The sequence below is a fragment of the Brachybacterium sp. AOP24-D1-21 genome (assembly GCF_052378665.1).
GTDB lineage: Bacteria > Actinomycetota > Actinomycetes > Actinomycetales > Dermabacteraceae > Brachybacterium.
This window is the reverse complement of record NZ_JBQSXX010000001.1, coordinates 1243847-1298885: the sequence shown is the minus strand read 5'-3', so window position 1 is coordinate 1298885 and position 55039 is coordinate 1243847. Positions and strand designations below refer to the sequence as shown.

Sequence of the window (55039 nt, the reverse complement as noted above, 5' to 3'; positions counted from 1 at the left end):
GTGACGATCTATGACGTCGCAAAGACCGCAGGTGTCGCCCCGTCCACGGTCTCCCGGGCCTTCTCGAGGCCCGGCAGGGTCAGCGCCGCCACCCACGCCACTGTGATGGCCGCCGCCAAGGAGCTCGGCTACCGCACCAGCGCCCCCGCCGCCCAGGAGCGGGGCCATCGCCACCACCGCCTCGGCATCGAGGTCCCCGACCTCACCAACCCCTACTTCGCCGAGCTCGTCTCCGGCATGCAGGAGGCCGCGCATGAGCAGGAGTTCCTGCTGCTCCTGCTCGACACCGTGGAGGATGAGGCGCGCGAACGCACGAGCCTCGAGAGCGCCGTCAACGTGGTCGACGGCATCGTGCTCGCCGGCACCCGCCTCTCCGACGCCACCCTCAACCACCTCACCAAGCGCATCCCCGTGGTGGTGCTGAACCGCCGCGTCGCCGGCCTGGATTCGGTCACCCCGGACTATGAGCACGGGATGGGCCAGGCCATGGCGCACCTCGCCGAGAACGGGTCCCGCACCGTCACCTACGTGGCCGGTCCGGTGAACTCCTGGTCCGACGGGGAGCGCTGGCGGGCCGCCCGCGTCGCCGCCCGCCAGCACGGGCTGCAGGTGCAGCGCCATGGTCCCTTCGCGCCGACCACGACTGGCGGGGAGCAGGCCTTCGAGGAGCTGCGCGACTCCCTTCCCCACGCGGTGATCTGCTACAACGACCTGGTCGCCTTCGGATTCCTGGTCTCCGCGCTGCGCGCCGGGATCCGGGTGCCCGGGCAGCTGTCGGTGATGGGACATGACGACATCCAGCTCTCGCGACTGGTGGGCGGTGGTCTCACCACCGTGGTCAGCCCCAAGCGGGCGCAGGGTCGGGCCGCGGTGGAGCGCCTGGTGCGTCGGATCGAGAACCCGTCGGCGCATCGCGCCCCGGTCGAGGGCTCCCTGCCGGTGCGGCTGGTGCCGCGGGGCACCACCGGGCCTCGCGAAGCAGGTGCCTGAGCTCCACGGAGCAGGTGCTGGAGCCCTGTCGCGCCTGGCGATTGTGCACTGCGGGGTCGGCAACCGGTGACAACCCTCGGCACTCTTGGCCCACCCTTGCCAAGATGGCGGCATGAGCAACGACGCCTTCGTGCCGCACCCTGACAGACTCTTCCCCGCTGACCCCGCTGTGCGCGAGATCGCTCGGGGGCTCTACGAGCTCGAGAAGGACCAGCCGATCGTCTCGCCCCACGGGCACGTCGACCCCCGGCTGCTCCTCGACAACGAGCCGTGGCGCGACCCCACCGCGCTGTTCATCACCCCGGATCACTACGTCAACCGCCTGATGCACGCCCGTGGCGTGGACCTCGCGGACCTCGGCGTGGGCCAGGGCCCGCTGGACGAGAAGGCCTCCCGCAAGGCCTGGCGCCTGCTGGCAGAGCACTGGCACGCCTACGCCGGCACCCCCTCGCGCTACTGGATGGAGCACGTCTTCTACGAGGTGTTCGGCCTCGAGACGGTGCTGAACCCGCGCACCGCCGACGCGATGTATGACGCGATCGCCGAGAAGCTCACCCGCCCGGAGTTCCGTCCCCGCGCCCTGTTCGAGCAGTTCGGGATCACCGTCCTGGCGACCACCGACGACCCCGTCGATGACCTCGCACCGCATGCCGCGCTCGCCGCCGACGAGTCCTTCGCCGGCCGGGTCATCCCCACCTTCCGGCCGGACAAGTACCTCGAGGCCGGCCGTCCCGACTTCCTCGCTCTCACCGATGCCCTCGGCGAAGCTGCTGGTGTCGACGTCAGCACCTACGACGGCTACCACGAGGCGATGCGCGCCCGCCGCCTCTACTTCCGCGACCACGGCGCGGTCTCCTCCGACCACGCCCACATCGATCCGGGCACCGCCCGGCTCAGCGATGAGGACGCTCGCCGCCTCTACACCGCCGCCCGCGCCGGTGAGATCAGCGCCGACGACGCCGTGGCCCTGCGCCGCCACATGCTGGGAGACCAGGCGCGCCTGGCCTCCGAGGACGGTCTGGTGATGACCATCCACCCGGCCGTGCTGCGCAACCACAGCGATGAGATGTTCGAGAAGTTCGGCGCGGACGTCGGCTTCGACATCCCCGTCGCCGTGGACTACGTCCATCACGTCCGCCCGATGCTCAACGACGTGGGCCACCACCCGAACTTCCGCACCGTGCTGTTCACGATCGACGAGACGGTGCTCTCCCGCGAGATCGCCCCGCTGGCCGGCGTGTACCCCTCCGTGTTCGCGGGCGCGCCGTGGTGGTTCATCGACTCGCCCGACGCGATCCTCCGCTACCGCCGCTCCGTCTCGGAGACCCTCGGCTACTCGCGGACCAGCGGCTTCATCGACGACACCCGCGCGTTCTGCTCGATCCCGGCACGGCATGACATGTCCCGCCGCCTCGACGCAACGCACCTCGCAGGGCTGGTCGCCGAGCACCGGATGCGTCTCGAGGACGCTCAGGAGCTCGTGGCCACCCTGCCCGATCAGCAGCCGCGCGAGGTCTTCCGCCTCGGCACTGCAGGAGAGAAGAACTGATGAGCACTCCCAGCCCCTCGGACGTGGGCCGTCTGGTCCACCTCGGCATCGGCAACTTCGCCCGTTCCCACACCCTGCTCAGCACCGACGTCGCCGGAGGCTGGTCCGTGGTGGCCTTCACCGGTCGCTCGGCCGCGATGGCTGATGCGCTGAACGCCCAGGGCGGCAGGTACGGCCTGATCGTGCGCGGCCCGGAGCAGGACGAGGTCAGCATCGTCGACGTCATCGACGAGGTGTACCCCGCCTCCGACGTCGATGCCCTGGTGCGCCTGCTCGCCGATCCCTTCACCGCGGTGGTCACCTTGACCATCACCGAGAAGGGCTACGCGGCCGGCAGCGACCCCGCCACCTCCGCCCCCGCCCGCATCGCACTCGGCCTGAAGGCCCGCCGCGAGGCCGGCGTCACCGAGCCGATCGCACTGGTCTCCTGCGACAACCTCACCGGCAACGGCGAGGTGCTCGGCCAGGCGGTCCTCGCCGAGCTCGACGAGGATACCCGGGCCTGGTTCCCGGACCATGTCGACGTCATCTCCTCGATGGTCGACCGGATCACCCCCTCCGCCGATGACGGAGCCTCGGAGACCGTGCGCGCCCAGACCGGTCTCGCCGACAGCGTCCCCGTGGTCACCGAGCCCTTCTCCGAATGGGTCATCGAGGACCGCTTCCGCGGCCGCCGCCCCGAGTGGGAGAAGGCCGGTGTGCAGTTCACCGACGACATCGAGGTGCACGAGCTGCGCAAGCTGCGCCTGCTCAACGGTGCCCACACCCTGATGGCCTACGCCGGCCAGGTCGCGGGCGTTGCGCGCGTGGACGAGGCGATCGCGCACCGTGAGGTGCGGGCGCTGGTCGAGCAGCTGTGGGCCGAGGCCCGCTCGACGCTGCCGCTGCCCGCGCACGAGCTCGACGCCTACACCTCTGCCCTCGAAGTGCGGTTCCGCAACCCGCGCCTGGCGGACAACCTGATTCGTATCGCCGCAGACGGCTCCGTGAAGCTGCCCGTGCGCGCCCTGCCCGTGATCGCCGAGCGCGGCGGTCCGGACCAGGCTCCTGGCGAGGTCGCTGCCGTGGCCGCCTGGACCGCTTGGGTCACCGACCGCGTGCGCGGCGGCCATGAGGTCCAGGACCCGAAGGCGGCCGAGATCGCGACCGCTACGGCGATCGAGGACGCGACCGAGCGGGTCACCGCCCTGCTCGCGCTGATCGACGTGCCCGCCGGCGACCCCCTGATCGCCGCGGTGGCCGCCGAGGAGAAGCGCCTGCCGCGTCCCTGACGGCGCCTGGCGTGTCCCTCAGGGTCGTTGCTGCCCAGTGATGAGCGCGCGAGAACCATCCGTGGTTCTCGCGCGCTCATCATTCGTGGGCCCCCCTGCGCGTCAGGGGAATCAAGGAGTTCATCACTCCCCAGCAGCCTCGCGCGGGTGGGTGTGGTCAGCGAGCTGCCGTGCGGGGTGATCGCGGGCCTGCCCCCGACGGTCCGAGGGCGACGAAGGTCGCTCCGATGGCGAGGAACACGGCACCGGCGCCCACGTTCCCGGCGAGCATGAGGAGGCCGGCGACGATCATGAAGACGATCGCGTTGGCCGTGCGGAGGACGGACTGGGTGGCGGGGTCGGTGAGGGTGAGATGTCGCGAGGTGCTCATGCCGTCAGCCTGCCTCCGCTCGGCGAGGGGGCCATCAGTCCGGCGTAGGGTCCGGCCTCGACCATGGTGGGGGATGTCGGCCGCCCTGCGGCCTACCGCAGCCGCGGCACCCAGCAGCGCACGCGCGCGCTGTACCGCGCATACTCCTCGCCGAAGCGGCCGGCGAGATCACGCTCTTCCTCGGGTCGCACCAGCAGATGCCACAGCACCCCGCCGGCCAGCGAGTAGAGGATCACCAGCCACGAGGCCCCGAGCAGACCCACGGCCACGCCCTGCGCGATCCCAGCAACCGCCATCGGGTTGCGCACCCATTGGTACGGGCCCGCGACTACCAGCTCGTTCGCCATCGCACCGGGCAGCGGCGTGCCCCGGCCCCGCCGGGCCATGGTCACCGCCGAGGCGACACCGAGCAGGCTCGCGGCGAGCAGCAGAGCCACTCCGGCGAGCACCGTGACCAGGCGGGCGGCCTCCGGGAGCACGGCGGCCACCTGCCAGCGCCGCTCCAGCCAGATCATCGGCAGCGGCAGCACCACCAGGAACAGCGTCCAGAACGCCATCATCTGGAGCAGGGTCGCCACCAGAGGGGCGTTCCCCTCGACCCGGCGGGCGGGCCGGAAGGCGAACGGGCCCACGAGGAATGTCGTCATCGGGATCCGGTCCCAGAGCACCAGCATCCCCGCGAGAACCGAGCCGGCCGAGGCGGCGATCATCGCCACCGCACCGCACCGCACCGCACCGCACCGCACCGCACCGCACCCCACCCGGCCCGCCCGGTCAGCGTCGCATAGAGCACAATCCCAGCCGTGACCAGCAGGGTCCAGGGAGCCGCGACCCAGGTCGCCCAGCGGATCCCGAGCGCCACAAGCGCGGAGGCCACCACGAACAGGGGGATGTCGAGCGCCCCCACCAGCAGCGGGTCCAGGCGTCCCAGGGTCGCCGTGGCCACGGCGGGGACCGTCGGCACGAGCACCCACCACAGGGCCCCCGCGATGGCCTGGACGGCGAAGTAGGCGCGGCCGGTGGCGCGGGTCAGCAGGGGCATGATCCGGTCAGGATGTCCGTCCCGTCCGCTCAGCTGACGAGCCCAGCCGACCGGCCGAGATGACCTGCCCAGCGGCCCGCGCCTGCGGCTCGACCCAGGCCGGGTCGGGCCGGGTCGGTCCGGGTCAGGCCAGGTCGGCGAGCTTCTCGAAGCGTTCGAGACGCTCGCGGTAGTAGTCCTGGTGGGCGGCGACGGGCTCGACATGCGTGAGCACCGGCGCTTCGGCGACGGGAACGCCGGGAGCCGCCTGCTCGAGCGCCATCACGGCGGCGCCGCGCATGGTCGAGCGGGACACGGCGACGTGGTCGATCGGGGCGCCGAGGGCGTCCGAGAGCAGGTGCAGCCAGCCGGGGATCGCCCCGGTCATGCCGCCGGAGAGCACGATCTTCTCGGGCTCGCCACCGGCCTCGCGCATCTGATCGGCGATCCGCAGGAACGACAGGGCCACGCCCTCCATCGCACCGCGCAGCATGTCCTGCCAGGTGGTGGAGGCGCCGACGTTCGCGAACATCGCTCGCGAGCTGCCGCGCCACTTGGTGCCGCGCTCCCCGGAGAAGAAGGGGATGACCAGCGGGGTGCCGGCGGAGACCGGGGCGGAGAAGAGTGACGTGGTGTCCGTCTGGGACACCTCGAAGGGCATCGCCAGCTCGTTGCGGCACCAGTCCAACACCCGCCCGCAGTCGCTCATCGCGGAGCCGACAAGGCTGCGCTGCTGGTCCACGCGGTAGGCCCACAGCCCTCTGGGAAGGGTGGGGATCTGGGTGGAGAGCAGCTGGCGGATCGCGCCCGAGGTCGCGGTCGAGATGCCCCAGGTGCCCTCGCCGAGCGCACCGATGCCGAGGTTCGCGGCCAGGCCATCACCGATCACCGGCAGCCACACCGCGTTCTTCAGCTGCGGGAACTCGGCCGCCAACGGGGTGCCGGCGACGGGGATCGCATCCGAGGGATCCAGGGCCGCGCCCATCGCGGAGGCGTCAACGCCCACGGCCTCGAGCAGCTCGGGCACGTACTGGCCGGTGCGGCGGTCGATCATGCCGGACCAGGCCGCCGAGGCGGTGCCGAGCGCCGGGGTGCCCAGCAGCTTGAACGCCGCATATTCGCCCAGCGCCATGAAGCGGGTGGTGCGTGCGAAGACGTCCGGCTGCGTCTCGCGCAGCCAGGCCAGCCGCGGTGCGGTGTACGAGGAGTGCAGGCGTGCGCCGGTGCGCTCGTGCACGCCCTCCACGTCAAGGGTCTTGGCGAGCGCGTCGACCTGGGTGTGGCAGCGGGTGTCCGCATAGGTGATGCAGGGGGTCAGCGCATTGCCGGCGGCGTCGACCGCGACCAGCGAGGACGCGAAGGTGTCGAAGCCGATCGCTGTCACCTCGCCGGGCAGCGGGGAGCTGGTGAGGACGGCGGCGAGGGAGGCGCGGATCTCCTCGACGATCTGATCCGCGTCGATCGTGCTGGTGCCGTCGTCCGCGACGGTGAACTCGTGAGATTCCTTGTGGTTCAGCCGTCCGAGCTCGCGGCCGGAGACGTCGTAGACCGCGGCGCGGGTGCCGCCGGAGCCGATGTCGATCCCGACGACGAGCGGTCCCTGGGCCTCTTCGACCGGGATGTTGAAACGGGGCATGGGGATCTCCTGCGCTCGTCGGGGCCACCTCCGCACGCTCGGCATCGATGCGGCGCCGCGGAGTCGTCCGGTCAGCATACGAGGGGACCCGCAGGAGACGGCCGGTTCGCCATGGGTTGCCACGGGGCGGCAATGACGCCTCGCATCGGTGCCGCTCGGGCGCCGGGACGGTGTTGCCTCGTCCCGACGCCCGACGCCCGACGCCCGACGCCCGACGCCCGACGCCCGACGCCCGACAGTGCTCAGCTGAGCACAGACTCCCCGAGGTACTCACCCTCGGTGCAGCCGGGCGGGATCGCGAACACTGCCGAGCCGATCGGGGTGGTCCACTGGTTCAGCAGATCCAGGGTGTCCAGCCGTTGCTGGATCGGCAGGAACTGGCCGAGCAGATCGGCCTGGAAGGACACGAAGATCTGCCCGGCCTCCGAGATCGCCTCGGAGTCCGGCGGCGGCGCGATGTCGTAGTTGTATGGCCGTCGGAAGATCTCCTGATGTTCACCCTCGTCGATGCCGTGCGCGCGGCGCATATGGGAGAACTCCCCGATCACGGGGAACCCGTTCGCGGAGACCTTCTCGAAGTCCGCGCGGGAGGTCTCCGTGCCGCCGGTGAGCGGTGCGCCGCTGTCCAGGCGGGTTCCGGTGGCCTGTTCACGAGCGGTGCGGTCGGCCTCGTCCCAGCCGTCCAGATCCATCCGGATCCGACGGATCACCATCGAGGTGCCGCCCGCGAACGGGCCCTCCTCGATCCACACCACCTTCGAGAAGTGCTCAGAGCCGGGGGCGGCGTTCGCGCTGCCGTCCAGCTGGCCGAAGAGGTTCCTCATCGTGGCGCCGGGGGCCTGCGTCCCCGGGGAGCGCCGGAAACCGGGCTGCACCCAGCGCACCCGGGTGAAGGCTCGGGAGTCCTTGAGCAGCATCCGCACCGCGTGGGAGACCGTGAGCGGGTCCTCCGCCGCGATCATCAGCAGCAGGTCCCCGCCGGTGAAGCGGTCCTCGAGCTGATCGATCCCGAAGGCAGGCAGCGGGGCCAGCCAATCCGGGACGGGCCGTTCGGCCCGCGCCATCAGGCCCGCCCCGAACCCGACCGTGACGGTGAGCGCGGCCGGCTCCGCCGCCATCTCCGGCTCCGTGTCCGCGAGCGCCGGCACGCCCTGGGTGAGACGGGCGGCATCATCGGTGAGCAGCCGCAGCAGGCGCAGCACTCCCTCACGGGCCACGTCCTCTCGCAGATCCAAGCCGACGAAGGTCGCGGCTGCGGGAGCGGGTGTCTCCACCCCCGCCTGGTGCTCGCCATGGAAGGGAACGGTCACCCCGCCGTGAAGGGAAGGCTCGGCGGCGGCCGACAGGGACGCCTCATTCCCAGCGCCGTCCCGCAGTGCCCGGTCCAGGCCGACGGAGGCGGCGCCCACGCCGAGCGCTCCCACACCGAGCGATCCGGCCCGCAGCAGGTGGCGACGTCCGGGCCTAGGCGCGGAGGTGTCCTGCGGGGTCACTGGTCCTCCTCGTGCTCGTACTTCTCCTGGGCGCCTGCGAAGTCCTTCACGGTGGCGGTGAACGGCTGCTCGGTGCCGTCCTCGAACTCCAGGATCAGCTCCACCTCGTCCCCCGGGAGCAGAGCAGCGGTGAGATCCATCAGCATGAGGTGGTTCCCGCCGGGCTCGAGGACCAGCTCACCTCCGGCAGGCAGGGGGAACCCGCCTTCCTTCTCCTGCATGCTCATACCGCCCGAGCCGTCGGCGGTGGTCTCGTGGAGCTCCACACGGGAGCTGGCCGCAGTCCGCGCCCCGCTCAGGACGAGATCCTGCTCGGTGCCGTTGATGAGCGTGCCGAAGCAGGCGCTCATGCCCTCCTCGGCGGCCTTGACCCAGGGGTCGGCGACGGTCAGCGAGTCGGCGGAGCCGGTGCTGTCGGAGGGGAACCCTTCAACAGCCCCATCCCCGGCCCCGCCTCCATCGCTGCGGGGGTCACCGGCGGCACCGGGATCACCGGTGCCCTCGGAGTCACCGGCGCACGCGGCCAGCGGCAGGAGCAGCGCGGCGAAGGCCGCGCGACGGGGCAGGCGGGCGGAGATCAGGGACGGGGTGGGCGGAGACGCTGCGGTCACGGAGACGGTGGGCTGCGGAGCGGTGTGCGATGACGTGCTGCGGGACATGCGAGGTCCTTTCGGAGACGCCTCGTCGGCCGATGGCGGGTGCGCGATCGGCAGCGGGCGTGAGGGAGCATCAGCACGGCGGAGCCGTGCCGGGATCATCCGAAGGGCTGCCTGAGCAGGCAGGGAGACTGCACCGACGACGCTGGGCGTCGGCGGCGCTCAGGCGGCCAGGACCAGGGGCGGGCCGCGTCGTTGCTGAGGGGAGAGCACCGCCCGGCGGACGTGCCGCAGCGGGGCACCCTCCGGCACCGGTCGGGACGGACCGGGCAGCACCAGGTGGGGGAGGGCCACTGCCTGTGGTGGCCTGCCCAGCACGTTCAGGACGGAGATGATCAGCCCGGTGCAGCGCAGCAGGAAGTTCTCCCCGCGCTGCAGCAGCAGCGTCGTCACGAGCGCGGCGGCGAGGTGCCACAGCAGCATCTGCAGGTCGGCGTGGGTCCCGTGCAGTGAGTGCTCGGCAGCCGCTGCGACCCCGTCGGCCCCGTGCCCTGAGTGCAGTGAGGAGCCCGGGGACGTTCCCTCCCCGAGGAGGCTGTGGGCGCCGTGGCCCAGATGGGAGCCCGGCGGGGCGACCAGCGTGATGCTCGGATCTCCCGGGGTGCCCGCGGTGAACAGCCCATGGAACAGGGCCTGGCTGATGAGCACGGCCGCCCCCATCCGAGGGAGCGAGAACCGGGAACCGGCAAGCACCGTGCATGCCGTCACGGCGAGCCACCACGGGACGGCCACTCCGAGCCAGGAGGGCATCGCGCCGCCGCCCACCAGGTGCCCGCCGAGGGCGACCAGGGTCGCGATCGAGGCGGCCATCCCCCCGCGCAGCAGGCGCAGGGGGGAGCGGCTCGAGGTCATGGACCCCATTCTGCCTCGCTCAGCGAGCAGGGGTGGAGCCTGTCCCCGCAGTGTCCGCCGAAGCGTCCTATGCCGTGGGCGGCACCACCATCACCGGTCCCTCCGCCTTCGCCAGGACAGTTCGCGAGACCGAGCCGAGCAGAGTGGAGACCACGCGGCCATGCCCCCGCGTGCCGAGCACGGTGAGCTGGGCCGTCCCGGTGGCGTCCAGCAGAGAGGGTGCAGGATCGGCCACCATCGCCGTACCGCTGATCGTCAGGTCCGGGTAGGCCTCGCGCAGCGACTCGATGACGACCTCGAGCTCCTTCGCGAGCTCCTGCTGATGCTTCTCCAGGATGTTCGCATCGGGGAGCCAGGCCATGTACGCCGTGCCCCAGGCGTCGGGGCGCGGCATCACCGCGAGCAGCTGCAGCGGAGCCTTGAGCCGTCGTGCCTCCTGCGCCGCCTGTTCCATCGCGGGCCGATTGAGTTGGTACAGGTCCACCCCCGCCACGACGGGGGTATCCAGCTGCTGCGGGGTGAAGCGCTCGGCGCCCTCACCGGGGTCGATCTCGTACTGCTCCGGCACCACCACGGTGGGGCAGTGGGCGTGGGCAGGCAGGGCGGAGGACACCGAGCCCAGCAGACGCCCGAGGAATCCGCCCAGGCCACGAGCGCCGACGACCGCAAGCTGCGCCTTCGTGGACAGGCCCACCAGCACTCCGGCCGCGTCGCCGAATTCGGTGCGCAGATCGACCTCGCCGGGATAGTCGCGCAGATGCTCTCGCGCCATGTCCAGCAGCTCCTCGGCGGCGGCGAGACGGGCGACGTCCGCGGGCACACTGGGTATCAGCGTGGCGTCCGCGTAGGACATGGTGGGCACCGTGTACGCGGTGACCACCGTGAGCGGGCTGCCCAGGCGCTGCGCGGCGCGCGCCGCGTAATAGAGCGCTCGCACCGAGTGGTCCGAGGCGTCGAAGCCGACGAGCACTCCGAGGGGACGAGAACCGGGATCAGTGGGGAGCGGGGACTGCGAGGTGACGCCGTCGTCATGCATCTGGACCTCCTGGGCCGGGGGCTTCAGCGGCCGACGACGGTGCCCCCGTCGATGAGTCCGTCACCGGTGATCTCATCGTAGGGCCGCCCCGAGGGCGCAGGACGGGCCGAAGGTCCGGATCCGCAGAGGGTCTGCGCTCTGGGCGCGGACCTCTCCTTCACCGCGACGACCGCGGAATGCACCGCGACGACCGCGGAATGGCGCGGACCGGCGCTCTGAAGGGACGGGCGGGGCCCGAGCTGTGACGGGCGTCGAGCGGGGCCCGGCCCGACGTGCTCACACCTCGGGCTGATCAGGCAGCCCGAGCTCCTGCGCGTAGCGGTCCCGCAGCTGCTCCCAGCCGTGGTCGAGGGCGTCACGTCCCACGATCCGTTCCTGGTCCAGGCCCTCCAGGCGGGCGTCGAGCACGGCGAGGCACACCTGCCAGCCGGCCAGGTAGGTCGGGGCCAGCTGCGGGTCGGCGAGCTTCATCAGCAGCGTCAGCCGGGCCTCGTCGATCAGCCATTCCAGGACGTCATCGCCCCAGCGGTGGCTCAGCGCATGATCGCCCGCGGTGGCCAGCACATCGACGGCGACCGGATCAGCCTCGGGGGTCTCTCGCGAGAGCACCGGACCGACCTGGTTCAGCGGCCGCTCGGGCACAATCGGCGACCAGGTCGCCAGCAGCTCAGGATCGGTGAGGTGAGCCCAGATCTGCTCACCGGTGCCGGCGAGGTCCACCTCGAGGATCACGGCGTCCTCGGTGAGGTCCACGGCGACAGGGAGTGCGGCGATGCGCTGGTCGATGTCGGATGCGTTCACAGGAGTGCTACTTCCGGGCGCCGGGGCAGGTGCGGCGGCGCAGACGACGTCCCGCCATTGTCCACCCGAGCCTTCCGGGCGGCGAGGACCTCGGTCTCGGTGCTGATGAGGCGCGGCGTGATGAGGCGGGACTGGGCGTGGCGCTGCCGGGGAGTGGTCGGGTGAGTCCGCGGTCGGTGCACTGCGGTTCGGTCAGAGCGCGGTGACGCCCGGGATCCGCGCTGCCGTCTCCACGGTGATGGACCGGATGCGCGCCATGAGGAAGCGGGCGGCGGGATTGTCCTCGACCGCGCGACGCACCCGCATCTGCACCCGTCGCGTCGGGCCGGGGGAACGCAGGGGGATCGCCACGATGTCGGAGCGCACCTCCGCGGCGATCAGAGACGGCTGCACGCTCACGTACTCGCCAGTGGCGACGAAGCCGGTGACCGCGGGGAAGTCCGAGGGGTTGACCTCCACCGGCGGGGTGAATCCTGCGACGCGGCAGGCGGCGGCGATCCGGTCGAACCACAAGGAGTCCAGCGGGTCGTCGGTGACCCAGGGGAGGCTCGAGAGCTCGGCGAGAGCGACCTCGTCGCGATCCGCGAGCGGATGCGAGGCGGCGACCAGCACCGAATAGATCTCCTCGAGCAGATCGATCTCGCGCCAGTCCGCGCCGAAGGAGGGTGTGGCGTCGTCGGTCAGCACGATGTCCGCGCGGCTGCCGGTCTCCTGGACCGAGCAGTCCCGGTACAGCAGGTCCAGTGACAGGTCGGGGAACGCCGCCCGCACGTCCCGCGCGAGGACCGGCACCCAGGTGGCGGCGACCGAGGTCATGTATCCGAAGGTCAGGGAACCGGTGCGGCCGCTGGCGAGCTCGCGCGCGAGCCGCTCGACGGCGGCGAGGGCGTCGAGGGCCGCGCCCGCCTCGTGCGCGATCAGGCGGGCTCCGGGGGTGACGGAGATGCCGCGACCCGTGCGCTCCAGGAGCGTGAGGCCTGTTTCCCGGCCCAGGGTGGAGAGGTGCTGGCTGACTGCCGAGGGGGTGTATCCGAGCGCCTCGGCACTGGCGCGGATGCTCTCCGTCTCGACGACGGAGCGCAGGACGCGGAGCTTCACGGGATCGAGCATGGAGCGACCCTACCTCCGTTCAGCTCCGCTGAACAGAACGGCGGGAATCATCGCTTGTCCTGACGGGTCATGGGACGCAGGATCGAGCCATGACCTCCGCACTGATCGGCCTCGCACTCATCCTCCTCATCGCCCTCGTCGCCGTCGGGCTCGGGACGCTCACCCGCCTGCTCGCCAGCCGGATCATCGCCCCACGCTCACTCGAGAGCACCCCGCTGACCCCGCTGGAGCGCATCGCGCTCGGCAACGAGGCGATCGCGAGGGATCTGCAACCCGACTCGACGCACCCCGTGGCCCGGACCGCCGCCCGGGACGCCGGGACGCGCGTCGGCGACCGCCCGGCACAGGAGCACGAGCTCGCCGAGCGGTACTTCTTCGCGGCCACACACGGGCTGCGGTGACTCACGGGCGCGGCGCGTAGACCGCGCGTCGACCCCCGGGCGGCCCGCTGATGGGCCCGCCACGCTGCTGAGCCCGGCCTCCGGTCCTGGACGCCGGCCGGGGCTGGGCCGGGGCTGGGCCGGGGCTGGGCCGGGCATGCGCCGGTGGCTGGGGCCGGAGACCGGGTGCCGGGGCCGTCCGTGCGCCGGGGCTGGGCGTGCGCCGGGGCCGGGGCCCGCAGCTGGCCGGGTCAGCCCTCCCGGCGGCTGAAGCGCGGCGCGGGCAGCGGGGGTGCGACTGCGGCGGGCTTCTGCGCGAGCAGCGCGAGCGCCTCGGTGATCCCGCGTTCGAGCTGCGGGTCCTCGCCACCGACCCAGGCGTTCGGCGGCAGCGGCACCTCGATGTCGGGCTCCACGCCGTAGTTCTCGATCGCCCAGTCCTCGCCCTCGAACCAGCTCGCGTACTTCGGCTGGGTGACGCCGGTGCCGTCGACCAGGTCGAAGCGGCCGTCGATGCCGATCACCCCGCCCCAGGTGCGGGTGCCGATGATCGGGCCGATCTCCAGGGCGCGCGAGACGGCGTTCACGATGTCGCCGTCGGATCCGGCCTCCTGGTTGGTCACCAGCACCACCGCACCGCGCGGTGCGAACGCCGGATAGGTGCCGGGCCGCTGGTGGCGCGGATAGCCCCAGGACAGCACCCGGCGGGCGATCCGGTCGGTGACCAGCTGCGAGGTGTGGCCGCCGCTGTTGTAGCGCACGTCTACCACGAGGCCCTCCTTGGTGGATGCCTCGCGCAGGTCACGGTGCATCTGCGCCCAGCCGGAGGAGACCATGTCGGGGATGTGCAGGTAGCCGAGCCGACCGCCCGAGAGCTCCTCCACCAGTGACCGCCGGGCCGCGACCCAGGCCTGGTAGCGCAGCGCGGAATCGTCGGCCAGCGGCGTGACCGCCACCCGATGCTCGGCGCCGTCACGCAGCAGCACCAGCTCGGTGGGCTTGTGCGCCGCACCGACCAGCGCTGCCTCGACGCCCTCGGAGTACACCGGGCGGCCGTCGACGCGGAGCACCGCATCGCCCACCTCGGCGCCCACCCCGGGGGCCAGCAGCGGAGAGCGGGCATCCGGATCGGAGGAATCGCCCGGCAGGATCCGGGTGATCACCCAGCGCCCGTCCCGGAGCGCGAAGTCAGCTCCCAGGTAGGCGGGGAGCATCGGCGGATCGGCCTGGTAGACCCCGCCCTGCACATAGGCGTGCGAGGTGCCCAGTTCGCCCTGGACCTCCCACATCATGTCCTGGAAGTCGTCCTCGGTGACCAGGCGCTCGATCACCGGGTCGTACCAGGAGGTCATCGCGTGCCAGTCCATGCCGTCCATGTCCGCACGCCAGTACTGCTGGGCCATGATCCGGTAGTTGTCCCAGAGCATGCCGCGACGCTCCTTGACCGGATCCACGTTCAGGCGCATCCGGCCGGTGTCGATGACCACCCGGGCGGGGTCCTCGTCCTCGGCCTTGCGGGTGGCGGGGATCTGCACCCAGCTCTCACCCTGCTTGACGACCAGGGTCTCCCCGTCGCCTGAGGCGGAGAGGTCGGTGACGCCGTCGGCGAGCACGGTGAGCTTGCGGTCGGTGAGGCTCCAGCGCTCGAGCGTCGGCGTCGGCGCATCGCCCTCGACTCCGGCCCGGGTGCTGCCGAGCACCCCCTGCTGGGGATGGCGCAGCCAGACGAAGCCGTCGCTGACCGCGGTCAGGTGCGAGTAGTAACCGGAGACCACCGGGAACGGGACCAGGCGGGACTCGATGTCGTCGAGCTCGATGCGGGTGCTGGGTGGCCGGTCGACCGCCTCGGCACCGGCGGCGCTGTGGGAGGTGGCCGGCTGGGTGGAGGCGGCGACTGCAGCCTTCTGGTGGGAGGCCTCGCTGCCGGCGGCCTCGCTCCCGACGCCGTCGGTTCCGGCGCCGTCGGCGCTCGCGGCATCCTTCCCGCCGGGACCGCCGGGGCCGTCCTTGGGGTCCTTGTCGGAACCGGCCGGGCCCCAGCCGTCGGGGTGCGGGCCGAAGGGGTCGGGGGTGGTCCGCTCCAGGGGCAGCAGGAACGGCCGCTCGGCGTTGACGAAGCCGAGGTCGAAGACCATGTCGTCGTACACCGTCTCGAAGGTGCGCAGGCTCAGCAGCGCGAGGTGCTTCCCATCCCGGCTGAAGGCGGGGGAGCCATCCTGGTACTTGCCGGAGGTCAGCGCCCGGCCCGTCGGCTCCTGCTCCTCGGTGTCCGAGAGCATCAGCCGGCTGAGCTCCCAGGAGTTCGGCTCGGCCCATACGAGCCAGCGACCATCCGGTGACCAGGCCAGGTCCTTCACCTCGCCGCCGCCGGATCGGCCGACCTCGCGCACGTGGTCCAGTCGCGGGGTCTCCACCGCCGTCTCGGCGTCCTGCTCCCAGGCGGAGGCCGACGGGTCCTTCGCAGCCTGCGAAGAGGCCTTCGCCGGGTCCTCGATCCCGCGCAGCGTCACCAGGCGCACCACATTGTCGTGGGAGGAGATCGCGACCTTCGAGCCGTCCGGGGAGGGGATCGCGTGCAGGATGCGGCCCACCTCGCCGAGGTCGAGCCGGATCTCCTCGCCGCCGCCGTCCAGCCGCGCGAGAGCCAGCACGTCGGAGCCGACGCCGCCCTCCTCCCGATCTGAGAGCGCCTCCGCATCGGAGACGAACAGGGCGAAGGGGGAGCGGCCCAGCGGGCGGACCTCGCGCAGCCGCAGGCCGCAGGTCCCGGCCAGCAGGCGGGAGGGCCCGCCGCGGTGGGTGAGCGCATGGGCGCTGCCCCGCCACTCGACGACGCTCGCACGCGCATCGTGCAGAGGCCTCATGGCCAGGAGGTTCTCTGTCGCGGAGGCGGGCCGCGGCAGCCGGGAGGCGCCGACGCCGGAGGCCAGGATCTCGATCTCGCGCGGCTCGGCGTCCAGAGACTCCATCGCGAAGAGCCGGCCGCGGGAGCTGAACACGATGGTGGAGCCATCGGTCGCCGGCTCGCGCAGGTAGCCGTCGGCGGAGCTCAGCGAGGTGTGGGCGCGGAGGTCGGAGCCGTCCAGTGCGACCGACCAGAGGTTCGCGGCGGCGCGGTCGGTCAGGGCCGCGCCGGGGCCGGGGGTATCGGAGGCGAACAGCAGCCGGTCGCCGTACCAGGCGATCCGCAGCTTCGAGGCGAGGATCTCGTCCAGCAGCGGCTCCCAGGAGCGACCTGCGTGGGCCTCGGCCGGGGCATCCAGGGGGACGTCCTCGCGGGAGGTCCAGAGCTTCACCGCGGTGCCGCCCTGGTAGTGCTTCCAGGAGGCCTGGTCGCGGCGCCACGGGGTGGCGACCACGGTGGTGCCGGAGGGGTGGATCGCGACCTCGCCGCTGCGTCCCAGGGGAAGCAGCTCGGTCCCGCCCTCGAGATCGATCGCCCACAGCTGCGCGTCGCGCGCGATCGGGGCGCCATAGCTGGTGGTGGCGACGATCCGGCCGTCGGGAAGCCAGCCGACGACCTTGGTGCTGGGCCGTCCCCAATAGGTCAGCCGACGCGGGGCGGTGTCGCCCTCGACGCCGATCACCCACACCTCGGGACCGCCCGAGGTGCGGGAGGTGTACGCGATGTGCTCGCCGCTGGGCGAGAAGCGGGGGTAGCCGACGGGTGCACCCTCGTCGGTCAGCCGCCAGGCGCGACCGCCGGCCAGCGGTGCCAACCACACATCGTTCGCGGCGGTGAAGGTGACGATGTCGCCTCGGACATCGGGGTGGCGGAGATATGCGGCATGGGCAGGCGTCGTCGACATGGGTCAACCCTATGTCCGGTCTCGGACACCGCGCACAGGATTTCGAAGCCGAAGCCGGAGCCGGAGCTGGCCGGGGGCGGAGCCGGAGCCGGTCGGGGGCGTTCAGCCCAGGGCGCTCGCGATGACGGAGTCCGCCCGATGCAGGGAGACGGCGAGCTCCGCCCGGGTCACGCCTTCTTCGCCGGCCCAGTCATGGGCCGCGAGGGGGTCCGGAGCCATCCCGGCCGCGGCGAGCCAGGCCACGTCCGTCGGCGCCGAGCTGGGATCCTCCGGCAGCGGCAGCGAGACCTCCGTCGAGGCGTCCCAGGTGACCCCCATCCCGGCCAGCGCCGGGCGCATCAGCGCGGCGAGCATCATCGCCGCGCAGTCCCGGGTGGCGGGCGCGTCGGGATGGACCCGCAGCTGCACATCGCCCCACAGCGCGCCCCGGCCGTGGAGCCACAGCACTGCGGAGACTCGCGCGGGATCCTCTCCCAGGTCCGTGAAGACGGTGGGGACGGTCCCGAGATCCACTGCGGGAGAGCCGGCGAGGCGATGCAGGGCGACGGCGATGTCTCCGCGCGTGACCTGGGCATCGGGGGCGTATTCGGTCGGGGACAGGCCCGGCTGCACCCCGGTCATGTGCGCCCAGCGGATCGCCTCGGCGCCAGGGGTGCCGGCGGCGACATCCTCGAACAGAGGCCCCTCCTGGACCCCGGCGCCGGGGCCGCTCCGTGCGGCGCCAGCCGACAGCGCCTCCGAGTCCTCACGGCGCAACAGCGTCCCCGCAGTCACCGGCACCACGACAGCCGCCGCCGCGCCGGCCAGCAGCACGGTGCGGCGCCCGGCCCGGCGTCCGGCACGACGGATCGGGCGCGGATCCCCCGCCTCCGGGACGACGGGGAGCGTGGCCGGCGGGGTCTGTGCCGTCGGCGCCGAGACGGGCTGCGTCGGCATCGGCGGCGTGGGTGCCAGCGGCGCCAGCTGCGGCTGCGCCGGCTCGGGCGCGGCTCCCGGACGCCCGGCCTGCAGGCGCGGCGGGGACGGTCGTCTTACAGCCATCTCAGCTCCCGCATCCGCTGGATGATCGCCCAGCTGACAGCGAGGTTCCCCCAGCCGTTGAGATGGAACCCGTCCGGTGCGCACAGGTGCTCGGTCACGATCCGCTGCTCGAGCGCCCCCTGGGTGGAGGCCTGTTCGAGCAGGCGCAGCGGCGCCAGCGGAGGGCAGCTGAGGCCCTCCTCGGAGGTGAGCAGGCGGCCGAGGTCCAGGAAGTGTGCGCCGTAGCGGCGCTGCTGCTCCTCGTTGACCTGGATCACCGCGTCCGCCGTCGCGGAGCCGACCGGGTCGAAGGAGGTCGGCCACTGCCCGAGCACCAGCGTGTCCTGCTCAGGAGTCGCAGCGGCGTCCCACATCCGCTGGGTGTCCTCGAGCACGCCCGCCACGTCGAGGATGTTGTTCTTGCCCATCCACAGCACCTGCCGGGAACCCTCCGCGACCGTCGCGAGCGCGGAGCGGAAGACGCCGCTGCCGCTCGTGCCGGGCTGATCGGGCAGGAATTCCCAGCTGCCGCCGGTGCCGTCGAGTACCCCAGGGGCCCCGTCCACATCACCGGGGATCGTGAGCGGTCCGGCCGGGGTCAGTCCGGAGTCGAGCGCGACGGCGACGGCGCCGGTGCCCGCGGCCGGCTCACCGAGCGGGCGCAGCTGGGGAGTGTCCAGGCCGCGCATCAGCAGGGTGTGGGCGGAACGCGTGGCGCCCACCCCGTAGGCGTGCACCACTGCAGGGGCTGCCGCGAGGGCGAGGTGCTCATGGATGCGCACCGCCAGCGGAGTATCTGCGCTGCCGCCCTCCGAGCTCATGGAGGAGGAGCCCCACAGGGTCAGCGGCCGGGCGTCCAGCTCGGGAGCGAGCAGACGGCGTGAGGCCTCCGTGCCGGTGACGGCCGGGGTGGCTTCGGCGGGGACGGGTGCGGCAGGTGCGGCCAGGGCGGCGGCGAACTGCGGCGGGGGCATCGTGGTCCTTCACGGTGGTGCTGAACGAGCGCACCGTCCGGCGCCCACGGCTCCCTACCCTACGGGAACCGGGGCCCGCCGACCAGGGGAATGGGAGGTGATCTGCAGTGATCTGCAGGGTGGTCCCGGATCCCGCCGACGAGGGGGCGACGGGATCCGGCGGCGCGGCTGCTGAAGGGCAGCCGTGCTGGTCAGCGCAGTGGAGCGGGCTCAGGCCTCGTGCAGGCCGGGCTCGCCGGCGGGCACCACGTAGGTGCGATCCACGGACGCCGCGGCATCCGGGGTGCTGACCGCGGAGACGGTCTTGAAGTCGACCCGCAGCTCCTCGGTCGTGTACTCCGAGAGCACATAGCCGCGGCGGCCGCGGATGTACTTGATGTGCGGGTTCTCCGCGAGGACTTCCTCCTCGCCGTTCACCACGTCGCTGCCGTCCCCGCCCGAGGTGATCGAGGTGGACACCAGCTCCACCCCGACGGTCGCAGAGTCCGGCTCCCAGAAGTCCGCCTTGAGCTCATTGGCGAAATGCACGTGGACATCGCCGGTGAGCACCACGGGGTTCGCGATCCCGCGCTCGCTCCAGGCGCCGACCAGGGTGTCGCGGTCCGCCCGGTAGCCGTCCCAGCCGTCCGAGCCGAGCGTGGTGGTGGGCCCTGCGGCGTTGTCGCGCTTGGCGAAGAAGACGCTCTGCGCGAGCAGCTGCCAGGTGGCGGGCGACTCGGTCATCCCCTCGAGCAGCCACTGCTCCTGTTCGTCGCCCAGCAGTGTGCGCGAGGGATCGGCCTGCTCCTCGCAGTCGGTGAACCACCAGGTCTTCCCACCGTCGTGGCAGGCGTGCAGGTCACGATACTGGCGGGTGTCGAGCACATGGAAGCTCGCGAGATCCCCCCAGTGCAGGCGTCGGAACAGCTGCATGGAGGTGCCGGCGGGGGCGCTGGACCGGCGCAGCGGCATGTTCTCGTAGTACGCCTGCTGGGCCGCGATCTTCCGGGCCACCCAGGCATCAGTGGGCACCCCGTTCTTGGGGTAGGCGCCCGCCCAGTTGTCCTGGATCTCGTGATCGTCCCAGGTGACGATCCACGGCGCGGTGGCATGCAGCAGCTGCAGGTCCGGATCGGTCTTGTAGGTCGCATACCGCAGCCGGTAGTCCTCGAGCGTGGTGCACAGCTTGTGCGGATGGGTGCGCAGCTTCCCGGTCCCGGGCCCGCCCTCGTAGATGTAGTCACCGAGCCCGAACACCAGGTCGGGACGATCTTCGGCCGCCCGCCGGTAGGCCGTGAACCAGCCGCCCTCCCAGTGCGAGCAGGACAGGTGCACCATGCGCAGCGCGCGGGTGTCACCGCTCGCGGGAGTGGTCAGGGTGCGGCCGACGGGGGAGACGTAGCGCCCGGTGCGGAAGCGGTAGAAGAACTCGGTGCCGGCAGGGAGGTCCTCCAGCTCGACGTGGAGGCTGTGCGCCTCCTCGGGGCGGGCGGTCTCGGTGCCGCGGCGCACGATCGAGCGGAAGCGCTCATCGGTCGCGAGCTCCCAGCGCACCGGGACCGGGATGCTCGGCATCCCGCCACGGCCGTCCAGCACGTGGGGGTCGATCGCGAGCCGCGTCCACAGCACCACGGAGCTGCTGGTCGGGTCGCCCGAGGCGATGCCGAGGGTGAAGGGGTCCTTGCGGCGCCAGCTGCTGTCGGCGATCGCCGGAGCGGTGCCCAGCACGCCCGCGGAGGCGAGTGTGGTGAGGGTGGCGCCGGTGAAGATGCGCCGGCTCATGCGGCGCTGCCGGGCGAGGTTCGCGCGGCGGTCCGGGGCGATGAAGCGGGTGGGCTCAGGGGCTCCGTGGCGGAGGAGTCCGCCGGAGAGCCGATCCGGCTCAGTGGTTCGGCAGCGCCCGTCCGGGGAGGGTTCGGCAGCGCCCGCTCGGAGCGGCCCGACCCCGGGCGGGGGACGCCGCGGTCACGGCCAGTCGTAGTCGACGACCACCGGGGAGTGGTCCGAGAGCCGGGTGCCGTGGTGGTCCCGGTCGACCTCGGCGCGGACGGCGCTGCGGGCGAGACGCGGTGTGGCCAGGTGGTAGTCAAGCCGCCACCCTGCGTCGTTGGCGAACGACTGGCCAAGCCATGACCACCAGGAGTAGGGGCCGTCCTCGCCCGGATGCAGGTTCCGCACCACGTCGATGAGCGTGCGCGGGGAGAGCTGCTGCCCGAACCACTCCCGCTCCTCCGGGAGGAAGCCGTCGTTCTGCTGGTTCCTCCGCCACGCGGCGAGGTCCTGCCGGGTGTGTGCGATGTTCAGGTCGCCCATCAGCAGGTACTCGCGGCCGGCCGCCGTGGCCGCGCGTCGGGTGCGCACCAGATAGCGCGAGAACGCGGCCATGAACCCCATCTTCCGGACGTAGCGGGCACCGCCATCGGGAGCCTCGCGCATCCGCTCGGGCCGCTGCAGATGGGCGGGCAGGCCGCCCTTAGGCAGATAGAGACAGGCGATCGTGAGCGGTGCGTCCGCGAGGTCCACCTCGAGGTAGCGGCCCTCGGCGGCGAAGCGCGACAGGCCGCGAGCCAGGGGGACATGGTCGGGAGCGGGGACGGGGTTGAGGGCGGCGGTGGGCCCTCCCACCAGGGCCGCTCCGCTCCAGGTTCGGATCGCCGCCGGCGGCCGACGGGTCAGCACCGCGACCCCGTTGCGACCCGGCAGCGTGCCCGTGTCGAGAGCGACGTGGAAGTCACCGAAGGCACCCGCAGGGATCTTGTCGGCCTGTGCCCGGACCTCCTGCAGCGCGACCGCATCGCACCCCCGCCCGGCGAGCCAGTCATCGAAGCCCCGTCGCTGCGCGGCACGGATCCCGTTGATGTTGGCGGTGGCGATGCGGAGCATGCGGACGAGACTACGTGCTGGTCAGCCCGGCTCTGCGCCCTGGACCCGGCAGGCTTCCCTGTGGCGGGCGGAGTTCTGAGGCTTCTCACTACAGTGAGCCTCATGCACCAAAGCCTTCGCTCTGTCGTCCTGATCGCCGTGCTCGCGACAGGGCTGTTCTCCTGCGCATCGACAGCAGAGACCGACTGGCAGAGCATGCAGGACGACGCGGACGGGTTCGTCAACGCGGCGACAGCGGAGGACGGCTCGCTCGGCGCGGCAACGCAGCGTCTGACAGCGCAGGACCCGCCGCCGGCGGATGACGGCGGGATCACCCTGAACTTTCCGTCCGAGGTGAGCATCGACGGCGCCGTGGCCACCTGCTTCGGCGACGGCACGGCTCAGCTCGAATACAGCGTCACCTCGGAGGAGGGATCGGTTGTCAGCGGGTCCGTCGACATCCTCTGCGACGGAGGCGAGACGGAGATTCCGTTGGCCGAGCGCGGTGACGCGGTCCGTTTCAGTGCCGTGCTCGTGAGCGGTACGGGGGCCGTCGTCGCGGCGGCTGTCTCCGGCGGCGCCGAGTAGAAGCAGGGTCCCGGAACCGGGATCGCGGAGACGCCTTACACCGCGTCGCCGACGACGGGTCCCTCCGTGTTGGACTTCCAGCCGAGAGCCGGAGCGACATGCGTCGCGAAGCTCTCGAGGATGTGGAGGTTCAGCTCGACCCCGGCCTGCGAGGGGATGGTGAGCAGGAGGGTGTCCGCGGACTGCACCGCCGCGTCCGCCTTCAGCTGCTCGATGAGCTGATCCGGCTCGCCGGTGTAGGAGCGCCCGAAAGTCGAGCGGGTGCCGTCGATGATGCCGATCTGGTCGGAGTTCTCGCCCGGCCGCATGCCGAACAGCTGCCGATCCTGCTCGGTGACGATCGGGAAGACGCTGCGGGAGACGGACACTCGCGGGGTGTGCGCATGCCCGGCCTCCTTGAAAGCCTCCCGGTAGACGTCGATCTGCTCGGCCTGGAGATCGCCGAAGGAGGCGCCCGTGGCCTCGGTGAGGAGGGTCGAGCTCATGAGGTTCAGGCCCTGGGTGCCGGTGCGCTCGGCGGTGCCACGGGATCCCGCACCCCACCAGATGTGCTGGAAGAGGTCCGGGGACTGCGGCTCGATGCGCAACGGGGCATGCGGTGCGGCGTCCGACATATACGGCTGCGCGGCCGCCCGGGTCATCGGATGCCCCTGGATGGCCTGCAGGAAGACGTCGAACTTCGACATCGCGATATCGGCTCCGCGCGGGTCGGTGGAGCCGGTGTAGCCGAAGGACTCCCAGCCGCGGTCCGCCGCCTCGGGGGCGCCGCGGGAGATGCCGAGCGCCACCCGGCCGTCGGCGATCAGATCGAGGGCAGCGGCCTCTTCGGCGAGGTAGAGCGGGTTCTCGTAGCGCATGTCGATCACGCCGGTGCCCACCTCGATCCGCTGGGTCCGCGCGGCGACCGCCGCGAGCAGCGGCATCGGCGCAGCGGACTGCTTGGCGTAATGGTGGACGCGGAAATACGCGCCGTTCACGCCCAGCTCGTCCGCGCCGACGGAGATGTCGATCGCGTCGTGGAGCATCTGACGGGCGGTGAGGCCGCCCTGGGCGGGGCTGCCGCCGTAGTGGCCGAAGCTGAGGAATCCGAAGGCACGCATGGCCCCACCGTACTAGATGGTTGAACGTTTGACTAGCGCGAAAGGCTGGAGTGCGGACGCCATGCCAGGGGTACCGGGCGGCCCTGCGCGAGGTGCCTCGGGAGGGCGAAGCGGGGCCCGGATGCACGCCGCGTACGAGATCTGCGCCCCACCTCTCGCCCTCACCGAGGAGTTCGGCGCCCTGGGCGCGTACCGTGAACCGCTCTGCGCGCACGGGTCTCGCACCCTGCCGTCCCCGTTCTCTGCGCCTGCCGGCCCGGGGACAAGGCCATGCCGGCCGTACGCACCTCCGTGGCTCACGCCGCCCCTTCCTCCTCGACGAACGGACCGCGCCATGCCGCTGGACCCCTCTCCCGACCCGCGCCCTCCTCGCGCCTCCGCCCCGTCCGCAGCCCGCCGCGCGCGCCGTGAGCTGGAACGCTTCGACGCCGGGCCGCACCTGCCGGGTCGCCGACTGAACAGCGTCTTCTGGGTGTCGGTGACGCTGATCGTCGTACTCCTCGCGGCGGCCTCCCTCTTTCCTGCGCAGATGAATGCCGCCGCGGGCTCGGCGATGCGCTGGGTGACCGCCACCAGCGGATGGTCCCTGCTGGTGATCCCGCTGGGTCTCATCGGCCTGCTGCTCGTGATCGCCCTGTCCCGCTTCGGGCGCATCCGCCTGGGGCCCGACGACTCCCGGCCCGAATACCCGACCGTGGCCTGGATCGCGATGCTGCTGGGCGCCGTGATGGGGATCGGGATGATCACCTACGGCGTCGCCGAGCCCGTCTCCCACCTGGTCCAGCCTCCGCACGGCCTCGCCGAGCCCGGTAGCCGGGAGGCGGTCGTGGACGCCATGCGCTTCACCTTCCTGGACTGGGGACTGCAGGCCTGGGCCGTCTTCGCGATCTTCGGACTCGCCATCGGATACTCCACCCACCGGCTCGGCAACAAGGGGATGGTCTCGCCCATCCTGCGCCCGCTGATCGGTCGCCATGCCGACGGAGCGATCGGCAAGGCCGTCGACGTGCTGGTGGTCCTGTCCACGCTGTTCGGCACCACCACCTCCCTCGGCCTCGGTGCGGCGCAGATCAGCCAGGGGCTGAGCCACATCACCGGGGTGGACCTCACCTCCACCGGAGTGCAGATCATCGTGATCGCACTGGTCACCGTGCTGTTCACCGCCTCAGCCATGAGCGGCATCGGTCGCGGGATCCGCTACCTGAGCCAGGCCACGATGGTGATCGCTGCGGCCCTGCTGCTCTTCGTGCTGGTCACCGGCCCCACGAGCTGGCTGATCTCGCTGTTCCTGCGCTCCGCCGGCGGATACGTCGGCGACTTCGTCGAGATCAGCCTGCTACTGCCCCTGGATGGCGCGGACCTCGAGTGGATGCAGGGGTGGACCTTCTTCATGATGGCCTGGTGGATCTCCTGGGGCGCCTTCGTCGGCGTCTTCCTGGCGCGCATCTCCCGGGGCCGCACGATCCGGCAGTTCGTGCTGGTCGTCCTCGGCGTGCCGAGCCTGGTGTTCTCCGTCTGGTTCACGGTGTTCGGCGGCTCGGCGATGTTCATGGACCTCGAGCGCGGCACCGGCATCGGTGCGGCCGCCGCGGAGAACGTCAACACCGCCTTCTTCGGTCTGCTCGAAGAGCTGCCGCTGACCGGGATCACCTCCGTGATCGCCGTGATCCTGGTGGTGCTCTACTTCATCACCGGCGCGGACTCGAACACCTACGTGCTCGGGGTCATCTCCTCGGACGGTCGCATGGATCCGGGCCGCCCCGTGATGCTCATGTGGGGCCTGCTGACCGGCGCGACCGCTGCCGTGCTGCTCTACGCCGGGGGCCTGCAGGCGCTGCAGACCGCCGTGATGCTCTCGGCCGCCCCGTTCATCATCGTCATCCTCGCGCTCGCCGTCTCCCTGGTGATGATGCTGCGGCGCGACCCGCTGCTCACGACAGGAGTGCCCTGAGCAGATCTGCTCAGGGCGCCCCGGGGAGCTCAGGTGCCTGCGCTCAGGCGTCCGTGCTCAGCCGGCGTCGGCCTCGGTGGTCTCCGTGGGGCGGGCGCCCAGCTCGGAATCCAGGCGCAGCAGGCCGGAGCCGTCGTCGCCGATCAGCTTCAGGCGGCCGATGATCTCGGAGACCGTCGCCTCCTCCTCGATCTGCTCATCCACGAACCAGTTCAGCAGCGGGCGGGAGTCGTAGTCGCCCTCCTTGTCCGCGCTGCGGTACAGCTCGCGGATCGACTCGGAGACCTTCTGCTCGTGGGCGAGCGCGGCCCCGAAGATCTCGAGCACGGAGAGGCCGGGCTTCACGCCGGGGGCTTCGATGGTGCCGATCGCAGCGTGGTTGTCGCGGTCCGAGACGTGCTGGATGAACTTGTTCGCATGGACGATCTCCTCGTCCGCCTGGTGGCGCAGCCAGGCGGCGATGCCGGGGAGGTCCTGCTCATCCGCCTCGATGGCGAGCTGGCGGTAGGTGATCGATGCCGCGAACTCGAGGGTGATCTGGTCCTGGAACTTCTTCTCAAGGTCATTGCTCATCTTCATGACACCGACAGTAGTCCTCTCGGACCCTCTTGTCACGCATGGAAAGGCTAGCCTGACTTGCACAGATGAAGTGTGGTGAGAGGTCTGGACGGCGGAGAGGGGCCATGGCGGCGTGATCGTGCAGGGCGCCGAGCCGCTCGGCGACGGTCAGCCGCGCAGGTGCCCGGGAGCCGCCGACAGGGTGCGCCCGGGAACGAAACTCCCGGCCACGACGGCGTGCCGGGGTGAGTGCCGTGTGAGGAGCAGCTGCTCGCCATCGCCCTCGCCGGCCGCGTCGCGATCACCCGCCCCATGGGGAGCGGGCGGCGGACCCTCCGCATCGTCCTGTGCCCGCACCAGCAGCTCCTCCATCAGAGCGACGGCCTGCCGAGCGAGCTCCTCCACCGGCAGACGCACGGTGGCCAGCCCGAGCAGGTCGAGCCCGTCCCCGAGCCCATCGAACCCCACGGTGCTGATCTCCTCGGGGATCCGCACCCCCCGCGCCGCAGCGGCGCGCAGCAGCTCCAGGGCGACGTAGTCCACGGGGCAGACGATGCAGCTCAGCGCTTCCTCCCGGGCCGCGTCCAGGGCGCGGCCCACTCCCTGCTCCACCGGCAGCAGCTCCACGGGGACGCTGATGATGCCCAGCTCCTCGCAGCGCTGGACCAGGCTGCGCATGCGCAGGTCGAACACCCTCGAATAGAGGAGCGGCGCAGTGAGCACGGCGATCCGGCGATGACCCTGAGCGGCGATCTGCTCCGCCATCAGCCGGCCATGCGCCTCCTCGTCGTAGCTGACCGAGTTGATCTGCGGATGGGTGTTGGGGCGGCCGAGGATCATCATCGGCGTCGCGGTGACGGTCTCGACGAGATCCTCCGCAGCGGTCACGCCAGTGCCGACGAAGACCCCGGCTACGCGCTGACCGATCAGCCGGTTCAGGCCCTCGACCTCCGCCGTGCCGTAGTCGTGCCGGAACGCCGTCACCGAGATCAGGGTGCGGCCGATGGCTTCGACAGCGCGATTCATCTCCGCATGGAGGTGGCCGTAGGCAGGGTTGGTGGCGTCGCGGATGAGCAGCCCGAGCTGCCTGCCGTGACGCATCGCCAGTCCGCTGGCCACCAGATTGTGCACATAGCCCAGCCGTCGGGCTGCCTCGTGCACCTGGATCATCGCATCGGGGGAGACCCGCTCCCCGCCATTCTGGAACACACGAGAGACCGTGGAGCGGGAGACCCCGGCAGTGCGCGCGACGTCCTCCATCGTGGGTGGTCGAGGCATCTGCGGTGCTCCCTTCCTTGCAGGCTTCTGGTGGCTGGTGGCTGGTGGCTGGTGGCTGGTGGCTGGTGGCTGACGGCCGGGCGTGCGGGCACCGCGAGCCGGGTCGGCCGGACGATCCCACCGCGCAATCCGGAGGGGCGGCCTGGGCGCACGATAGTCCAGTGGGTGACGCCCGCCAGGTCGCATGGGTGACGGCCGAGTGAAGTCCGAGTTCGCGGGCACCTGGCGAGAACCGGCCGCTGAGGAACACTCGACGACGCCGAGATGAACAGTGGATGGACCCCGCATCACGAATCGCGCCAAGGGGGTCCGGAGGGTGCTCCGAGAGGGGAGTGGGAGCGCTCCCACCTGCGGTGACAGTTTCTGTTCATGCGCGATTCACCTGCACTGATGCCTTCTGGCGGGATCCGTGGAGGGTCCCTACGGTGAGGGCTGTCGATGGCGCCGGAGCGGCAGCCAGCCGCCCGTCCCGTCTCGACCTGCCGTCCTTGTTCCCCTTGCGGAGGGCAGCCCGGACCACTCGGTCCGACCGTCGGACGCGCCGCTCTGCGGAGCACCGCCGAGACTGCCACCCGCATTGCATCGGCCCCCGGGCCGCCCTTCGATCAGGAAGTTGGGAGCGCTCCCATGACAACCATCGTCCGTTCACCTCGCCCGGGCCAGCAAGCCCCGGCCGGGGCTGACAAGAAGGGAGCGCCCGTGGACCCCTCCTCGCCGGCCGGCCACGCCCCGCTGACGCGCAGCGAGGAGCGCCGGCGTTCACCCCAGCGTCGACGCCGGGTGCGCCGGGACGCCCTCCTCTTCAGCGCCCTGATCGCCCCGAACCTCATCGCGATCATCGTCTTCTCCTACTACCCGGCGCTCTACAACATCGGGCTGAGCTTCTTCGAGTGGGACTTCGTGGCCCCGACCCCCGAGTGGGTGGGGGTGGAGAACTACACCAACCTGTTCACCGACCCGAGCTTCGGGCAGATCATGAAGAACACGGCGATCTTCACCGGCGTGAGCGTGATCGGCTCGCTCGTGCTGGGCCTGCTGCTGGGCAGCCTGCTGGCCACGAAGCTGCCGCTGACCGGGTTCGCGCAGACCATGGCCTTCGCCCCGCACATGCTGCCCGGCGCGGCGGTGGGCATCCTGTGGCTGTTCATGTTCGATCCGAACTACGGCCTCTCCCGCTGGGCGTTCTCCCTGTTCGGCGCCGACTCCCCGGCCTGGACCACCACCTCGGACTGGTCGCTGTGGGCGATCACGATCGCCTACACCTGGCAGCGGCTCGGCTTCGTCACCGTCATCTGCTACACCGCGATCCTCGACCTGCCCAAGGACCTCTACGAGGCCGCAGCACTCGACGGGGCGCACGGCTGGAAGCTGTTCCGTCACCTCACGCTGCCGCTGCTGAGCCCGATCACGTTCTTCCTCTCGATCACCGGCATCATCTCCGCCGCCCAGGCCTTCGACATCATCTCGATCATGACCAGCGGCGGCCCGGGAACCTCCTCCAGCACCCTGAGCTGGATGGTCTACGAGGAAGCCTTCCAGAAGTTCGACATCGGCAACGCCTCGGCCGCAGCCACCGTGCTGCTGGTGCTGCTGCTGATCATCACGTACGTGCAGGTCCGCTACGGCGACAAGAAGGTGAACTACGACTCATGAGCACTCTGACCGTCGACAAGAACCAGATCGCCGATGCTGCCGGCCCCGCCCCCCGCAACAAGGGGCGGGACCGCGGACCCCGCCGTCCGGCATGGAAGACCGGCCTGCTGTTCGCCGGCGTCCTCGCCACCATCGCCGTCTTCTTCGTCCCGTTGTACTGGCTGTTCTCCTCCGCGATGAAGCCGCACCAGGACATCTACACCTGGCCGCTGACCTGGATCCCGCGTGAGCTGACCTTCTCGAACTTCGCCGAGGCCTGGAACAGCGCCCCCTTCGACCGCTTCTTCCTCAACTCGATCATCACCACCGGGGTGGGCACCTTCCTGGAGATCACGCTTGCGATCCTGTGCGCCTATGCCTTCGTGTTCGTCGACTTCAAGTTCAAGAAGATCGCGTTCGTGCTGATCATCGGCTCGCTGATGCTGCCGGGTCACGTCACCCTGATCGTCAACTACATCACCGTGGCGAACCTGGGCTGGCTGAACACCTACGCCGGCCTGATCCTGCCGGGCATCGCCAGCGCCTTCGCGATGTTCCTGCTGTTCCAGTACATGCGCACCATCGACAAGGACATCCTGCAGGCCGCGGAGATCGACGGCGCGGGGCACCTCCGCCGGATGCTCACGATCGTGGTGCCGCTGTCCACGCCGATGATCCTCACCGCCACGCTGATCGTGATGGTCGGCAAGTGGAACGAGTACGTCTGGCCGCTGATCGTCACCTCCACCGCGGACATGCGCACCCTGCCCATCGGCCTGCTCTTCCTGCGCAGCCAGGAGGGCTACAGCAACTGGGGCGTGATCATGGCCGGCGCCGTGTTCGTCTCCCTCCCGATGCTGATCCTCTTCTTCCTCGCCCAGAAGCGCATCATCGGCGGCCTCGCCGCCGGCGCCATGAAGTGAGTCCGACGGCGCGGGGCAGCCATCACGCAGCCTCGCGCCACCCCCGGCCCGCCCATGCCCCATGGGTCGGACCCCACCAGCTCCGGGCCCCGGCCCGGGCGGGCGCCGGCGTGCGCACTCCGCACGCGGCCCGCACCTCGTCCCGCGGGACGAGCCCCCGCCAGACCCCCTCGCCAGACCCGCCTGACTGACAGACCCACTGACTGTCTCCACCCGGTGACCCCACCGCACCACTCCCAAGGAGCGACTCCCATGTCTCGCAGCCCCTTCAACCTCTCTCGTCGCGGTCTTCTGACTGCCATGGGCCTCGGTGCCGGCGCGGCCGGCCTCGCCGCCTGCGGCGCCCCCTCCGGCGGCGGCGACAGCGCGGAGAGCAACATCCGCGACGGCTTCACCCAGGCGGACCTCACCGTCCCCGACGAGTACAAGGACCGCACCCCGATCCTGTTCTGGGCGCCCTTCACCGGCAACAACTACGAGGTGCTCTCGGCGCAGTTCACCGCGTTCAACGAGTCCCAGGACGAGATCGTCGCGATCGCCGAGTCCGTCGGCTCCTACGCCGATCTGACCCAGAAGTTCACCGCTTCCCTCCAGGCCCGCACCGTGCCGGACATCGTGTGCTTCCCCGAGATGCAGTGGCTGCAGTTCTACCAGTCCGATGCCCTGGCACCGCTGGACGGCTACTTCGACGACGAGTGGAACCTGGACGTCTACGTCCAGAACTACGTCGCCGAGGGCAAGGCCGCCGGGGAGACCTTCACGGTGCCCTTCGCCCGCTCGACCCCGCTGTTCTACTACAACAAGACCCGCTACATCGAGGCCGGCCTGCCCGAGGAGGGCCCCGAGACCTGGGAGGACCTCGCGGCGTTCGCCCCCGAGCTCGCCAAGATCGAGGTCGAGGGCCGCCCGCTGTCCGCGATCGCCTTCGGCCCCGACGCCTGGCACGGCCAGGCCGACATCTGGGGCTTCGGCGGTGCGAACTCCACCGAGGACTTCCAGGTCACCATCAATGACGAGAAGGGCGTGGAGTGGCTCGAGTGGATGCGCAAGTTCATCCACGAGGACAAGTTCGGCTACCTCGCCCAGGCCTCCGGCACCGACTTCGCCTCCGGTCTCGCCGCCGGCTGGCGCGGCTCCACCGCCTCGCTGACCGGCCAGACCAAGGCCACCGAGGGTCTCTTCGAGATCGGCACGGCCTACATGCTGTCCAAGGAGGGCGAGCAGAAGCAGGTCCCCACCGGTGGCTCCGGGCTGCAGATGGTGCGCACCGAGTCGCAGGAGCGTCAGGACGCCTGCGCCGAGCTGTTCCGCTTCCTCGCCCAGCCGGAGAAGTCCGCCGAGTGGCACATCGGCACTGGCTATGTGCCGATCGTCCAGGCCGCGCAGGAGACCCAGGGCGTCAAGGACCTGGTCGCCGAGAACCCGAACTACGCCGTTGCGCTGAACCAGCTCGAGAACGCGCGCACCGCCGACTACCCCAACTGGAACGCCGGCGCGGTCACCGAGATCAGCGCCGCCATGGGCCAGGTGTTCGGTGACAACGCGGAGGCGAAGACGGTGCTCGACGCCCTCGCCCCGACGCTCCAGGAGGTCCTGGACGACAACCGCGAGGACTACGAGGCAGTGCAGTTCGAGGGCTGGAACTGATCCTGCCCGCAGTCACCGCGAGCGCTGCAGTCTTTCCAAGCACTGCAGTTCCCGCATGACTCCGCGGCCCCGGGTGCACGCCACCCGGGGCCGCGGCCAGCGGCCCCCGGGCCATGAATGACCAGGGCCGTGAGCCCGTACCGAGGAGAACCAGACCATGACCACCCAGCAGCCCGAGATCGTCGGCCACCGCGGCGCCGCCGCCGTGGAACCCGAGAACACGATCCTGTCCTTCCGGCGCGGAGTCACCGAGGGCTCCCAGTGGCTCGAGTGCGATGTGCACCTCAGCGCCGACGGGCAGGACGTGATCATCCACGACGCGACCCTGGACCGCACCGCGCAGCCGGACTCCCCGCTACGCACCGGCGCGGTCGCCGACCTCACCCGCGCCCAGCTGGACCGGGTGCTCGTGGGCAAGGACGAGCACATCCCCCGCCTCTCCCAGGTGCTCGATGCGGCGGTGCGCGAGGACGGCACGCGGGTGCCGCTGCTGGTGGAGATCAAGGCCCCCGCCGCCGCGGACCTCGTGGTGCAGATCCTGCTGCAGCACTTCGACGCGGCCGCCTGGCAGGACCCAGCCGGCGCCCCCGCCTACGTGCTGTCCTTCCATGAGGAGCCGCTGCGCCGCACCGCCGAGCTCGCCCCGCAGATCCCGCTGATGCGCACCACCACGGCCACCTCCGCCGAGTGGTGGGAATCCTGCCGCGACCTGCAGGTCGCGCATGTGGGAGTGCGGATCGCCGACGCCCGTCAGGCCGACGTCGAGCGGGCCGCCGAGCTGGGCGCCAAGCTGAACCTGTGGACCGCGCGTGCCGAAGAGGAGCTCGAGCGCGCCCTCGAGCTCGGCTGCGACACGATCACCGTGGACGACCCCGCCTGGGCGTTCGCGCTGATGGCGCAGCGCGTCCCGGCCTGACCTCGGCCGGCCCGGGTGCTGCTGCGGCAGACCCGGGCCCCGTTCAGCCGCCTCACCAGCCGCCTCGCCAGTCGCCTCACTCGTCGTCCCACCCTGAGGAGCACTCCGTGCCCACCACGCCTCTGATCGTCGGCCACCGGGGGGCGGCTGATCTCGCCCCCGAGAACACCCTGCAGGCTTTCCGCCGCGGGTTGGCGAAGGGCGCGGACATGCTTGAGTGCGATGTGCACCTCAGCGCCGACGGGCAGGATGTGATCATCCACGACGCGACCCTGGACCGCACCGCGCAGCCGGATTCCCCGTTGCGCACCGGCGCGGTCGCCGACCTCACCCGCGCCCAGCTCGACGAGGTGCTGGTGGGCGAAGGTGAGCACATCCCGACTCTCGCCCAGGTTCTCGACGTGGCCGCCGCTCTGCCCCACGACCCCTCACGCCACGCCCCGGTGCTGGTGGAGATCAAGGCGGTGGAGGCCGCCGCCCGGGTGGCCGAGATCCTGCGGGAGCGCTATGAGGAGTCGGACTGGGGAGGGCTCGACTCCCCGGCCCGGGTCATCTCCTTCCGGATCGATGCGCTGCGCACCCTGCATCGCCTGGCGCCGGAGGTGCCCCGCGGCTACCTCTGCCGGGGGCTCACCCCCGAAGCGCTCGCCGACGCGGCCGAGGTCGAGGCGGAGACCCTCGCCATCCGCGCCTCCGAGCTGCGCGAGGGCGATCTGGAGAAGATCCGCGATGCCGGGATCACCCCGCTGCTCTGGGCAATGCGCGAGGAGCGGCACATCCGTCTGGCCGTGGATCTGCAGATGCTGTGGATCGGGGCCGACGATCCCGCCCGCACCCGCCGCATCGTCGAGCACCAGCAGAGCCTCTGAGCGGTGCCGACGACGTGGTGGACGGCTCGATCCGGTGCTGGTGTCACCCACGGCGGTGCACGGCGGCAGGGATCAGCTCGCGTTCTCGACCTCGATCTCCAGTCCGGCATCGGCGGGGCCGACGGTGACCAGCCAGCGGTGCTCGACGCCCTCATCGGCGTAGGCGATGCATTCGGCGTCGTAATCGGCGGCCCCGGTGTCCACGCCGTCACCGCACTGGACGTCGAGGCTCATCTCCTCCGGCCCGCGGGCCTCGGCCTCCTCCTCGAGCAGGGCGGCGAGCTCCTCGGCGCTGAGCACCTTGGTGTCATGTCCGAAGCCCCAGGTCCCCTCGAAGAGGTTCTCGCCCATCGCCTCGTCGTTGTCCTGGCCGCCCTCGTCAGGGTCATCGCTGGCCTCGCCGCCTCCGTCGCTCGGGGCCTGTCCGGGATCCGACTTCTGCTCGGAGGTCGGAGCGGCCTCGGTCGTCCCTGCGCCGGGGTCCCCGGCCGGCTCCTCGGTGCCGGCGCCTCCGCACCCGGTGATGAGGGCCGCCGCGGCGGCGATTCCCGCGAGTGGTGCCAGGAGCGGTCGGCCCCCTCGCCCTCGCACTGTGCGGGATGCACGCGATCGACCCCCTGGGCCGGTGCGCGCTGCGGTGCGTGTGCTCTCGTATCCGTTACTGGTCATCGGGATCCCCTTCCCGGGTGCTGGACCCGGTTGGCGCCCGCCCGGTCCGACGGGCATCGCACCCCGTGTCGGAGTGCAGGGGAACAGTGTGGCGCAGGTCATCCTGGGGGTCCAGGGTTCAGCCCGCATGCGCTCTCGACGACGCTGCGGCGCCGCCGGCTCTTGCCTGTCCGCGTTCTTCACGTTCGTTCCCGCTTCCGTCCCGTTTGTTCCCGTCCCGTTGGTTCTGTTCGTCTCGGTCGTTCAGTCCGCTTCCGTAACGTGCAGCTCCATCCCGTTCCGTCCCGTTCCATACTGCTCGCCCCGCTCGTCGATTCCCATCTCCCAGGAGTGTCATGACCCCGCAGTCCGTCCCCTCTCTGCCGCAGCGTCCCGCGATCGTGGGCCACCGCGGCGCCTCCGCCCATGCCCCTGAGAACACCCTGCTCGCCTTCCGGAGGGCGATCGAGGATGGCGCCGAGCTGCTCGAGTGCGATGTGCACCTGAGCGCCGACGGCCAGGTGGTGGTGATGCACGACGAGACCATCGACCGCACCGCCGCCGAGGACTCGCCGCTGCGCACCGGTGCGATCGGCGAGCTCACCCGTGCGGAGCTGGACACCGTGCTGCTGGGGGAGGGGGAGCGTGTGCCCTCCCTCGCGGAGCTGCTGGAGATGACCACGGTCCCCGTCTTCATCGAGGTCAAGGTCGCCGCGGCGGCGGCGGCGGTCGCCGAGCTGCTGTGCGCGCTGCCTGCCGGGTCCCCGGCTGCCGCCTCCACCGTGATCTCGTTCCACGCCGATGCGCTCGCGGAGATCCGCCGCGGCGCGGACGTCGCCGTCTCCTATCTGGTCGGCCAGATCGACGAGCAGGCGATCACCACCGCGCGCGAGCTCGGCGCGGCGGGCATCGGGCCTGGCATCGCTGGGCTCAGCCTTCGCGCCGCCGAGGTCGTGCACGAGGCAGGGCTGGCCCTGAACCCCTGGACGGTCAACACCGCCGTGCAGCTCGACGTCGCTCTGGCGTGCGGCGTGGACACGATCACCACGGACGACCCGGCCTGGGCGCAGCGGGAGCTCGACGTCCGCCTGGGGTGAGTGACCGCGGGAGTTCGCGGCAACACCCAGGTCGGAGGGCCCCGCATGGTGCGTCAATGGTGCTTGACCTGTTAAGTCAAGAAGCTTTGACATTTTTAGTCAAGGTAGCTTGACTTGCATGTCAAGGCCCCCTTACATTTGGGGCATGAACACCACGACCCGCACCCCCGCCGCCCCCGCCCGTGCCCGCGCCAACCGCGCCTTCGCCGTCCGCTTCACCGCGGGCATGGTCCTTTTCCTCGCCGGCCTCTTCCTCTCCTTTCTCGTCCAGGACACAGGCTTCCCCGCCTGGATCCCCGCGCTCCTGGTGCTGCCCGCCATCGCCCTCATGGCGTGGGCGAACGTCGAGATGTACCGGAGCGGTGACGAGTTCGAGCGTCGCAAGATCGCCGAGGCCGTGATGCTCGCGTTCGTGATCTCCACCGGCCTGATCCTCGCCGTCGGCTTCCTGCAGTACTTCCTGCTGCCCTCGGTGAACTGGATCTTCGCCTTCGCGATCCTGATGTTCTCGTGGCTCGTGGGCACCTTCGTCTCCTCCGTCCGCTACCGCTGAGAGGGGGCAGTGATGCGCAACGATCTCAAAGCCCGCCGCGCTGAGCGACGCTGGTCCCAGGCCGAGCTCGGCAAGGCCCTCGGCGTCTCCCGGCAGACGGTGATCGCCATCGAGAACGACAAGTACGACCCGTCCCTTCCGCTCGCGTTCAAGCTCGCCGCCCTCTTCGAGTCCCCGATCGAGGAGATCTTCACGCCCGACGAAGCTGAGCCCTCCTGACCGGTTCGTTCCGAACGGGCCGCAGCACACAGATCACCCCGGCCGTGCCTGCCACGGTCGGGGTGATCTGTGCGCGCGATGCCTCGCTCCGTCAGGAGTCGGTGGACTCCTCGTCGGATCCCGATCCGGCGGGCAGCAGCGACTCGATGATCTGCTCCAGAGCGGAGGCGGAGACATCGCTGATCGCGAGCAGATCGCCCGGCTGTGTGCCGGCAGGGTCCTCGGTGCCGTTGTCGACCACGCGCACGCGGTCGGCGAGCGTGAAGACGGTCGCGCGACGTGCTCCCTGATCATTCACCGAGGTGAGCGTGGACAGGGCACGGGTGTCTTCGAGGCCCTCCAGCGACGTCACTGCAGCGACGGTCATCTCCTGAACATCTCCGTCGTCACCGGCGCTGCCGTGCGGGTCCACGAACGCTGCCAGTCGGGAGGGCAGCGAGGCGAGGGTGGGAACGCAGAAATGGTGGAAGCCGTCGGCCGCGACGAACTCCTCGAGCACCCCTCCCGGGAAGAAGTGCAGGCCAAGGGTGGTGCGTACCTGGGAAGCGACGCGCTCGATCGTCAGCAGCGCCTCCGGGGTGCGCCGCAGGGTGAGGATTCCGGCGAGACCGAGCTCAAGCTGGATCAGCCGATCACTCGGTTCACCCTCGCCGATCAGAAGATCCCCTTCCTCCTCGCGGGCCTGGTCGGTCGGGTTCACCAGGCGCCGTGCGATGAGCCCGCGCATCGCTGTGGCGCCCGCGGTCTCACGGTGCACCTGCTCCTGGTCGAGATAGGGGCTGCCGAGGATGCGCAGCGAGGCCTCCCCGTCCAGGGCGAGGAGCTCCTCGTCGGAGAGCACCATCAGGATGTCCGGGTCCTGATCGGCGCGCTCGAGGATCGCCAGTGCTCCCGCCAGGTCTCGCTCAGTGACGACGAGCGGCGAGCTGGGGAGTGCATCGGTGGTGGGGGTGGTCATCGCGGGCTCCTGCCGAGAGGGGTGGTCACCAGGTGAAGGCGTTCTTCAGGCCGTCGGCGACATCGCCGACCTTGTCGGAGACGGTGTCTGCGACGTCGGAGACGGCATCCTTGGCGGCATCCACTCCATCGTTCCACGTGTCGCTGATGACCTCAGACGTGTTGTTCCACAGGTCCTTCGCCCCGTCGACGACATCGCCACCGAAGTCCTTGACCTGATCCCAGTTGTCGACCACCCACTTGATGCCGTCCGCCGCCATCGCGCCGCCCACCAGTACGCCGCCGATCACCTGGAGCGGAACGCCGACCACGGCGCCCACGCCGGTCATATCGCAGATCGTCCCGGCGGTGATGAGGATGCCGCCGACGGCGGTGATTCCGCCGGTGATGGCATGGAAGGTGTCGCCCTTCTTGATCGAATCGATCATCTGCCAGCCACCGGCGAGGATATCCAGGCCGGGCAGGAACTTGCCGGCGACCTTGCCGAACTTCGTGAGCCAGGGGGCCTTCTTCATGAGCCCGTCGAACATCCCGAGCTTCTTGAGGAACGCATCGTATGCCTTGCCCTTCAGCCCGCGAAGCTTCTCGAGAACCTTCTCCGGGTTCTTCTTCATGTTCGACAGGACGTCCCAGATCTTCTTCCCACCCAGGACGATGTTCTTGGCTGCGTCGATGACGCCTTTCCCGACCCCGAACAGCGTGTCCTTGAGCAGATCGAGGATGCTGTGGTCGGTCGCCTCGGAGGCCTCGTCCTGCTCCTCAGCGTGGGTGTCGAGGTCTCTGCTGTGCCGCGACAGCGAGTCGCCCAGCTGGTCGAACCGGGGGGCGGTCCGTCCGGACCACTGCTCCCGGAAGGCATCGGCATCGGTGCCCACCCAGGAAGAAGCGTCCATCACCAGCGGCTCGAGGCGAGCGCGCAGGTCTTCGAGCGAGCCCACTCGCTCTTTCAGCAGCTGCGCGTGTGAACGCAGCTGCTCGGTATCCGCCCCGAAGAACCCGGTCATCATGAACCCCCGTCGTGTCGTGAACAGCTCGCACACTAGGTCCTCCGGGGCGGCTGCGCGATGGGGAGAGGTCCCCATGGGACCTCTCCTCGCGGGGTCGGAGGGAGGGGTGCCGGTCGTAGACTTGCGGCGTGATGACCACGGATGAATCCCTGCAATCTCTGCTCCGGGCTCTCCAGCCGGGATACGAACGGCCGGTTCCGGCCGCCGGCTGGGCATCGTTCGCGCGGCGCTTCCTGCAGTCGGGAGAGATCGTGCTGTTCGCGTTCGAGGGGGAGGGGTGGACCTGGGTGGACCCCCTGCTGCTGGTCACCGATCGAAGGGTGCTCCACCTGCGTCGGGGTCTGAGGTGGAGGGTGCTGCGCGAGGTGCAGGCTGCGGAGGTCCGGGGGGCCGACTGCGCTTCCGGCACGGTGGCGGGACACGTGCGGATCCTTCTGCGTGATGGTTCCTCCCTCCGGACCCGCCAGAACGTCTCCAAGGATGAGGCGGTGGCTCAGGGCTTCGTCGACGGGGTCAACCGCCTCGTCGCCGGTGGAGGCCGCTCCGCCTCCCGCCACTGAACCCAGCACCCGCCAAGCAAGTACCTATGCCTGTCGATGCATATGTCGGGACCGGGCGATGCTGTCCGGGTATCCGCCCCCATGTCCGGACGCGTTGCTGTGACCTGCGCGACAAGCCTCCCGGAGCTGTTTTCCCAGGTGCATGGCCATGACAGTCGTCTGCATGTTCACGCATCGAACGTCCAGTGCGACTTCTGGGCGACGCCGCGTACCCTGGGCGACGCCGTGACCTCCGCTTCCGCGGAGCCCCCGTGAAATCGGGGGCCCCCGGGCCCCCTGAAAGGACCGCGATGCTCGACTCGACGCTCCAGGACACATTCGACCAGGTGCTCCGCCGCAACCCCGGCGAACCCGAGTTCCACCAGGCAGTCCGGGAGGTGTTCGAGTCGCTGGAGGTCGTCCAGTCCCGGCACCCCGAGTATCAGGATCATGGCATCCTGATGCGCCTGAGCGAGCCTGAGCGCCAGATCATCTTCCGTGTCCCCTGGGTCGATGACCAGGGCGTTGTGCAGGTCAATCGCGGTTTCCGCGTCGAGTACAACTCCGCGCTGGGCCCGTACAAGGGTGGCCTGCGGTTCCATCCGTCGGTGAACCTCGGGATCGTGAAGTTCCTCGGCTTCGAGCAGATCTTCAAGAACTCCCTGACCGGCCTGCCCATCGGCGGCGGCAAGGGCGGATCCGACTTCAATCCGGCCGGCCGCAGCGACGGCGAGGTGATGCGCTTCTGCCAGTCCTTCATGACCGAGCTGCACCGCCACATGGGCGAGTACACCGACGTCCCCGCCGGCGACATCGGCGTGGGCCCGCGCGAGATCGGCTACCTCTTCGGTCAGTACAAGCGCCTGACCAACCGCTACGAGGCGGGCGTGCTCACCGGCAAGGGCCTGGACTGGGGCGGGTCCCTCGTGCGCAAGGAGGCCACCGGCTACGGTGCGGCCATCTTCGCCGACGAGATGCTCAAGGCCCGCGGCTCCTCCTTCGACGGCCGCCGCGTCTCCGTCTCCGGCTCGGGCAATGTCGCGCTCTACGCGATCGAGAAGGCCAAGCAGCTCGGCGGCATCCCCGTCACCGCCTCCGACTCCTCCGGCTATGTGGTCGACGAGAACGGCATCGACCTCGAGCTGCTCCAGCAGGTCAAGGAGGTGGAGCGCGGTCGCATCACCGAGTACGCGGAGCGCCGCGGCAACGGTGCTCGCTTCGTCGCCGGCGGCAGCGTCTGGGACGTCCCGGTGGACATCGCTCTGCCGAGCGCCACCCAGAACGAGCTCGATGTCGACGCCGCCCGCACCCTGGTCAAGAACGGCGTGCTGGCCGTCTCCGAGGGCGCGAACATGCCCTCCACGCCGGAAGCTGTCAGCGTGTTCCGTGCGGCCGATGTGGCCTTCGGTCCCGGCAAGGCGGCGAACGCCGGTGGTGTTGCCACCTCCGCTCTGGAGATGCAGCAGAATGCGAGCCGCGACGCGTGGAGCTTCGAGCACACCGAGCAGCGCCTCACCCAGATCATGAAGGGCATCCACGCCACCTGCCTGGAGACCGCCGATGAGTTCGGCCGCCCCGGCGACTACGCACTGGGCGCCAATGTCGCAGGCTTCCGCAAGGTGGCCGACGCGATGATCGCCTTCGGCGTGATCTGAGCCGACCCTGAGCTGATCCGGGCCGAACCGCCCGGGCCTGGCCTGTGCCTGACGCGAATGCGCGCTGTGCCTCCACTCGTGGAAGCGCGGCGCGCATTCGCATTCGGCTGCCGAGGTGCGGGCCGAGGCGTCAGGTGACCGTCACGGTGAGCTCGATCGGGTCGATGTCGCGGGGCCCCTGGTCGCAGTCCTCAGCGATCTCGGTGCGGTAGCAGTGCACGATCCGTACGGTCGAGGTGCCGGGCGCGAGTCCGGTGAGCTCGACGGCGTAGGGGAACTCTCCGCCGGTCCCGCCGGTGTCCCGGCGCTCCGGCACGCCGAACACCTCGCTGTTCATGAGCACGCGGGCCATGACGACGCCGTCATCCACCCTGCCGTTCTCCCTCGAGACGCCCTCCGCGGCGGGGACCGCGCCCCAGTCGTCGCCCACGCCCGGCGACCAGTCGCCGAGGGCCACCTGGGCCGTCTCGCCGACCTCGATCGACACCTCGTCCGTGCCCTCGGGCAGCAGGTCAGGGTCCAGCAGATAGCAGCTGGTCAGCATCAGGACCGCCGCGGCCGCTGCCGCCAGGCGGAGGGGCCGCGCGCTGCCCCGTCGAAGGCATCGTCGATCGCCGCCCGGGCAGGCCTGCTGCGGCGCCGTCGTCGCATCGCGTCGTCCCATGTGCGCTCCCCTCGAGCATGTCGTACGAGCTGCTGGCAGGCGACCCCCATCGCCCCGCACAGAATACCTGCCGGATGTGACCCGGGGCACTCCGCCGTTGCTGAGAACAGTTCTCAGGAGCTGCTACTGTCCTGCCTATGATTCAGATGAGAACCATTGTCATGAAGCGTCGTGCCGTCGTGCTCCTCAGCGCCGGGATGCTCGCACTCTCCGCCTGCGGCGGGATGGCCGGCGGAGGAGAGGACGGGGCCGGCGGCGGGGCGTCCGACGGCGGCGCGGCCGGCGGAGAGGCGGCGCCGGCGACCGATCGCACCGAGGTGGGCGCCCTCTCCCCGCGCATCGTTCTCGCCCACGACGGCGGCGTGACCACGATCGACTCCTCCGACGGCAGCACCGTCGGCAGCACCGACGTCACGGGCTACGCCCGGCTGAACCCCGCCGGGGATGGCCGCCACGTCGCCGTCAGCGCCTCCGGCACCATCACCATGTACGACACCGGCCTGCTCGCCCAGGGCCACGGCGACCACTTCCATTACTACGTCCAGGATCCTGCTCTCACCGACCTGTCCATCCCGGCGCCGATGCCCGGCCACGTGGTCTCCCACGGGGACCGCACCGCCCTGTTCGCCGACGGCACCGGCGACATCACCCTCATCGACCCCACCGCGCTGGTCGACGGCGACCTCGGGATCCTCGAGGAGACCAGCACCGAGGCACCGCACCACGGCGTCGCGGTGCCGCTCTCCGACGGGGGCCTGATCGTCACCCAGGGCACCGAGGACGAGCGCCACACGGTGCAGGCGCTCGACGCCGACGGGAACGTCACCGCCGAGACCGACGACTGCCCCGGCGTGCACGGCGAAGCCTCTGCGAAGCCCACGGAATCCGGCGACGTGATCAGCCTGGGCTGCGAGAACGGCTCCGTGGTCTACCGCGACGGGGAGTTCCACAAGGTCGCGATCGACGGCGACTTCCAGCGCTCCGGCAACCAGAAGGGTCACGAGGACTCGTCGATCGTGCTCGCCGATCACAAGGTCGAGGCCGATCCCGAGGGCGGTGCCGAGCACCCCACCGAGATCGCCCTGATCGACACCAGTGACAACACCCAGCAGATCGTGGACCTGGGCTCGGAGTACTGGTTCCGCTCCCTGGACCGCGGTCCTCACGGCGAGGCCCTGGTGCTCACCGCCGATGGCGAGCTGAACATCCTGGATCCCGAGACCGGCGAGATGCTCCACGAGGTCCCCGTGACGGGCGAATGGAGCGAGCCGGAGAACTGGCAGGAGGCCGGGCCCATGCTGGCCGTGGCCGACGGCACCGCCTTCGTCGTCGACCCCGCAGCGCAGAAGCTCACGATGGTCGACGTCAAAAGCGGCGAGATCTACCGCGAGCTGGAGCTGCCCGTGGTGCCGCACGAGATCCAGGTGACCACCGGTACCGCATCCGGCGAGTACGAGATCTCGCCCGGAGCGGACGAGCACGAGGGCCACGAGCAGGAGGGCGGCGAGGCGAGCGACGCTGGTGGCCATGAAGACCACCACCACGAGGGCGGCGACCACGAGGGTCACGACCACTGACCCGGCGCTCCTCAGCCCGCTGAGCTCAGCGCCAGCTCCCATGCGCCGATCTCGATCACGGCCCCGCCCTCCACTCCGGCTTTCAGGTCGAAGGGGGCGGGGCTGGGATCGCTGCCGTCGGACGCGGCGAGCTCGACGGGCAGCGGCGCCCCGCCCGAGTCGAGGCGGATGCTCAGCGTCTGCGGAGTCTCCTGATCGGCCGCGGTGCGATAGCCGGGCCAGTACAGACCCGAGCTCGCGGTGCCTCCAGGGACGAGCCCGACGCCACCCTCCGGCTGCACGGCGGCCTCGAGGTGGGTGAGCGGTTCCGGGCGCAGGTCGATCTGCTCGGCACCCTGTTCGAGGGTCAGCTCCGGGACGCCGCGCAGCGCGCAGGCCTCGTCGCCGACGTTCGTCGCGGTGAGCGTCGCCGCCGAGTTGCCGGTCCACCCATCCCAGCCCCCGGCCACGACCTGCAGCGACTCGGGATCGCAAGCAGGGAGGCCGGCGGACTCCACGGCGGGAGCGGCGGGGATCCCAGCGTTCGGGGACTTCTCCGGTGCGGGGCCTCCGCTGCCAGGACCATCGTCCCCGGCGCTGCCGCTCGCCATCGGCGATTCGGATCCCGGGTCCCCACCCGGGGTCACGCCGGCGGCAGGGTCGGAATACTGCCAGGCATCTGCGGCGGGGGCGTCGACCGGCCAGGCGGCGAACACCCCGAGCGTCAAGATCGCGGTGATGGCGAGAGGCATGCTGATCCGGCGCGCGGTGGGAACGGGGGGCGACGGTTCCGCACCGCTGCTCCTCTGCTCAGCAGAGCGCATGGCGGTGACCTCGGCAGCTGCCTGCCGGGGGAGCAGCCGGCCCGCGACGGTGATCCCGGTCGCGAGCAGCGTGCACAGCGCCGGAACCCCCAGCAGGGGAGTGCCCACCACCAGGACACTCCCCAGGAACACCATGGGATGCAGGGCGAACAGTCCGAGTGCCACCAACGGGGCCCCCACGCCGATGCTCGCCAGCCAGTACGCCCCGCGATCAGAGGCGGCACCGGGACGCATCCATCGCCACGCTCCGAGAACGGCGACGGCGGCTGCGATGCCCGCCACTGCGAGACCGAGCGGCCTCGAGGCGGCGATCGCGACCCATCCGGCAGCGGTGAGCAGGGCAGCGGCCAGGAGCAGCACCCCGACCAGGCGGCCGAACCGCGCCGCACGATGCCGCCGCGATGGCCGCGCAGGTGAAGGAACAGGTGAAGGAGCCGAGCGCTCGGCTAAGCCGGCCTCGGCCGGCACCGGCCGGGCAGAGACCAGGTGCCCAGCGAGGAACCAACCGATGAGCGAGGCGATCCCGGCCGCGGCGGTGACGGCGAGGTAGTGGCGTCGGGCGTCGATCCACAGATCAGTGCAGGTGGTGTCGTTGCAGTCGAAAGCCCAGGCCGGGGAATCACCGAGACGGCTCGCCCAGACCCCGATCACGAGCAGCACCGCGAACCCCGTGAGCATCAGCACGGTGGCGAGGATTCCGACCGCGGCAGGGTGGGACGCAGCGGTGCGGCGCACAGCGTGTGCGGGGCGTGGAGGGAGCGGTCGGGGCACGTTCGCAAGCTATCCGAGGAACAGCCGGCCTTCTGGCCGGCCACCAGGACCTGCACCTCTCGCACACGGACCCTCCACCGCCGCAGCCCCGGGGGCGGACCGTTCACCTCCGGCAGCGTGCCCCAGAGCTCAGAAGCCCAGCTGCTCCGCTCGGGCGATGACCGCCTCGGCCGTCGCGACGGTCTGATCCACGTACGCCTCGCCGAACAGCTTCACATGGGCCAGCAGCCCGAAGAACAGGTGGGCGGGGAGGTCCTGCTCCCAGCCGCGGGGCAGCGGGTGCTCGGCGACGTAGCCCTCGAAGATCTCCTCGAGGTGCGGCGCATCGAACAGGGACAGCATCGCGAGGTCCTCGAGCCGGTGGCCGCCGTGGGCAGCGGGGTCGATGAGGGTCGCGCCGTCGGCGGTCCACAGCAGATTGCCCGACCACAGGTCGCCGTGAACTCGGGACGGCTCCTCGGTGCCCTGCCCGCTGATGCCGTCGAAGGCGCCGTCGGCGATCAGATCGATGGCTTCATCGACGGTGTCGTGGCCGTCGGCGCCGAGCACGCGGGTGACTGAGTCGGCGAGCGGGCGCAGGCGGTCCTCGGCCCAGAACTCGACGAAATCTGTGCGTGGTGCGGTCTCGACCGCGAAGGGGCTCTCAAGGGGGCCGAAGTAGGCGGGATCGGCGGGGGCCCAGCCGAAGGCCTCCGCGCCGGCATCGTGCAGGCGGGCGAGCCCGCGGCCCAGCTCGCGGGCAGCCTCGGGGGTGGGCGGGACAGAGTCCAACCGCTCCAGGTGCAGGGCGTTCTTCTCCTCCGCGAGCACTTCGACGACCGGCACCACCTGGGGCTCTGCGAGCCAGCGCAGTCCAGCGGCCTCGGCCGCCACATAGCCCTTGGGGGCGCTCTCGGCATGCTTCACGAAGTCATTCATGGGCCCACCGTACGCAGAGCCCCCACCGAAAGCGCCACCCGGGGTGTCGCGAGGCACTGTGGCGGCATCGCGAGCGGTCACCGGTGCGGGTCCGACGCACCACTCCTCAGACGCTGATTCCCAGTGTCGCCGCGAGGGTGCGCCGCAGCGTCGGCAGCACCCGTGCATGCATGGAGCGGGTCGAGGCGCGGGAGGCGACATGCACCAGCATCGCGCTGCGCTCGTAGGCGGTCCAGGCCCGCATCCGCCGGCGCAGGGAAGCCACATCGGACACTGAGGCGGGCAGCTCTCCGCGCTCGCCGCGGGCCTGCACATAAGCCCGCACGAAGCGGTCGACCTGCTCCTCGGCCAGCGGCACGTACCAGGGCCCGCCGTGCACGGCGCCGCCGAGAATCGCGAGGTCCCGGGCAGGATCGTCGCCCTGCGCCCACTCGAAGTCGATGTACTGCACCCGTGGTGCGCCGGTGACCGGGTCGCTGCCGTGCCAGAGGATGTTCGTCGAGCAGAGATCACCGTGGGCCAGCACGTACCCGTCCAGCTGTGCGATCTCGTCGTCGACGGCGGCGACCTCCGCGCGCGAGGCCTCAAGCAGGGGGCCGAGCACGTGCTCCTGGATCGCTGCGCCATGGGACTGCTGCCAGGACTCGAACTCCGCCTCGACCTCGGGCAGCAGCGGCTGCGGCCCCGGGGTCACCGCCGCCCAGGGGTCCGCCCCCAGCGACACCGGCCCGCGGCCCGGGGCGGGCACGGCATGAAGCTGCGCGAGATGCGCGGCATGAGCCTGCAGATGCGCGCCGGTCCAGGTCGTCGGCGAGGCGGCGATCCCCGGGATCTCGGAGGTCACCACATACGGATGGCCGATCGGGCTGGTCGCGGGATCATCGTGGACGGCGATGGGTTCCGGGCCCACCTCAGCGGGCAGCAGGGTCAGCGCCGCGATCTCATAGGCCAGATCCTGATGCAGCTCCGCGGAGGTGACGTGCGGAATCCTCACGATCACCGGTGCGTTCTGCTGCGGGATGACCCGCCAGGCGGCGAAGCGCTCGCCGACGCCCGCGAGCGTGACCCGGGCCTGCCCCGACAGCGACGCCGGCAGCACCGACTTGTGCAGCCCGGGCAGCCGCACGGGGGAGGCGTCCTCTCGCAGGGGCAGCACCAGTGTGCCCTCGCGCCAGACCTCCGCCAGCAGCTCGCCCATCGCGGCGGAGGCGGGATCCAGCGGTGTGGAGGGTGGTTCTCCCTGGTGGGGGACCATCGGGGCTCCTCGTGGTCGGTGCTCTGATCCTACCGGCGGCGGAGGAGTCTCACCGGAGATGCGCGCGGTTTAGCATGGTCAGGCACCCCCGAGGGCCCGGGAGGGCCCGCCTGGCCCGGCTGCCTGGCCGCCGGGGGCTTCGCCGTCCGGGCCCGTCGGCCCGCCGCTCCGTCTCCTGCAAGGACACCGCCCATGGAACTCGCCCTGCTCGCCATCGTCGTGGGCGTCGGCGTGGGGATCGTGGTGGGGGCGCTTGGTGCCGGTGGCGGCATCCTCGCAGTGCCGGTGCTGGTCTTCCTGCTGGGCATGCCGACCCATGCCGCGACCGCATCGAGCCTGATCATCGTGCTGATCACCGCGCTCTTCAGCCTCCCGCACCATGCCCGGCACGGGAACGTGGAATGGAAGAACGGGCTGGTGTTCGCGGGGGTCTCGGTGGTGGGTGCGGTCGTCGGCTCCCGGCTGTCGGCGCTGGTGCCTGCACAGGTGCTGCTCACCCTGTTCGGGGTGATGCTGGTGGGCGTCGCGATCGCGATGCTGCGGCGCGCGCTGCGCACCCGCCGTGCTGAGCGTGATGAGGCCGCTGCTCATGGCTCACACGGTGCGCGCGAGACCGACGAGCCGGTGGCGGTCCACGACGATCCGGTGCTGGACCAGCCCGGCCCGGACACCGTCGAGACCGCGGACGGCATCCATCACCACCACGGCGAGCCCGAACTGCCACTGCTGCCCGCCCCGGCCCCTGCGCCCCGGACGCTGGTGGTGATCGCCGCCGCGACCCTCACCGGCTTCCTGACCGGCTTCTTCGGCGTGGGCGGCGGGTTCATCGTGGTGCCGATGCTGGTCATCGCGCTGGGCCTGGCGATGCGCCACGCCTCCGGGACCAGCCTGCTGGTGATGATCATCGCGACAGCGACGAGCCTGCTGGCCAGGCTCGGCACGGACGTCCAGATCGATTGGACGATCACCCTGATCTTCGCCGCCGGCTCCGCGGTGGGAGGGATCCTCGGTGGCCCGCTCTCGGCGAAGGCCCGCCCCTCCACGCTCACGCTGCTGTTCTCGGTGCTGCTCGGCGGCGTGGCCGCAGTGACCCTCGTGCAGACCCTGCTGCTGGGCTGAGCAAGTCTGAGCTGGGCTGAGCCGGGCCGGCGGGGAAGCGCGCGAGGCCCAGCTGTCGAGGCGGATACTGGGCGCATGCCCGACAGCTCCGCGCCCGACAGCTCCGCGCCCGCCACCTCAGCGCCCGACAGCTCCGCGCCCGCCACCTCAGCGCCCGACAGCTCAACGTCCGCCACCTCAGCGCCGGACGCCTCAGCGTCCGCCACCCCCGCGCCGCACCCGCGCTCACCCGCGCAGCGACCGCCCGTCTTCCCTCATCAGGTCACGCTGACCCTGCTCGCCGTGGAGGACGCCCCGGTGCTCGCGGAACTCGAGACCCGCAATCGCGAGCAGCTGATGGCCGGTGCTCCGGCCCGGGCGGAGGGATGGTTCACCGAGGCCGGGCAGCGCACGGCGATCGCCCACGCCGTGGCCGACCGGGAGGCAGGCGGCGGTCTCCCGTTCACCATCCGGCTCGAGGACAAGGGGGCGACGAGGATCGTGGGCCGCCTCAACCTCTCGACCATCATCCGCGGGGCCTTCGAGTCGGCCTCGCTCGGCTACTGGGTCGACACGGACGTCACCGGCCGCGGCGTCGCCACCCACGCGGTGCAGAGCGCGATCGCCGTGGCCTTCGGCGGCCTGGGCCTGCACCGGCTCCAGGCCGAGGTGAAGGTCGGCAACGAGGCCTCGGTGCGCGTGCTCGAGTACTGCGGCTTCACCGAGTACGGCCTGGCGAAGGACTATCTCCGGCTCGGCGGTGACTGGGCGGACTGTCGCCTGTTCCAGCTGATCGAACCGCACTGGCAGCCAACCGCCCCGGGCTCCGCCTGATCCGCGTCCCGGCCCCCGCCGCACTCAGCCCCGCCTGGCTCCGGCCTGACCCGCCCCCACCTCACCCAGCCCCGCCGCATTCAGTCTCGCCTGACCTGATCCGCCTCGTGGCCCAGCTGGCATGTCGAGTACGGGCGACAGAGAGCACGCTCCGGATATATGACCAGAGCGTGCTCTCTAGCGCCAGTACTCGACGGCAGGGCCGGAGCCGGGGCCGGTGCCGGAACCGGGGGTGGTGCCGGTGCCGGTGCCAGGGCCGGAGCCGGTGCCGGTGCCGGGGCCGGGGCCGGTGGTGGGAGCGGCGACGGTGCGCACCGCGTCGTTGATCAGTCGAGCTGCGGCGCGGGCGGTGCGCCCGTCGATGTCCAGGGAGGGGTTCAGCTCCACCACGTCGAGCAGGGCGAGCTTCCCGCTGCTGGCGGCGGCGCGCACGGCCGCAGCGATCAGCGGCAACGGCACCCCGTAGGCAGCCGGCGCCGAGACCCCCGGGGCCACGGCCGCGGGCAGCACGTCCAGGTCGATGGTCAGGTAGAGCACGTCCAGGTCAGCGGCGAACCCCTCGACGAAGCGCGCGATCCCCTCGGCTCCCGCAGCGAGGCACTGCTCATCGGTCCACCACTGCACGCCGAGCTGCTCGGCCCTGGCGAACAGCGCTCCCGTGTTGGACGGCTCGGCGATCCCGAGCACCGCGTAGGCCAGCTCACGGCCGGCAGCCTGTTCGGCCGCCGCCATCTGCGCGAAGGGGGTGCCGGAGGTGGGGCGAGGCTCCTCGCGCAGGTCGAAGTGGGCATCGAGGTTCAGCACTCCCCAGCGCTGTCCCGCGCTGGGCCCGATCTCAGAGCTGACCAGACCGTTGTACGAGGACCAGGCCGTCTCGTGCCCGCCCCCGAGCACCACCGTCAGCCGGGAGCCGGGACGGTCCAAGCCCTGCGCGGTGAGGGCCGCGGCCGCGGCCTGCCCACCCTCGAGGTCCTCGCCGATCGTCTCGGCATCGCCGAGGTCGTGCAGGCCCATCTCGCCGCGGGCGAGGGGCCCGTGCAGGGCCAGCGGTGACAGGGCGCGGCGCAGCGCGGCAGGCCCGTCGGCCGCTCCGACTCGGCCGCGGTTGCGGCGCACCCCCTCGTCGGAGCGGAAGCCGAGCAGCGCGATGTGAGCGGAGGCGGCATCCGCCGCTCCGGGACCGGCGACGCTGCGGACCACCTGGTGCCAGCGGGCGTGCTGGGGGCCGTTGCCGTCATTCCGGCCGGACCAGGCGCTGTCAGCGTCGGGAGAGTTCGTCATCGGGGCTCCTCGTCTGCGCACCAGGGAGTAGGTTCGCCCATCATGGCACCCGGCCTGGGTGAACGACCTGCCAGAGCACGAGACTGGGTCCGGCCCACCGGACAACGCCGACCGACGGTCCTGCGCATCCCGGTGCACCACCAGCACGATCCTTGCCGATCTGATCGAGGGAGAGACGATGACCCAGCGAGAGCGGCACGGCGCGGCGCAGGAACGACGGCGGCTCGGCAGCAGCGACGAGCCCGTCGAGGACGCCCTGGCCGAGGAGTTCGAGAACACGGTCACGGAGGGTGCGAACCGCCTGAACCGCACCTGGCGGGCGTTGGTGATCACCGGGCTGTTCGGCGGGATCGATGTGGGCCTGGGGCTGCTGGCGATGCTCGCAGTGCTGGATGCGACGGGGTCGAAGCTGCTGGGCGGCCTCGCCTTCGGCATCGGCCTCTATGCACTGCGGCTCGCGCACTCGGAGCTGTTCACCGAGGACTTCCTGGTCCCGATCAATGCCATCGCTGCCGGGCACGGGACCTGGTGGCAGCTGCTGCGGCTGTGGGTGACGACCCTGATCACCAACCTCGCCGGGGGCTGGGCGTTCACCTGGGTCGTGGTGGCAGCTTTTCCTCGGTTCGACGATGAGCTGATCGAGGCGAGCACGAGCTACATGGAGAAGGGTCTGACCCTGGAGACGGCCGCCCTCGCAGTGCTCGCCGGATTCACGATCACCTTGGTCGCCCGCATGAACCAGGGCTCGAGCGCGGGTATTGCGACACTCGCGAACTCACTCATCTCGGGGCTGCTGGTGGTGGGACTGGGCATGCTCCACGGGGCGCTGAGCTCGGCGGTGATCTTCGGGGCGATGCACGCAGGCGCCGAGGCCACCTACCTCGAGTGGCTGATCTGGTTCGCCTGGGTGATCCCGCTGAACATGGCCGGCGGCCTGGTGATGCTCACGCTCCCGCGCCTGGTGCGCACCTGGGAGCTCGTCACGGAGGAGCGCGCCTCGCAGCGCGCCGCGACGGGAGGCTCCGTGGCGGACTGAGCCCGGAGGAGCCCAGGGAGTGGCATCCTTGCGGATCATGGCACCACCGAAAGTCCCAGCGGCCGACGCGACGCTGCGTCTGCTGACCTTCCTCGCCTCCCGCAGTTCCCCGGTCCCGGCCGCGCAGCTCGCCGCGCAGCTCGCCCTGCCCCGCTCGCGCACCTACGACCTGCTGACCACCCTCGTGGAGCATGGCTACGTGATGCATCTGGAGCAGGAGCGGCTGTACGGGCTGGGGCCCGCCGCGCAGGTGCTCTCCGGTGCCTACCTGCGCCAGGAGCCGCTGGCGAGGATCGGCCGCCGCGTGATCGAGGCAATGGTCGACGAGGTCGGCGAGTCGGGCCACCTCGCGGTGCTGCACGGCCGCGACGTGCTCTACGTGATCGAGGAGCGGGCCCGGAGCCGACCCAGCCTGGTCACCGACGTCGGTGTGCGGATCTCCGCCCACCTCACCGCGAGCGGCCGCGCGATCCTCGCCGAGCTCCCGCCCGCCCAGCTGCGCGCCCTGTTCGGCACGCGGGACGACTTCACCTCCCGCACCACGGTGCCGGGACCGGAGAGCCCCAAGGACCTGCGCGAGCTCCTCACCCGGGTGCGGGCCGATGGGGTCGCCCACGAGACCGGGGAGGTCACCGAGGAGCTCGCCTCAGTGGCGGCGGTCGTGCACGACCATGCCGGCTGGCCCGCCGCCGCGGTGGCGATCACCTTCGAGGAGTCACGGACCCCCGTGGAGGTGCGTGATCGGTGCACGGCCGCGGTGCGCGCAGCGGCCGAGGAGATCACCCGCAGGCTCGGCGGGCGGCGCTCGGTCGTTGGTGTATAGCCGTCCCGAGCGCTGAAGGCGATGACGCCGCCAGCGGCTTCGAGGCCGTGGAGCCGCAGAGGCCCGCATGTGGGCTGCCAGGCAGTTCAAGGACGGTCGAGCGGGCCACTCTTAGGGGCATCGTGAACCGTCGCGACCTCGGTGGGTGTCGAGCTGCAGGCATCATTCCAGGCGCTCACCGTCGTGGAGTAGCTACCGCTATACATGACGGTGTCGCCCTCGGCCGCGAAGACTTCGCCGGTGCGATCATGAACGACGTAGCGAGTGCCGTCTTCTCGGGTGACTCCGATTGCGGTGGGGAAGAGGACGCCCACAGTTATGGCCGCGCCCAAGAAGGTGCAGCCTTCGTCGTCGATGACAAAGTCGCCGCTCACGACGGCAGCATCGCCGCCGTCACCTTCTTCCCACGTGAAAGTGGGGATCTCGAACGTCGTTGACCCTCCTGGCGGCTGCCCAGCGCACCCCGTCACGAGCACCGCGATCGCGAGACCGGCAAGGCCAGCCAGAGCGCGGCGCCCTGTCGGTCACTTGTCCGGCATGCCGGACACAAGCGGCGCGAAGGCCCTCGACCCCTCCCGTCGGCGGTGGTGTCCTGTACCGAACACCCCGCAGCGCGGAACCCCCGAGCAGCCCTCGACCCCAGGAGCCAACGATGACCCTCCCCGGAGCCCGCCCCGTCCGTGCCGCCCGCGGCACGACCCTCAGCGCGAAGTCCTGGCAGACCGAAGCCCCGCTGCGGATGCTCATGAACAACCTCGACCCCGAGGTCGCCGAGCGCCCCGACGACCTGGTCGTCTACGGCGGCACCGGACGCGCCGCCCGCTCCTGGGAGGCCTTCGACGCGATCGTCGAAACCCTCAAGGACCTCGAGGATGACGAGACCCTGCTGGTCCAGTCCGGCAAGCCCGTCGGCGTGCTGCGCACCCACGAGTGGGCCCCGCGCGTGCTGCTGGCCAACTCCAACCTCGTCGGCGACTGGGCGAACTGGCCCGAGTTCCGCAAGCTCGAAGCCGAGGGTCTGATGATGTACGGCCAGATGACCGCCGGTTCCTGGATCTACATCGCCACCCAGGGCATCCTCCAGGGCACTTTCGAGACCTTCGCGGCGATCGCCCAGAAGCGTTTCGGCGGCACCCTGGCCGGCACCATCACCCTCACCGGCGGCTGCGGCGGCATGGGCGGCGCCCAGCCCCTCGCCGTGACCCTCAACGACGGCGTCTGCCTGATCGTGGACGTGGACCGCACCCGGCTCGAGCGCCGTGTCGCCAAGCGTTACTGCCACGAGATCGCCGACGACCTCGATGACGCGATCGCGCGTGCCAACGCCGCCAAGGCCGAGCAGAAGGGCCTCTCGATCGGCATCGTCGGCAACGCCGCCGAGGTCTTCCCGGCTCTGCTCGAGCGCCATCAGGCGGGCGACCTGCAGATCGACATCGTCACCGACCAGACCTCCGCCCACGACCCGCTGAGCTACCTGCCGCTCGAGGTCACCGTCGAGGATTGGAAGGCGGAGTCGGAGGCCGACGAGGAGGGCTTCACCAAGAAGTCCCGCGAGTCCATGGCCCGTCAGGTGCAGGCCATGGTCGGGTTCCAGGATGCCGGCGCCGAGGTGTTCGACTACGGCAACTCGATCCGCGACGAGGCCCGCCACGCCGGCTACGACCGCGCCTTCGAGTTCCCCGGCTTCGTCCCCGCCTACATCCGCCCCCTGTTCTGCGAGGGGCTCGGCCCGTTCCGCTGGGTGGCGCTATCCGGCGATCCCGAGGACATCAAGGTCACCGACGCCGCGCTCAAGGAGCTCTTCCCTGAGAACGAGCACCTGCACCGCTGGCTCGACGCGGCGAACGAGTTCGTCGAGTTCGAGGGCCTGCCCGCCCGCATCTGCTGGCTCGGCTACGGCGAGCGGCACCAGGCCGGCATGCTCTTCAACGACCTGGTGCGCGACGGCAAGGTCAAAGCCCCGATCGTCATCGGCCGCGACCACCTCGACTCCGGCTCCGTCGCCTCCCCGTATCGCGAGACCGAAGCCATGCTCGACGGCTCCGACGCGATCGCGGACTGGCCTCTGCTGAACGCCCTCACCGCCACCTCCTCGGGCGCGACCTGGGTCTCGATCCACCACGGCGGCGGTGTCGGCATCGGCCGCTCGATCCACGCCGGCCAGGTGGGCCTCGCCGACGGCACGGACCTCGCCCGCCAGAAGCTCGAGCGCCTGCTGACCAATGACCCCGCCATGGGCGTGCTCCGCCACGTCGACGCTGGCTACTCCCGGGCCGACGACGTCGCCCACGAGCGCGGCGTCCGCGTCCCGATGACCCCCGTGCGCAGGGACTGACCATGAGCAGCACCCTGATCTCCGGCATCAGCGAACTGTGGACTCTAGATCCCGCACTCGACGATCCCGCCCGCTCCGGCAGCGTGACCGACGAGCAGGTCCTCCGTGACGCAGCCCTGGTCATCGAGGCAGGACGCGTCGCCTGGACCGGCCCGGCGGCAGAGGCGCCGGCCGCCGACGACGCCACCGATCTCGAAGGCCGCGCCGTGCTGCCCGGCTGGGTCGACTCCCACTCCCATCTCGTCTTCGACGGCGATCGCGCCGCCGAGTTCGAGGCCAGAATGGCGGGGGAGTCCTACAGCGCCGGCGGCATCGGGGTCACCACCGGGGCCACCCGCACCGCCTCCGACGAGCACCTGCGCGCCCTGGTGCACGGCCGGATCGCGGAGGCCCTCGCGGGCGGCACCACCACACTCGAGACGAAGACCGGCTACGGCCTCACCGTCGAGCACGAGACCCGGGCCGCCGCCCTGCTGTCCTCCCTGATCGCGTCGGGCGAGCTCGACGAGGCCACCTTCCTCGGCGCCCACCTGGTGCCCGCGGAGTTCGACGGCCGGGAGGGCCGGCCCGGGGCCGAGGAGTACGTGGACCTGGTCAGCGGGGAGATGCTCGCCGCCGTCGCCCCGCACGTGCGCTGGATCGATGTCTTCTGCGAGGAGGGCGCCTTCGACCCCGAGCAGTCCGAGCGGGTGCTGCGCGCCGGCGCCGCTGCGGGGCTCGGGCTGCGGGTGCACGGCAACCAGCTGGGCCGTTCCGGCGGGGCGGCGCTGGCTACCGAGCTCGGCGCAGCGAGCGTGGACCACGTCAACCACCTCTCCCCGGCCGATGTCGAGGCGCTCGCCGCCACAGCCGCCCGATCGACCGCGCCGGGGGACCGGCCCGGGCTGCTCGCCGTGGATGCCGGGCCGACGGTCGCGACCGTGCTGCCCGCCTGCGACCTCTCCACCCGTGCGCCGCTCGCTCCGGCCCGCGAGCTGCTGGACGCCGGCGCGACGGTCGCGATCGCCTCGAACTGCAACCCCGGCACCAGTTACACCAGCTCGATGAGCTTCTGCGTCACCACTGCCGTGCTCCAGATGCACCTCTCACTGGCCGAAGCGCTCCACGCCGCCACCCGCGGCGGTGCGCTCGCTCTGCGCCGCACCGACGTCGGCCACCTCGGGATCGGTGCCCGCGCCGATCTGCACGTGCTCGACGCCCCCGCGGCGATCCACCTTGCCTACCGGCCCGGCATGCCGCTCACCCACCAGGTGTGGCGTGCCGGGACCCGACGCGTCTGATCTCCCCGTCGTCCCTGGTCGCCGACCTCCCCGCCCCCGATCGCCGACCCCTCCGTCCCGAAAGGACCCCATGACCATCCCCGCCATCGAGCACCCCACAGTCACCCTCTCCACCGCCGGGCTCACCGCCGCCGACGTCCTCGCCGTGGCCCGCCACCGCGCCCGCGTCGAGCTCGACCCCGATGCTCGCGAACAGGTGGCGTCGGTCCGTGCGCACATCGACGCGCTCGCCGCCGGAGACACCCCCGTCTACGGCGTCTCCACCGGCTTCGGGGCGCTGGCCGACACCTCGATCCCGCCCAGCATGCGCCACGCTCTGCAGCGGTCCCTGATCCGCTCCCACGCAGCCGGCGCCGGGCCTGAGGTCGAGACCGAAGTGGTGCGCGCCCTGATGCTGCTGCGCGCCCGCACCCTCGCC

Annotated in this window: 51 protein-coding genes (2 of these 51 cut by a window edge); 24 read left to right on the top strand and 27 right to left on the bottom strand. The window is 71.1% G+C overall.

Annotated features, from left to right (window positions below; genetic code table 11):
• The 3 genes from ACT3UF_RS05810 to ACT3UF_RS05800 form a co-directional block, all read left to right on the top strand.
• Positions 1 to 990 carry the 3' portion of a LacI family DNA-binding transcriptional regulator gene (locus ACT3UF_RS05810; RefSeq protein WP_444608138.1) on the top strand. The gene continues 15 nt to the left of window position 1, outside the view, so 990 of the gene's 1005 nt are visible here — the last part of the coding sequence; its start codon lies off the left edge, out of view; it ends in the stop codon at positions 988 to 990.
• Positions 991 to 1102: 112 nt separating this feature from the next.
• Positions 1103 to 2539 (top strand): glucuronate isomerase, encoded by a 1437-nt coding sequence (gene uxaC / locus ACT3UF_RS05805; RefSeq protein WP_444608137.1) that lies wholly within the window; start codon positions 1103 to 1105, stop codon positions 2537 to 2539.
• A complete protein-coding gene (locus ACT3UF_RS05800) occupies positions 2539 to 3810 on the top strand; it encodes a mannitol dehydrogenase family protein (protein ID WP_444608136.1) in 1272 nt (423 codons plus the stop codon). Before uxaC ends, ACT3UF_RS05800 begins: the two co-directional genes overlap by 1 nt.
• A 157-nt stretch (positions 3811 to 3967) precedes the next feature.
• On the opposite strand, the gene ACT3UF_RS05795 is transcribed toward ACT3UF_RS05800, so the two are convergent.
• From ACT3UF_RS05795 to ACT3UF_RS05750, 10 genes are all read right to left on the bottom strand, one after another.
• Positions 3968 to 4180, bottom strand: coding sequence for a hypothetical protein (locus tag ACT3UF_RS05795; protein WP_444600759.1), 213 nt, complete (start codon positions 4178 to 4180; stop codon positions 3968 to 3970).
• 92 nt (positions 4181 to 4272) lie between these two features.
• On the bottom strand, positions 4273 to 4890 hold the full coding sequence (locus tag ACT3UF_RS05790) for a methyltransferase family protein (protein ID WP_444608409.1): 618 nt from the start codon (positions 4888 to 4890) through the stop codon (positions 4273 to 4275).
• Positions 4887 to 5222 (bottom strand): hypothetical protein, encoded by a 336-nt coding sequence (locus ACT3UF_RS05785; RefSeq protein ID WP_444608135.1) that lies wholly within the window; start codon positions 5220 to 5222, stop codon positions 4887 to 4889. Before ACT3UF_RS05785 ends, ACT3UF_RS05790 begins: the two co-directional genes overlap by 4 nt.
• A 124-nt stretch (positions 5223 to 5346) precedes the next feature.
• Positions 5347 to 6837: a gluconokinase gene (locus ACT3UF_RS05780; protein ID WP_444608134.1), complete on the bottom strand. Its 1491-nt coding sequence runs from the start codon at positions 6835 to 6837 to the stop codon at positions 5347 to 5349.
• Positions 6838 to 7079: 242 nt separating this feature from the next.
• Positions 7080 to 8330, bottom strand: coding sequence for a Dyp-type peroxidase (locus ACT3UF_RS05775; protein ID WP_441444481.1), 1251 nt, complete (start codon positions 8328 to 8330; stop codon positions 7080 to 7082).
• On the bottom strand, positions 8327 to 8989 hold the full coding sequence (locus tag ACT3UF_RS05770) for a copper chaperone PCu(A)C (protein WP_444608133.1): 663 nt from the start codon (positions 8987 to 8989) through the stop codon (positions 8327 to 8329). Before ACT3UF_RS05770 ends, ACT3UF_RS05775 begins: the two co-directional genes overlap by 4 nt.
• A gap of 159 nt (positions 8990 to 9148) precedes the next feature.
• Positions 9149 to 9838, bottom strand: a complete 690-nt coding sequence (locus tag ACT3UF_RS05765) for a hypothetical protein (RefSeq protein ID WP_441444483.1) — start codon at positions 9836 to 9838, stop codon at positions 9149 to 9151.
• A 67-nt stretch (positions 9839 to 9905) separates the two neighbouring features.
• Complete coding sequence (locus ACT3UF_RS05760; RefSeq protein ID WP_441444484.1) at positions 9906 to 10874, bottom strand: universal stress protein; 969 nt, start codon at positions 10872 to 10874, stop codon at positions 9906 to 9908.
• A 276-nt stretch (positions 10875 to 11150) separates the two neighbouring features.
• Positions 11151 to 11675: a hypothetical protein gene (locus tag ACT3UF_RS05755; protein WP_442331875.1), complete on the bottom strand. Its 525-nt coding sequence runs from the start codon at positions 11673 to 11675 to the stop codon at positions 11151 to 11153.
• A gap of 192 nt (positions 11676 to 11867) precedes the next feature.
• A complete protein-coding gene (locus ACT3UF_RS05750; protein ID WP_442331874.1) occupies positions 11868 to 12785 on the bottom strand; it encodes a LysR family transcriptional regulator in 918 nt (305 codons plus the stop codon).
• An 89-nt stretch (positions 12786 to 12874) separates the two neighbouring features.
• On the opposite strand from ACT3UF_RS05750, the gene ACT3UF_RS05745 reads away from it, so the two are divergent.
• Positions 12875 to 13186: a hypothetical protein gene (locus tag ACT3UF_RS05745; RefSeq protein ID WP_442331873.1), complete on the top strand. Its 312-nt coding sequence runs from the start codon at positions 12875 to 12877 to the stop codon at positions 13184 to 13186.
• A 230-nt stretch (positions 13187 to 13416) separates the two neighbouring features.
• Here ACT3UF_RS05745 and ACT3UF_RS05740 read toward each other — a convergent pair whose 3' ends face one another.
• From ACT3UF_RS05740 to ACT3UF_RS05720, 5 genes are all read right to left on the bottom strand, one after another.
• Entirely contained in the window at positions 13417 to 16974 is a 3558-nt protein-coding gene (locus ACT3UF_RS05740; protein ID WP_442331872.1) for a S41 family peptidase, read from the bottom strand.
• 102 nt (positions 16975 to 17076) lie between these two features.
• Complete coding sequence (locus tag ACT3UF_RS05735) at positions 17077 to 18015, bottom strand: S-layer homology domain-containing protein (RefSeq protein ID WP_441444489.1); 939 nt, start codon at positions 18013 to 18015, stop codon at positions 17077 to 17079.
• Complete coding sequence (locus ACT3UF_RS05730) at positions 18006 to 18968, bottom strand: hypothetical protein (RefSeq protein ID WP_442331871.1); 963 nt, start codon at positions 18966 to 18968, stop codon at positions 18006 to 18008. The genes ACT3UF_RS05735 and ACT3UF_RS05730 overlap by 10 nt, the downstream gene beginning before the upstream one ends.
• 210 nt (positions 18969 to 19178) lie before the next feature.
• Positions 19179 to 20729: an alkaline phosphatase D family protein gene (locus tag ACT3UF_RS05725; protein WP_441444491.1), complete on the bottom strand. Its 1551-nt coding sequence runs from the start codon at positions 20727 to 20729 to the stop codon at positions 19179 to 19181.
• A gap of 183 nt (positions 20730 to 20912) precedes the next feature.
• Positions 20913 to 21830, bottom strand: a complete 918-nt coding sequence (locus tag ACT3UF_RS05720; protein ID WP_444502413.1) for an exodeoxyribonuclease III — start codon at positions 21828 to 21830, stop codon at positions 20913 to 20915.
• 93 nt (positions 21831 to 21923) lie between these two features.
• Between ACT3UF_RS05720 and ACT3UF_RS05715 the strand changes: the two genes are divergently transcribed.
• On the top strand, positions 21924 to 22397 hold the full coding sequence (locus ACT3UF_RS05715) for a hypothetical protein (protein ID WP_444608132.1): 474 nt from the start codon (positions 21924 to 21926) through the stop codon (positions 22395 to 22397).
• Positions 22398 to 22432: 35 nt separating this feature from the next.
• Here ACT3UF_RS05715 and ACT3UF_RS05710 read toward each other — a convergent pair whose 3' ends face one another.
• On the bottom strand, positions 22433 to 23497 hold the full coding sequence (locus ACT3UF_RS05710) for an LLM class flavin-dependent oxidoreductase (protein ID WP_345075782.1): 1065 nt from the start codon (positions 23495 to 23497) through the stop codon (positions 22433 to 22435).
• A 334-nt stretch (positions 23498 to 23831) separates the two neighbouring features.
• Between ACT3UF_RS05710 and ACT3UF_RS05705 the strand changes: the two genes are divergently transcribed.
• Positions 23832 to 25448 carry a BCCT family transporter gene (locus tag ACT3UF_RS05705; protein ID WP_441444494.1) on the top strand — a complete coding sequence of 539 codons (1617 nt, stop codon included), beginning with the start codon at positions 23832 to 23834 and terminating at the stop codon, positions 25446 to 25448.
• Between the two features lie 57 nt (positions 25449 to 25505).
• On the opposite strand, the gene ACT3UF_RS05700 is transcribed toward ACT3UF_RS05705, so the two are convergent.
• A complete protein-coding gene (locus tag ACT3UF_RS05700) occupies positions 25506 to 26027 on the bottom strand; it encodes a ferritin (protein WP_345075780.1) in 522 nt (173 codons plus the stop codon).
• A 147-nt stretch (positions 26028 to 26174) separates the two neighbouring features.
• On the bottom strand, positions 26175 to 27284 hold the full coding sequence (locus ACT3UF_RS05695) for a LacI family DNA-binding transcriptional regulator (protein ID WP_441444495.1): 1110 nt from the start codon (positions 27282 to 27284) through the stop codon (positions 26175 to 26177).
• Between the two features lie 627 nt (positions 27285 to 27911).
• Here ACT3UF_RS05695 and ACT3UF_RS05690 point away from each other — a divergent pair.
• The 5 genes from ACT3UF_RS05690 to ACT3UF_RS05670 all read left to right on the top strand — a co-directional run bounded on the left by ACT3UF_RS05690 (position 27912) and on the right by ACT3UF_RS05670 (position 33271).
• Positions 27912 to 28937 (top strand): carbohydrate ABC transporter permease, encoded by a 1026-nt coding sequence (locus tag ACT3UF_RS05690; protein WP_444600757.1) that lies wholly within the window; start codon positions 27912 to 27914, stop codon positions 28935 to 28937.
• Positions 28934 to 29839: a carbohydrate ABC transporter permease gene (locus ACT3UF_RS05685; RefSeq protein ID WP_441444497.1), complete on the top strand. Its 906-nt coding sequence runs from the start codon at positions 28934 to 28936 to the stop codon at positions 29837 to 29839. Before ACT3UF_RS05690 ends, ACT3UF_RS05685 begins: the two co-directional genes overlap by 4 nt.
• A gap of 252 nt (positions 29840 to 30091) precedes the next feature.
• Entirely contained in the window at positions 30092 to 31486 is a 1395-nt protein-coding gene (locus tag ACT3UF_RS05680) for an ABC transporter substrate-binding protein (RefSeq protein WP_444502829.1), read from the top strand.
• Positions 31487 to 31643: 157 nt separating this feature from the next.
• Positions 31644 to 32402, top strand: a complete 759-nt coding sequence (locus tag ACT3UF_RS05675) for a glycerophosphodiester phosphodiesterase (RefSeq protein WP_444502828.1) — start codon at positions 31644 to 31646, stop codon at positions 32400 to 32402.
• 107 nt (positions 32403 to 32509) lie between these two features.
• Entirely contained in the window at positions 32510 to 33271 is a 762-nt protein-coding gene (locus ACT3UF_RS05670; protein WP_444502827.1) for a glycerophosphodiester phosphodiesterase, read from the top strand.
• Positions 33272 to 33343: 72 nt separating this feature from the next.
• Here the strand turns inward: ACT3UF_RS05670 and ACT3UF_RS05665 are convergent, their stop codons facing one another.
• A complete protein-coding gene (locus ACT3UF_RS05665) occupies positions 33344 to 33940 on the bottom strand; it encodes a hypothetical protein (protein ID WP_444502826.1) in 597 nt (198 codons plus the stop codon).
• Between the two features lie 335 nt (positions 33941 to 34275).
• Between ACT3UF_RS05665 and ACT3UF_RS05660 the strand changes: the two genes are divergently transcribed.
• The 3 genes from ACT3UF_RS05660 to ACT3UF_RS05650 all read left to right on the top strand — a co-directional run bounded on the left by ACT3UF_RS05660 (position 34276) and on the right by ACT3UF_RS05650 (position 35788).
• Positions 34276 to 35016: a glycerophosphodiester phosphodiesterase gene (locus tag ACT3UF_RS05660; protein ID WP_444502146.1), complete on the top strand. Its 741-nt coding sequence runs from the start codon at positions 34276 to 34278 to the stop codon at positions 35014 to 35016.
• A 145-nt stretch (positions 35017 to 35161) separates the two neighbouring features.
• Positions 35162 to 35569 (top strand): hypothetical protein, encoded by a 408-nt coding sequence (locus ACT3UF_RS05655; protein ID WP_345075772.1) that lies wholly within the window; start codon positions 35162 to 35164, stop codon positions 35567 to 35569.
• A gap of 12 nt (positions 35570 to 35581) precedes the next feature.
• Positions 35582 to 35788, top strand: coding sequence for a helix-turn-helix transcriptional regulator (locus ACT3UF_RS05650; RefSeq protein ID WP_345075771.1), 207 nt, complete (start codon positions 35582 to 35584; stop codon positions 35786 to 35788).
• A gap of 91 nt (positions 35789 to 35879) precedes the next feature.
• On the opposite strand, the gene ACT3UF_RS05645 is transcribed toward ACT3UF_RS05650, so the two are convergent.
• Together ACT3UF_RS05645 and ACT3UF_RS05640 are read right to left on the bottom strand one after the other, a co-directional pair.
• Positions 35880 to 36746: a hypothetical protein gene (locus ACT3UF_RS05645; protein WP_441444500.1), complete on the bottom strand. Its 867-nt coding sequence runs from the start codon at positions 36744 to 36746 to the stop codon at positions 35880 to 35882.
• A gap of 25 nt (positions 36747 to 36771) precedes the next feature.
• On the bottom strand, positions 36772 to 37827 hold the full coding sequence (locus ACT3UF_RS05640; protein WP_345075768.1) for a WXG100 family type VII secretion target: 1056 nt from the start codon (positions 37825 to 37827) through the stop codon (positions 36772 to 36774).
• 53 nt (positions 37828 to 37880) lie between these two features.
• Here ACT3UF_RS05640 and ACT3UF_RS05635 point away from each other — a divergent pair, with 53 nt between their 5' ends.
• Both ACT3UF_RS05635 and gdhA read left to right on the top strand, forming a co-directional pair.
• Positions 37881 to 38312, top strand: a complete 432-nt coding sequence (locus ACT3UF_RS05635; protein ID WP_345075767.1) for a hypothetical protein — start codon at positions 37881 to 37883, stop codon at positions 38310 to 38312.
• Positions 38313 to 38602: 290 nt separating this feature from the next.
• Positions 38603 to 39946: an NADP-specific glutamate dehydrogenase gene (gene gdhA / locus ACT3UF_RS05630; protein ID WP_441446173.1), complete on the top strand. Its 1344-nt coding sequence runs from the start codon at positions 38603 to 38605 to the stop codon at positions 39944 to 39946.
• A 130-nt stretch (positions 39947 to 40076) separates the two neighbouring features.
• Here gdhA and ACT3UF_RS05625 read toward each other — a convergent pair whose 3' ends face one another.
• Positions 40077 to 40610: a hypothetical protein gene (locus tag ACT3UF_RS05625; RefSeq protein ID WP_441446172.1), complete on the bottom strand. Its 534-nt coding sequence runs from the start codon at positions 40608 to 40610 to the stop codon at positions 40077 to 40079.
• A gap of 146 nt (positions 40611 to 40756) precedes the next feature.
• Here ACT3UF_RS05625 and ACT3UF_RS05620 point away from each other — a divergent pair, with 146 nt between their 5' ends.
• Entirely contained in the window at positions 40757 to 42187 is a 1431-nt protein-coding gene (locus tag ACT3UF_RS05620; protein ID WP_442332046.1) for a hypothetical protein, read from the top strand.
• An 11-nt stretch (positions 42188 to 42198) separates the two neighbouring features.
• Here ACT3UF_RS05620 and ACT3UF_RS05615 read toward each other — a convergent pair whose 3' ends face one another.
• The 3 genes from ACT3UF_RS05615 to ACT3UF_RS05605 form a co-directional block, all read right to left on the bottom strand.
• Complete coding sequence (locus ACT3UF_RS05615; protein ID WP_441446170.1) at positions 42199 to 43761, bottom strand: DUF4232 domain-containing protein; 1563 nt, start codon at positions 43759 to 43761, stop codon at positions 42199 to 42201.
• 129 nt (positions 43762 to 43890) lie between these two features.
• Entirely contained in the window at positions 43891 to 44679 is a 789-nt protein-coding gene (locus tag ACT3UF_RS05610; RefSeq protein WP_441446169.1) for a fructosamine kinase family protein, read from the bottom strand.
• Between the two features lie 106 nt (positions 44680 to 44785).
• The gene (locus ACT3UF_RS05605; protein WP_441446168.1) at positions 44786 to 45934 is read right to left on the bottom strand and encodes a phosphotransferase family protein; all 1149 of its coding nucleotides are present in this window, start codon (positions 45932 to 45934) and stop codon (positions 44786 to 44788) included.
• A 192-nt stretch (positions 45935 to 46126) separates the two neighbouring features.
• On the opposite strand from ACT3UF_RS05605, the gene ACT3UF_RS05600 reads away from it, so the two are divergent.
• Together ACT3UF_RS05600 and ACT3UF_RS05595 are read left to right on the top strand one after the other, a co-directional pair.
• Entirely contained in the window at positions 46127 to 47053 is a 927-nt protein-coding gene (locus tag ACT3UF_RS05600; RefSeq protein ID WP_442332048.1) for a sulfite exporter TauE/SafE family protein, read from the top strand.
• Between the two features lie 75 nt (positions 47054 to 47128).
• Positions 47129 to 47866, top strand: coding sequence for a GNAT family N-acetyltransferase (locus tag ACT3UF_RS05595; protein ID WP_442332049.1), 738 nt, complete (start codon positions 47129 to 47131; stop codon positions 47864 to 47866).
• A gap of 177 nt (positions 47867 to 48043) precedes the next feature.
• Here the strand turns inward: ACT3UF_RS05595 and hutG are convergent, their stop codons facing one another.
• Positions 48044 to 49147 carry a formimidoylglutamase gene (hutG, locus tag ACT3UF_RS05590; RefSeq protein ID WP_442332050.1) on the bottom strand — a complete coding sequence of 368 codons (1104 nt, stop codon included), beginning with the start codon at positions 49145 to 49147 and terminating at the stop codon, positions 48044 to 48046.
• Between the two features lie 178 nt (positions 49148 to 49325).
• Between hutG and ACT3UF_RS05585 the strand changes: the two genes are divergently transcribed.
• Positions 49326 to 50183, top strand: coding sequence for a formate/nitrite transporter family protein (locus ACT3UF_RS05585; protein ID WP_441446164.1), 858 nt, complete (start codon positions 49326 to 49328; stop codon positions 50181 to 50183).
• Positions 50184 to 50220: 37 nt separating this feature from the next.
• The gene (locus ACT3UF_RS05580; RefSeq protein WP_441446163.1) at positions 50221 to 51006 is read left to right on the top strand and encodes an IclR family transcriptional regulator; all 786 of its coding nucleotides are present in this window, start codon (positions 50221 to 50223) and stop codon (positions 51004 to 51006) included.
• 86 nt (positions 51007 to 51092) lie between these two features.
• Here the strand turns inward: ACT3UF_RS05580 and ACT3UF_RS05575 are convergent, their stop codons facing one another.
• Positions 51093 to 51380 (bottom strand): hypothetical protein, encoded by a 288-nt coding sequence (locus tag ACT3UF_RS05575; RefSeq protein ID WP_441446162.1) that lies wholly within the window; start codon positions 51378 to 51380, stop codon positions 51093 to 51095.
• 278 nt (positions 51381 to 51658) lie between these two features.
• Between ACT3UF_RS05575 and hutU the strand changes: the two genes are divergently transcribed.
• The 3 genes from hutU to hutH all read left to right on the top strand — a co-directional run.
• Positions 51659 to 53341 (top strand): urocanate hydratase, encoded by a 1683-nt coding sequence (hutU, locus tag ACT3UF_RS05570; RefSeq protein ID WP_444608131.1) that lies wholly within the window; start codon positions 51659 to 51661, stop codon positions 53339 to 53341.
• A gap of 2 nt (positions 53342 to 53343) precedes the next feature.
• A complete protein-coding gene (gene hutI, locus ACT3UF_RS05565; RefSeq protein WP_441445851.1) occupies positions 53344 to 54621 on the top strand; it encodes an imidazolonepropionase in 1278 nt (425 codons plus the stop codon).
• Positions 54622 to 54691: 70 nt separating this feature from the next.
• Positions 54692 to 55039: the start of a histidine ammonia-lyase gene (hutH, locus tag ACT3UF_RS05560; protein ID WP_441445852.1), read on the top strand. 1212 nt of this gene lie beyond the right edge of the window; only the first 348 of its 1560 coding nucleotides appear in the window; the start codon lies at positions 54692 to 54694; its stop codon lies beyond the right edge, outside the window.

What these genes read in the sequence shown, in the direction of transcription:
- hutU (WP_444608131.1), top strand. Translation starts at nt 51,659, where the DNA reads ATGACCCTCCCCGGAGCCCGCCCCGTCCGTGCCGCCCGCGGCACGACC.
- ACT3UF_RS05600 (WP_442332048.1), top strand. Translation starts at nt 46,127, where the DNA reads ATGGAACTCGCCCTGCTCGCCATCGTCGTGGGCGTCGGCGTGGGGATC.
- ACT3UF_RS05610 (WP_441446169.1), bottom strand. Translation starts at nt 44,679, where the DNA reads ATGAATGACTTCGTGAAGCATGCCGAGAGCGCCCCCAAGGGCTATGTG.
- ACT3UF_RS05625 (WP_441446172.1), bottom strand. Translation starts at nt 40,610, where the DNA reads ATGGGACGACGCGATGCGACGACGGCGCCGCAGCAGGCCTGCCCGGGC.
- ACT3UF_RS05740 (WP_442331872.1), bottom strand. Translation starts at nt 16,974, where the DNA reads ATGTCGACGACGCCTGCCCATGCCGCATATCTCCGCCACCCCGATGTC.
- ACT3UF_RS05650 (WP_345075771.1), top strand. Translation starts at nt 35,582, where the DNA reads ATGCGCAACGATCTCAAAGCCCGCCGCGCTGAGCGACGCTGGTCCCAG.
- ACT3UF_RS05700 (WP_345075780.1), bottom strand. Translation starts at nt 26,027, where the DNA reads ATGAAGATGAGCAATGACCTTGAGAAGAAGTTCCAGGACCAGATCACC.
- ACT3UF_RS05605 (WP_441446168.1), bottom strand. Translation starts at nt 45,934, where the DNA reads ATGGTCCCCCACCAGGGAGAACCACCCTCCACACCGCTGGATCCCGCC.
- gdhA (WP_441446173.1), top strand. Translation starts at nt 38,603, where the DNA reads ATGCTCGACTCGACGCTCCAGGACACATTCGACCAGGTGCTCCGCCGC.
- ACT3UF_RS05585 (WP_441446164.1), top strand. Translation starts at nt 49,326, where the DNA reads ATGACCCAGCGAGAGCGGCACGGCGCGGCGCAGGAACGACGGCGGCTC.
- ACT3UF_RS05735 (WP_441444489.1), bottom strand. Translation starts at nt 18,015, where the DNA reads ATGGCTGTAAGACGACCGTCCCCGCCGCGCCTGCAGGCCGGGCGTCCG.
- ACT3UF_RS05720 (WP_444502413.1), bottom strand. Translation starts at nt 21,830, where the DNA reads ATGCTCCGCATCGCCACCGCCAACATCAACGGGATCCGTGCCGCGCAG.
- ACT3UF_RS05645 (WP_441444500.1), bottom strand. Translation starts at nt 36,746, where the DNA reads ATGACCACCCCCACCACCGATGCACTCCCCAGCTCGCCGCTCGTCGTC.
- ACT3UF_RS05795 (WP_444600759.1), bottom strand. Translation starts at nt 4,180, where the DNA reads ATGAGCACCTCGCGACATCTCACCCTCACCGACCCCGCCACCCAGTCC.
- ACT3UF_RS05695 (WP_441444495.1), bottom strand. Translation starts at nt 27,284, where the DNA reads ATGCCTCGACCACCCACGATGGAGGACGTCGCGCGCACTGCCGGGGTC.
- ACT3UF_RS05750 (WP_442331874.1), bottom strand. Translation starts at nt 12,785, where the DNA reads ATGCTCGATCCCGTGAAGCTCCGCGTCCTGCGCTCCGTCGTCGAGACG.
- ACT3UF_RS05680 (WP_444502829.1), top strand. Translation starts at nt 30,092, where the DNA reads ATGTCTCGCAGCCCCTTCAACCTCTCTCGTCGCGGTCTTCTGACTGCC.
- ACT3UF_RS05780 (WP_444608134.1), bottom strand. Translation starts at nt 6,837, where the DNA reads ATGCCCCGTTTCAACATCCCGGTCGAAGAGGCCCAGGGACCGCTCGTC.
- ACT3UF_RS05675 (WP_444502828.1), top strand. Translation starts at nt 31,644, where the DNA reads ATGACCACCCAGCAGCCCGAGATCGTCGGCCACCGCGGCGCCGCCGCC.
- ACT3UF_RS05705 (WP_441444494.1), top strand. Translation starts at nt 23,832, where the DNA reads ATGCCGCTGGACCCCTCTCCCGACCCGCGCCCTCCTCGCGCCTCCGCC.
- ACT3UF_RS05730 (WP_442331871.1), bottom strand. Translation starts at nt 18,968, where the DNA reads ATGCCCCCGCCGCAGTTCGCCGCCGCCCTGGCCGCACCTGCCGCACCC.
- ACT3UF_RS05770 (WP_444608133.1), bottom strand. Translation starts at nt 8,989, where the DNA reads ATGTCCCGCAGCACGTCATCGCACACCGCTCCGCAGCCCACCGTCTCC.
- ACT3UF_RS05760 (WP_441444484.1), bottom strand. Translation starts at nt 10,874, where the DNA reads ATGCATGACGACGGCGTCACCTCGCAGTCCCCGCTCCCCACTGATCCC.
- ACT3UF_RS05580 (WP_441446163.1), top strand. Translation starts at nt 50,221, where the DNA reads ATGGCACCACCGAAAGTCCCAGCGGCCGACGCGACGCTGCGTCTGCTG.
- ACT3UF_RS05690 (WP_444600757.1), top strand. Translation starts at nt 27,912, where the DNA reads ATGACAACCATCGTCCGTTCACCTCGCCCGGGCCAGCAAGCCCCGGCC.
- ACT3UF_RS05790 (WP_444608409.1), bottom strand. Translation starts at nt 4,890, where the DNA reads ATGATCGCCGCCTCGGCCGGCTCGGTTCTCGCGGGGATGCTGGTGCTC.
- uxaC (WP_444608137.1), top strand. Translation starts at nt 1,103, where the DNA reads ATGAGCAACGACGCCTTCGTGCCGCACCCTGACAGACTCTTCCCCGCT.
- ACT3UF_RS05665 (WP_444502826.1), bottom strand. Translation starts at nt 33,940, where the DNA reads ATGACCAGTAACGGATACGAGAGCACACGCACCGCAGCGCGCACCGGC.
- ACT3UF_RS05765 (WP_441444483.1), bottom strand. Translation starts at nt 9,838, where the DNA reads ATGACCTCGAGCCGCTCCCCCCTGCGCCTGCTGCGCGGGGGGATGGCC.
- ACT3UF_RS05640 (WP_345075768.1), bottom strand. Translation starts at nt 37,827, where the DNA reads ATGGGGACCTCTCCCCATCGCGCAGCCGCCCCGGAGGACCTAGTGTGC.
- ACT3UF_RS05595 (WP_442332049.1), top strand. Translation starts at nt 47,129, where the DNA reads ATGCCCGACAGCTCCGCGCCCGACAGCTCCGCGCCCGCCACCTCAGCG.
- ACT3UF_RS05800 (WP_444608136.1), top strand. Translation starts at nt 2,539, where the DNA reads ATGAGCACTCCCAGCCCCTCGGACGTGGGCCGTCTGGTCCACCTCGGC.
- ACT3UF_RS05785 (WP_444608135.1), bottom strand. Translation starts at nt 5,222, where the DNA reads ATGCCCCTGCTGACCCGCGCCACCGGCCGCGCCTACTTCGCCGTCCAG.
- ACT3UF_RS05660 (WP_444502146.1), top strand. Translation starts at nt 34,276, where the DNA reads ATGACCCCGCAGTCCGTCCCCTCTCTGCCGCAGCGTCCCGCGATCGTG.
- ACT3UF_RS05745 (WP_442331873.1), top strand. Translation starts at nt 12,875, where the DNA reads ATGACCTCCGCACTGATCGGCCTCGCACTCATCCTCCTCATCGCCCTC.
- hutG (WP_442332050.1), bottom strand. Translation starts at nt 49,147, where the DNA reads ATGACGAACTCTCCCGACGCTGACAGCGCCTGGTCCGGCCGGAATGAC.
- ACT3UF_RS05620 (WP_442332046.1), top strand. Translation starts at nt 40,757, where the DNA reads ATGAGAACCATTGTCATGAAGCGTCGTGCCGTCGTGCTCCTCAGCGCC.
- hutI (WP_441445851.1), top strand. Translation starts at nt 53,344, where the DNA reads ATGAGCAGCACCCTGATCTCCGGCATCAGCGAACTGTGGACTCTAGAT.
- ACT3UF_RS05725 (WP_441444491.1), bottom strand. Translation starts at nt 20,729, where the DNA reads ATGAGCCGGCGCATCTTCACCGGCGCCACCCTCACCACACTCGCCTCC.
- ACT3UF_RS05655 (WP_345075772.1), top strand. Translation starts at nt 35,162, where the DNA reads ATGAACACCACGACCCGCACCCCCGCCGCCCCCGCCCGTGCCCGCGCC.
- ACT3UF_RS05710 (WP_345075782.1), bottom strand. Translation starts at nt 23,497, where the DNA reads ATGCGTGCCTTCGGATTCCTCAGCTTCGGCCACTACGGCGGCAGCCCC.
- ACT3UF_RS05685 (WP_441444497.1), top strand. Translation starts at nt 28,934, where the DNA reads ATGAGCACTCTGACCGTCGACAAGAACCAGATCGCCGATGCTGCCGGC.